Genomic DNA, 41,980 nt, shown 5'->3' with positions numbered 1-41,980 from the left:
AAGCTGCCAGGTCACGCGCACGCGGCTACCGAAACGAGGCCAACTTCATCGCCATGATCTACCTGATTGGCAGCCCTGTGGGCCGCCTGCTTGATCAGGCCAAATCCACATGAAACGACGAAGAACCAAAAAACCAGACCCTGTCGGATCTGGCTTTTTCTATGTTTGGTAGCGGGGACCGCTGAACTTGAAACGAGAGGGAACCGATGACGGGTCATTAGGCGCAAAAAAACCAGACCCTGTCGGATCTGGCTTTTTCTGTGTTTGGTAGCGGGGACCGCTGAACTTGAAACGAGAGGGAACCGATGACGGGTCATCAGACGCAAAAAAACCAGACCCTGTCGGATCTGGCTTTTTCTATGTTTGGTAGCGGGGACCGCTGAACTTGAAACGAGAGGGAACCGATGACGGGTCATCAGACGCAAAAAAACCAGACCCTGTCGGATCTGGCTTTTTCTATGTTTGGTAGCGGGGACCGCTGAACTTGAAACGAGAGGGAACCGATGACGGGTCATCAGACGCAAAAAAACCAGACCCTGTCGGATCTGGCTTTTTCTATGTTTGGTAGCGGGGACCGGATTTGAACCGATGACCTTCGGGTTATGAGCCCGACGAGCTACCAGACTGCTCCACCCCGCATCAACGTGTTGCGTATTCTACAGAAATTACCCCTTTAGTCAAGGGGTGGGGTTCAAACGCTCGTCCCGGCACCGCTTCCTGGTCCATACTCGTCCGAGTTGTCATCAAACGGGCAACGCTTCAGATAATAATTGGTGCGCCGGCCGAGCTGGCCTGGCCACAGCGTCATGACAATCAGGGAGGTTACAATGGCCAACAACGCAATCGTTGCTTGGGTGACCGGTGGAACCGGCGGCATCGGCAGTGCCATCTGCCGTTCGCTGGCCGATGAAGGCTATCAGGTGGTCGCTGGCTACCATAATCCGGAGAAGGCCAAGAGCTGGCTCGAGGCTCAGAAGGCCGACGGCTACAGCAACATCGACATCTCCGGGGTGGACCTGGTGGATTTCGATGCCTGCATCAAGGGGGTCAAGGAGATCGAGGAGAAGCATGGCCCGATCGGTGTCCTGGTCAACTGCGCGGGCATCACCCGCGATGGCACCATGAAAAAGATGACACCGGAGCAGTGGCACGAGGTCATCGACACTAACCTCAACAGCGTCTTCAATACCTGCCGCAGCGTGCTCGATACCATGCTGGAGAAGCAGTACGGCCGAATCATCAACATCTCTTCCATCAACGGCCGCAAGGGACAGTTCGGCCAGGTGAACTACTCTGCCGCCAAGGCGGGGATGCACGGCCTGACCATGGCACTGGCTCAGGAGACCGCCACCAAGGGCATCACCGTGAATACCGTGTCGCCGGGCTATATCGCCACCGACATGATCATGAAGATCCCCGAGAAGGTCCGTGAGTCCATCCGCGAGACCATCCCGGTCAAGCGCTACGGCAAGCCGGAGGAGATCGGTCGCCTGGTGGCCTATCTGGCCCACGAAGAGTCTGGCTTCATCACCGGGGCCAACATCGATATCAACGGCGGCCAGTTCATGGGCTGATCGCCTTGAATGACCGTGACCCCTGCCGACCGGGCAGGGGCTACGCCCCGAATGATGCAGGAGCTCGAGGTGACCCCTCGCGCTCCTGCGTTTTGTGGGTGAGTGGCGGCCGTCAGGGCGGCGGCAGGTGCGTCAGGCGCTCGAGCATCCGGTCAAGCTCCCCTACCTCGCGGCTCCACAGCGCAGGCGCTATTGGCCCGGCGGCCAGCAGTTCACGCAGCACGCCGTGCACCTCTTCGGCGCTCGAGAGCTCGCGGCTCAGGCTCTCGTTGAGGCGCTCCACCTGGATCGCCAGACGCAGCGGGTCGTCGCGGTGGCTGACGCTGCCCACGGCGAGCAGGGAAAGGTGCACTCGCACTCGCGCCAATCGCTCTTCCATCTCCTTCTCGTCAGCAGACTCCTGGCGTGCCGCATTGCGACGGGCGTGGGCGCCGTGCATATCATCCGCCAGGCTCAACCCCTCGGGGACTGCTACCTCGCGAACTTCGCCGCCGGCCAGGCGATCGGCGTCGGCCTCCAGATGAGCGTTCAGCAGTGGCTGCACGGCACGCCAGCGCTCCACTTCTTCCACGACTGCCAAGCGTTCGAGTCGCTGGCGGCGAGCGCGCACGATGCCTGACCAGCGGCGCCGCATGCCTTCTGTGCGACGCCCACCGGGGAGCGGTTCCAGCGCCGCAGCCTCGGCGATCGCGGCGGTGAGCACGGCCTCGTCGTCGCTGCCGGCGGGATGCCAGGCATCCATTCGCTCGATCAGCGCCTGCATGGTCTCCTGGCGTTTGCGGGATTGCTGGGTGCGGTCGTCGCGCTCGGCCTCCCGAGAGGCGAACACCTGGTCGCACAGATCCCGGAACTCGCGCCATAGCGCCTGCTCTTCGCCCCGCGGGGCTCGGCCCAGGTCGCGCCAGCGCTGCTGCAGCGCCTTGACCGCCTCGGCGCGGCGGGCGGCGGGCATCGTTTGGCCGAGCAGAGCGCGCACCTGTTCGATGAGATCGCGTTTGGTCTCGGCGACCGATTGGGCGCGCTGGTCGATCAGCGCCTGAAGCGCGTGCCGGATGCGACCGAAGCGACGCCCAATGGCTTCGGCCTGATCCCGGGGCACCGGTGCGGCTCGCCGCCACTGGTCACGGGCGCGATCGCGGATCTCGCGCAGTGCATCCGGATCGGCTTCCTCGGCGGGTTGGTCAAGCAGCGTCTCGAGCTGTTCGCACAGGGTCTCGCGGAGGGTCAGGTTGGCCTGGCGCTCATGATCGAGGCGCTCCCGCCACGGGGTCAGGCGTGCGTGGATGCGGTCGGAGGCGGCCCGGAAGCGGGACGATTGCTCGCGGTTGGCGGCGGCGTCGCCCAGCGACTTCCACTCCTTGACCAGTTGGCGATGGCGGCGGTCCAGGCTGGCGTCGACGAGGGTGTCCTCCTCGGCCAGGGCCTCGATGGCCTGGACAAGCTGATCGCGTTTGGGACCCGCCACGAAACTGCGCCAGTCGCGCAGTTCGGCCAGCCGTGCGCCCAGCTGCCTGAGGCGCGACGCGTGGGGCTGGTGAGCGCTGGCGTCGAGCTTGTCGGCGGTCTGGCGCAGGCGTTGATGAAGTCGGCTGGCGCTCTTGAAGGCGCCGCGCTCAAGCAGGCGTTCCAGCTCGTCGAGATCAGCGACGAAGCGAGCCAGGCGCTCCGTCTGGTCCTCGGTCGGGGCGTCCTTCTGAACCAGGCGTTCGCGAGCTTTGAGCAGCAGGGGGGTAGGGGCCAGGTCCGCAGGCCAGGCGAGGGCGCCGAGGAGGGCCGCAAGGCGCTCGTCATCGCCATCGAGTAGGGCGCGCTCGACCTCGTCGGCGCGCTCCTCCAGGCGGACCCAGGCTTGGCTGATGTGCTCGAAGCCCTCGCGGACGGCGTCGTAGCGTTGGCGGAGCGCCTGGTCGGCCAGGTGCTGGTCGGAAAGCGCCTGCCAGCGGTTCGCCAGCAGCTGCTTCTGGGCACGCAAGCTGGCAATGTCCTGGGTCATGACCACCTCGCTGCGACCCAGGGCCTCGACTCCCTCCTCGAGGGCCTCCACCAGTGCCACCCTGGCCTGCTCGGCGTCTTCGCGGCGCGCCTCGGCGGCTTCATTGGCGCGCTGCTGAGCCTCGTGGTCGCCGATCACCTTGCGGCAGCGCAGGCAAGCGTCGTGGTAGCGGCGCTCCTGGCTGGCGTCGGGTAGATCCTGCAGGGTCGCCCATTCGCGCATCAAGTGGCGAAAGCGACCGGCATAAAGCGGTTCCCAGGGAGCGGTGGCATGGCGCTCCAGGTCAGCGAGAAGCGTTTCGCGGCGCTCACGGCCGGCGGCCAGTTGGGCAGTGTCGGCTCGCAGGCGGTTGAGGCGCTCACGGGCTTGGCGCATCACCTGGCTGTCGCGACGGGCCTGTTGGGCGAGGCGAGCCAGTCCGGCTTCGCTGGTGACCCGCTCGGCGGCGGCATGGCGAACGGCAGCGATACCGTTGTCGCAGGCCTGGCGGATCAGCGCTTCCTCGCCGTCCAGCTTTTCCAGGGCGGCCAGGCGCAGCCGCTGGTTGTCGCCCTGCAGGCAGAGCTCTGCCAGAAGGGTGGCGTCATGGAGCCGTTCGATAAGAGCGACTCGAGCCCCCAGTTCCAGGCTTCCGGTGCGCCCGGCGAGCAGGGTGATCAGCCGGCGGAAGAGCTCTTCCGAGGCGTCGCCTTCGTCGAGCAGGCCGAGCAGCCGCTCGGGGTCCTCCAGGCGAGCCAGCGCGGTGGCCCGCACGGACGACTCCTCGTCCCGGGCGAGCCGCTCCAGTGCCTGGCGGTGTTCGTCACGCGCGGTGTCGAGGCGCGCAATGGCCTGGCGTCGTACCTGCGGGTCGGGGTGCTGCCAGCGCGGGGCGAACAGACGGCGAAAGAGTCCTGACATGGGCGATCCTGATAAGGGGCGCATCACGCACCGGGACGCGCCGGTCGGTTGTTGGTGGCTGTCGAGTAGTCCCGGGCAGGCCATCAGGCGCAGCACCGGTAATGGGCATAAGAGTATCTAAGCATGCGGTGCCGCTGGGGAAAAGCCTGTGTTGTGGCCGTCTGGAGACACTGACAGGGAGCAGCCGCTAGGCGTATGATCAGTTGCAGGGGGCACGACACTCGCTTAGCTTTAGTGACGTACCTCGACCAACACCCATGTGGAGTTCGGCAATGAGCCTCAAAGTGGACAGGGACGGCATGGCCTTTACCTTCAAGGGCGGCATGCTACCGATGACGGTCATGGAGCTGAACAGCGCGGACCCCGAGAGGATCCGCGACCAGCTGGCCGGCAAGCTGAGCCAGTCCCCGGCCTTCTTTCAGCATACGCCGGTTGTGCTCAGCGTCGAGAAGCTTGACGAGCCGCACCTGGCACTTGAACGCATCTGTGCGGTCTGCCGTGCCCACAAGCTTCTGCCGGTGGCCGTGCGCGGTGGCGCCGAGCCGGTGAAACAGTCCGCCTGGGCGCTGGGCCTTGGCTGGTTCCCACCCCTGGAGCCGAACCGTCCCAGGGCGCTCGAGAGTGTATCCTCGGCGGACATCGAGGAAAGCCGCGAGGAAGAGCCCGCCCTGTCTTCTCCGCCGGGCGTTGCCAGTGGCGGCAGGATCTTTCGTGGCACGGTGCGTTCCGGCCAGCAGATTACCGCTCCCGAGGGGGATCTGGTGGTTGTCGGCGCGGTCAATGCCGGCGCCGAGGTGCTGGCTGCGGGCAGCGTGCACGTCTACGGCGCCCTGCGCGGCCGGGCTCTGGCCGGCATCCACGGTGATCCCCTGGCTGGCATCTTCTGCCGTGAACTCCACGCCGAGCTGCTCTCGGTGGCCGGAAACTACAAGCGTCTCGAGGACATCGACCCGCGCCTGCTTGGCGTTATGGTGCAGGTGCGTCTCGACGGAGACCAACTCGGTATCACGTCGCTGGCCTGAGGCTCGACACGACCGAGACGGTTTTCTCTTTACCATTCAATGACAGACAGGAAGCGACTCTTGGCCAAGATCATCGTTGTGACCTCCGGCAAGGGAGGCGTCGGCAAGACAACCAGCGCAGCAGCCATCGCCACCGGCCTGGCGCTGCGCGGCAACAAGACTGTGGTCATCGACTTCGACGTGGGGCTTCGCAACCTTGATCTTATCATGGGCTGCGAGCGCCGAGTGGTCTATGACCTGGTCAACGTGATCCAGGGAGAGGCCGGGCTGAGCCAGGCATTGATCCGCGACAAGCGTGTCGACAATCTGCATATTCTTCCGGCCTCCCAGACCCGTGACAAGGACGCCCTGAGTCAGGAGGGCGTCGAGAAGGTGCTTGAGGCCCTGAAAAAGGATTTCGATTACATTCTCTGCGACTCCCCGGCAGGCATCGAACGCGGCGCCCAGCTGGCCATGTACTACGCCGATGAGGCCATCGTGGTCACCAACCCCGAGGTTTCCTCGGTGCGTGACTCCGACCGCATCCTCGGCCTGCTGGCCTCCAAGACGCGTCGCGCCGAGCGCGGTGAGGAGCCGATCAAGGAGCACCTGCTGGTCACTCGCTACAATCCGGAGCGGGTCGATCTGGGTGATATGCTCAACCTCGATGATATCCGCGAGATCCTGGCCATCGACCTGATCGGCCTGATTCCCGAGTCCGAAGCGGTGCTGCGTGCCTCCAACCAGGGGGTACCCGTGACCCACGACGCCGCCAGTGATGCCGGCCAGGCCTACACCGATACGGTAGCGCGCCTGCTCGGCGAGGATGTGCCCCTGCGTTTCCACGAGTACCAGAAGAAAAGCCTGCTCAGCCGCATGTTTGGAGGAGTTCGCCGGTGAAACTGCTTGAATTCCTGAAGCGAGAGCGCAAGAAGTCCGCCTCGGTCGCCAAGGAGCGGCTGCAGATCATCGTGGCACATCAGCGCACTCAGCGTGGCCAGCCCGACTATATGCCAATGTTGGAAAAAGAGCTGCTGGAGGTGATCCGTCGCTATGTCCAGGTGGACGACGACGCCATCAACATCAGCCTGGACAGCGAGGACAACTGCTCGGTGCTGGAGCTCAACGTCACTCTGCCCAAGGGCTCGCCCGGCTGAGTGACGAGCGGTGCTGTGCTAGGCTGTGGCCTCCATCCAGCATGACCGTCGGAGAGCTAGCCCATGGCGCCCCCTGCTGCCCCGCTGACCTTTCTGTGGCACGACTACGAAACCTTCGGCGCCGACCCGCGCCGTGACCGCCCGGCCCAGTTCGCGGCGATCCGCACCGATGCCGAGTTCAACGAGGTCGGTGAGCCGGTGGAGTGGTTCTGCAAGCCCGCCGACGACTATCTGCCCCATCCCCAGGCCTGCCTGATTACCGGAATCACGCCTCAGCAGGCGCGCCGCCGAGGCCTGCCCGAAGCGGAGTTTGCCGGACGCATCGAGGAGTTGATGAGCGCGCCAGGTACCTGCGTGCTGGGCTACAACAGCCTGCGTTTCGACGACGAGGTGACCCGCCACCTTTTCTATCGCAATCTGATCGACCCCTATGCGCGCGAGTGGCAGAACGGCAATTCCCGCTGGGATCTGATCGACGTGGTGCGGGCCTTCCATGCCCTGCGCCCGTCAGGTATCGAGTGGCCGAGCCGGGAGGATGGCGCGCCGAGTTTTCGCCTCGAGGACTTGACCGCGGCCAATGGCATCGCCCACGTGGGCGCCCATGATGCCCTGGCCGATGTGCGCGCGACAATTGCTCTGGCGAAGCGGCTGAAAGAGGCAAACCCTCGGCTCTTCGAGTATCTGCTGGGGCTTCGCGGCAAGCGTTCGGTGGCCCGGCTGCTCGACGTGCCGGGGCGCAAGCCGGTGCTGCACATCTCTCGCCGCTATCCGGCCAGCCGCGGCTGCGCCGCCCTCGTGGTGCCGTTGGCTGAGCATCCCACCAACCCCAACGGAGTCATCGTCTACGATCTCTCGATGGACCCGACCCCGCTCTTCGACCTCTCCGCCGAGCAAATCCGCCAGCGCGTCTTCGTCAGCAACGATGACCTGGCCGAGGGCGAGGAGCGTATCCCCCTCAAGGTCATTCACATCAACAAGTGCCCGGTGCTTTTTCCGGCCAGTGCGCTTAAGGACGTGGAGGGCCCACGCCAGGGCGAATACGGGGAAATCGTCACCCGGCTGGGGCTTGATGTGGTGGCCTGCCGCGAGCACTGGAAACGCCTCGCTGCTCACCCCGAAGTGGCTGCCCGGGTGAGCGAGGTGTTCGCCGCCCCGCCGCCTGCGGGCCCCGAGGACCCCGACCTGATGCTCTACGCCGGCGGTTTCTTCTCGCCGGCGGACCGCCAGCAGATGCAGCGCGTGCGTGACAGCGATCCCTGGGATCTGGTGGGGGCGCGTTTCGCCTTCCAGGACCCGCGCCTGGAGGAGATGCTGTTCCGCTTCCGGGCGCGCAGCTATCCCGAAACCCTGGAGGGCGAGGAGCTGGCCCAGTGGGAGGCCTATCGCTGGGCGCGCATGAACGACTCGTCGGTGGCCGGCCTTACCCTCAAGGGTTTCGCCCGGGAGATAGAGCGGCTCAATCAGGTGGCGCTGAGCGACCGCGACCGCCAGGTGCTCGAGGAGCTGGTGATGCATGTGGAGGCGATCATGCCGCCCCAGGCCTTCGACTGATCCTTTTTTGATGCCCGCAATGACAGCGCCCGGCCATCTTGGCCGGGCGCTGCGTTCTCACCTTGCGACTTACGCATTACCCCTTATTCTTCGACCTCCGGGAGCGGCTCCAGATGCTGGGTCAGCGCCAGCACGTCGTCTGGCTCGTTTCCCGGGTCGTAGGCGACACGGGCCACCGCCGTTTCGCGAAGGTTTGGCCACAGCTCGCGCAGATCATCGGCGTCGACCGCCAGCGCCTGCTCGGCGAGCCGCTCGCGGCGGTCAAACTCGGTGTCGCCGAAGGACATGGCCTGCCATAACCGGCCGGCGCGCCCGGCGAGGCTGGTGTCGCGCTGGATCAGGCTGTCGTGCACTGCCTGGCGATAGGGGGCCAGGGTTTCGTCGTCCAGCGCGGCCAACGTAGTTTCGAAGTCGTCGAGGAAGGCATCAATGCGTGCATCGATCGCCGCGCTCTCGGTTTCCGGTGATTGCACCAGCAGCGCCAGCCCCGGGGCGTCCAGCATCGGGGAGTAGCCGGCGTTAACCACGTACCCGAGCTGCTCCTCGGTGCGCAGACGCTGGTAGAAGGGGGTGTCGATCAGCTGGCCGAGGACCGCCAGACGAGCCTGGCTGGCCAGTGAACGGTCGGGGCCCTGCAGATAGCGCAGCACCACCGACTCCTCGCGGCTGGTGTGGGGCGTAAGACTAGGCAGATCGGCGTCGGCCCTCAGCGGCGTGAGGTCGGGAATGGCGGATGCTTCGAGGGTCGGAGCAAGTGCCTTGGCGACTTGGCGTCCCAGGGCCTCGGCCTCGTCGTCTGTCAGATTGCCCACGGCCATGGCCTCCAGGCGCAGCTCGGTCGTAAGGGCGTCGCGATAGTCGCGCAGGTCATCCGCGTTGAGCTCACGGCTCGCCTCCAGCAGGGCGGCGCTGGGCCACTGAGGGCGCACCAGGGCCTCGGCCAGGGTACGGCCGGCCTGACGGTGCAGTGCCGCCTGGGGCGCGTTGCGCCACTCTCGCTGCAGGCGATAGCGCACACGTTCGACGCTAGCTTCGCTTATATCGCCGACCTGCAACTGATTCAGCACCCGCTCTATCATTCGCTCCTGCCGGTCGCGCCAGCCGGAGAACGACAGGGTGATGCCGCGGGCGTGGGCATAGGCCTCGAAGTGCTGCCCGGCCAGGCGTGCCGGATAGAAGGCCTCGTTGAGGCTGTCGTCCAGCCAGCCGGCCAGCAGTCGCGCCAGGGCGGCATCCCGGGCGGAGCTGGCCGCCTCCGGGTGCTGCAGGCTGAATCGCCACTCCACCTTGGGAGTGTTGAAGGTAGCGTCTGCCATGTGCCACAGGTCGAAGGCGGGCGCTTCCACCAGACGCCGAGGCCGTTCGTCCTGAACGTCACGCAGAGTGAGGTCTTCGGCGATGAAGGGGTTGGGGTCGGGCAGAGCCAGGCCTGCCAGTGCGTTGGCCTCGCCGCTGACTTCCTGGCGCTTGTCTTCAGCCCTGTCTTCAGCCCTGTCTTCCACCCAGGGGGTATGGAACCAGGGTGAGGTGATGTCGCCTTCAACGTCGGGGGCGCTGTAGAGGCGAATCAGGTTGTCGGGGGTGAGGGCGTCGAGGTAGACCGCGCTGCGCTCCGGCGCGAAACCGTCCATGCGATAGGCGGCATACTGCACATCCTCTACCGGGAAGCGCGACAGATTCATGGACAGCCGCATGGCCTCCTGGCGGGGCGCGCCGTGCTGCTGAAAGCGAAACTGCTGTTCGGCGAGCCTGGCCTTCTCGTCGTAGCGCCATGCCTCGAGCCCCCCTGCGCGAAGCTGTTCGATGGCGGCGAAGAGAGTGGCCTCGATGGCGTCGCGCGCTTTGGCGCCGTCCGGAGTCAGGCTGATGTTGACGCTAAACAGGGCGTGGTGGCCGTCACCGCGGGAAACGCCGGCGGAGAGCCCATCGGCCCAGCCGGCTTCGCGCAGCACCGCGAGCAGGCTGCCTTCGCCTTCGTGGCCCAGCAGGTGCGCCACGAGGTCGGCGGGCTTGTGGCGATACTCGGCAATGGGGTCGGGGATCGGGAAGAGCAGGCGCAGGTGGCGGCTGTCGCGCACTGACTGCAGCGCGACGCGCTGGGGCTGCGCCTCCTCCAGCGCCAGCGGGGCGGTGATCCTGGGGGCTTCTAGCCCGCGGTCGGCGATGCCGGTGAATCGTTCGGCGACCAGGGTCTCGAGTTCATCCAGCGGCTGCGGTGCCACCAGCGTCAGGTGCATGACGTTGGCGTCGTAGTAGCGCTGGTAGAAGTCGATCACCCGCTCGCGCAGGCTGGGCTCGCCCTCGGGGCGGTCGGCCAGAGTCTCGCGGCTGCCCACGGAGAAGCTGTTGGTGGGATTCTCCGGGTTGAGCAGGGCGTTGAGCACGTCGTTTTCGCGGCGGCCATCATCGCGGATGCGCGCCATGTATTCCGAGTGCACGATGTTGCGCTCACTCTCCAGTCGGTCCGCGTTGAACAGCGGCGAGATGAAGAACTGGCTGAAGCGATCCAGGGCGCCTTCCAGGGCGTCGGGGTCGATGTCGAAAAAATAGTTGGTGTCCTGGGGGGCGGTGAAGGCGTTGTGGCTACCGCCGCGGCGAGAAATATAGCCCTGGTAGGCATCGGCCTCCGGGAAGGGCTCGGTGCCCAGGAACAGCATGTGCTCCAGGAAGTGGGCCAGGCCGGCGAGGTCCTCCGGGTCCTGGGCGCTGCCCACTGAAACGTTCATTGAGGCGGCGGCCTTGTCGGCATCGGGGTCGCTGACCAGCAGGGCGGTGAGGCCGTTTTCCAGGGTCAGCACCCGATAGTCGCGGCTGTCATGGGGGCTGACCAGCGGCGAGACCACCTCGGCGATGGCGCCCGCTTCCGGGTGGCGTTCGGCCACGGCGGGGCCGGTGATCAGCAGCGCCGCGGCAGCAGCCAGGCTGCAGCATCGAGCAGTCGGGGTAAGGGACATCGTCTCTCCTGTGGATCTAGGCATCGTGGCTCGGCGCGTCATGACGGGGGTGCATCGCAACGGCGTCAGTCGGGCTGGCGCAGCATGGGTCCGACCGGATGAGCGCAGGCGGCGTCCTGGTGCGCGGGATTGTTCACACGTCTTGATACCGGGAATGCGCCCAACAGTTCCAACGGGGCGGAAATGAGCAGGGCGCGAATCTGTTCCAGCGGCGTCTCCGGGTCGAGCCAGCGACGAGCCTGGGCGGGATCGATTACCGCCGGCAGACGGTCGGTGAGCGGCGCCAGCAGGCGATTGGTCGGCACGGTGATCAACGCCAGGGAGTCGGTATGCTCGGCCAGGCTGGTGTGAAAGCGGCACCACAGCCCCGCCAGCAGAAGCGGTCCGCGATCGACTCGAGTGATCAGGAAGGGCTGTTTGAAGCGAGGCTGGGCCTTCCAGGCATAGACGCCGCTGGCCGGAACCAGGCAGCGCCTCACCTGGAAGGCCTCGCGAAACATCGGGCGTGACTCCAGCGATTCGGCTCGAGCGCAGTGGGGCGCGTGGTCAAGCACTTCCAGCCAGGGCGGGGTTAGCCCCCAGAACAATCGGCTCAGGCGCGGACGTCCTGCCTCCAGGCGAATGGCCGAGAGCATATGGCGCGGGGCCATGTTGGCACTGGTCATCAGGGGGGCGTCGACGGTCAGTTCCGGCAGCAGGCGCGCAAGGTCGAAGGGGGCAATATGCAGTCTTCCGGCCATGGTCGCTCCGCAGGGGATAGGTCGTTCAGGGTAACCAAGGGGAGGGGTGGAGGAAAGGGCAGAGCGCATGCTGGGGCATAAGACTGCAGGGAAAAGCGGTACGCAGAGAGGCGGGTATCGAAAACAGTGTTCGAAATGCGCTATCCTTGGTGGCCGGGACGGTGCGATTTAGCGGCTGTCCCGCCTACCCAACCGCCCGTTCGAGGCTCGCGAGGAAATAATGGCCCGTCCCAGACAGCATGCACCCGAGGAGCTCCATGCTCAGGTCATGGCGGCTTGCGATGCCTGGCTGCAGGAGAATCCGGTGCATACCCTCTCCCTGCGCGCCCTGGCTCGGGAGGTGGGTTGCGCTCCCAGTACCCTGCTCAAGCTCTATGGCAGCTTCAACAACCTGCTGCAGCACGTCAACATCGAGACCCTGGCGCATCTGCGTGAAGTGATCGAGCCGTTGACCAGCGAGGCTACCCCGAAACAGAGGCTCAGCGCCCTGGCGCGGGCCTATTGGCAGTTCGCCCAGCGTGATGCCTACCGCTGGCAGCTGCTGTTCGACTATCCCCTGGCCCAGGAAGGCGAGTTGGATCAGCGCCAGAGCGACATGATCGAGGGACTCTTCCTCCGGGTGGAGGCGACTTTGAAAGAGTATCAGCCGGCGCTGGACGACCTGGAGGCACGACGCCTGGCGCGCACCCTGTGGGGTAGCGTCCACGGTCTGGTGCTGCTTGGGCTCAACGAGCGACTTGGCTACTGGCAGGGCCAGCAGCTAGAGGTCGGAGAACTTCTTGACCAACTTCTCTGCACCATCCTGGCGGGCCTCGAGGTGAGGCCCGCCACAACGTGATCTCATCGGCGTGGGGAGTGGTGGCCTGGGTCGGGCTCGCTGGCCTAAGTCTGGCGCTGGCCTGGTGGGTGGTGAGCCGTCCACGACGGGTCGTGCGCTACCTGATCTACCTGGGTGTGCGTCTCATCTATCGGCTTCGTCTGCGTGGCGCAGAGCATATCCCCGCCCACGGTGCGGCCCTGGTGGTCTGCAACCACGTCAGCTTCATGGATGCCCTGGTCATCGGCGGCGCCAGCCGCCGGCCGCTGCGATTTCTGATGGACAAGCCGATCTATGATTCGCCCTGGCTCAACTGGCTGTTCCGCCTGGTGGGGGCTATCCCCGTGGAGTCTGAGCGGCACGACCCGGGCAACGTGCGCCGTGCCCTTCTCGAGGTGAGTCGCGCGCTGCGCGAGGGCGAAGTGGTGATGCTCTTCCCCGAGGGGCGTCTGACGCCGGACGGCGAGATCCATCCCTTCCGGCGCGGTCTGGAGCTGATCCTGGCACGCGACCCGGTGCCGGTGATTCCGGTGGGTCTCTCCGGCCTGTGGGGTTCCTGGACCTCTCACTGCCATGCCCCGGCCCTGAGCGGCCGTCCGCGGCGGTTCCGCGCCCGGGTGGCGCTGCACTTCGGCGAGCAGCTCTCTCCAGAACGGGCAGGTCGGGCGGAGCTGGAGTGGCGGGTGAGGGAACTCAAGCTCGAGGCCGACGGCTGGGCCGAACCGGCGGCGGTAGAGGCGCTGGAGCGCCTCTGATCCCGCGCCGCCCTCACCGCCGGCGCGGGGCCTGCCAACAGCGCGCAGCGGTCACCAGATTGTCGCGCACCTCGAGGATTTCCATGCGCACGTTGCTCACCTGCAGGCAGGCGGGACCATCGGGAAAGGCCTCCAGATGCTCCAGTATCAGGCCATTGAGGGTCTTGGGGCCGTCAGTGGGCAGCTGCCAGCCGAGAGCCTTGTTGATGTCGCGAATGGTGGCGGTACCCTCGATCAGTTGGCTGCCGTCCTCCTGGCGATGGATATCCTGTTCCATGCCCGCCACGTCAGTGGTGAACTCGCCAACGATCTCCTCGAGGATATCCTCCAGGGTCACAAGCCCCTCCACGTCACCGTATTCGTCCACCACGATGCCGATGCGCCGTTTCTGCTTCTGAAAGTTGAGCAGCTGGGTGTGAAGCTGCGTGGATTCCGGAATGAAGTAGGGCTCGCGGGCTTCCTGGACGATGGCCGCCTTGGTGACCTCGGCGCGGGAGAGGAAGCGCGCCGCGTTGCGCAGATGCAGCATGCCGACGATGTTGTTGATATCGCCCTTGTAGATCGGCAAGCGGGTGTGCTGGCTGGTGCGAATCTGGGTCAGGATCTCTTCCAGGTCGTCATCAAGATCAATGCCCATGACCTCATGGCGCGGCACCATGATGTCGTTCACGGTGACATTTTCGAGGTCGAGGATCGACAGCAGCATGGCCTGGTGGCGCTGGGGAATCAGGGTGCCTGCTTCGTGCACCACGGTGCGCAGCTCGTCGCGAGTCAGGTTGTCGGCGCCACCGTCGATGCTCTTCACGCCCATCAGGCGCAGCAGGCCGTTGGAGATGGCATTGACCAGCCACACCAGCGGGTAGAGCAGCTTGAGCAGCGGTTCCAGGACCCGAGAGGCAGGAAAGGCAATGCGCTCGGGCTTCACCGCCGCATAGGTCTTGGGTGTGACCTCGGCGAAGATCAGCACGGTGATGGTCAACAGCGCCGTGGATACCGCAGGACCGGTGACTTCACCGAAGAAGTGGATGGCGATGATGGTGGCGATGGAGGCCGCCAGGTTGTTGACGAAGTTGTTGCCAATCAGTATCACACCGATCAGGCGGTCTGGTCTGGCCAGTAGCCGTGCCACGCGCTGCGCTCGAGGCTCGCCGCTGTTGGCCAGATGGCTCAGCCGGTAGCGGTTGATCGACATCATGCCGGTCTCGGAACTGGAGAAGAAGGCGGAGAGGCAGATGAGCAGGAACAGCAGGCCGAATAGCAATCCCAGCGGGAAGTCGTCGCTCAAGTCGAAGGGTCCTCATTGGCGTGTCAAGCACGATTTGACGGGAGAGGAGCGCGCGCTGTCAAGGCGCCCGGCGTGGCCTCAGCCGCGGCCCAGCAGCACTTCAAGCACGAACTTGCTGCCGAAGTAAGCCACCAGAAGCACGCCGCAGCCGCCTAGGGTCCAGCGCACCGCTCGCATGCCCCGCCAGCCCAGCCGGTGGTGGCTGAACAGTAGCACCGAGAAGATCACCCAGGCCGCCAGGGAGAGGATGGTCTTGTGGGCCAGGTGCTGGGCGAACATGCTGTCGAGGAACAGAAAGCCGCTAAGGATCGACAGGGTAAGCAGTCCCACGCCGACCCAGATCAGCTCGAAGAGCACTCGCTCCATGGTGGTGAGCGGCGGCAGCGCCTGGACCAGCCCACGAATATGGTGCTGGCGCAGTGCGCGGTTCTGCAGGCCCAGCAGCACCGCCTGAACGGCGGCAATGGCCAGCACGGCGAAGGCCAGCAGCGAGCTGAGGGCGTGCAGGGCGATGCCGGGGGTCAGCCCCTCGACGCGTTCGGGGCTCGGGAGCCCCGCCGCCAGCAGCAGCGCCAGACCGGCCAGCGGCAGGATACCCACTGCGGCATTGAGTATCGGCTTGAACAGGCTGGCCAGCAGCAGCACCGCAACCACGCCGGCGCTGATCAGGATCACGCTGGTCGAGAGGCCGGGCAGCACCGGCTCGTCGTGACCGAACAGGCCGATGGCCAGCGGCACGTGGCAGAGCAGCCCCAGCAGAGCCATGCCGCGTACCAGCAACGGCTGCGGTGCGGCCCTGCGGAGCAGAACCAGGCCCTGCCAGGAGGCGGCGGCCAGATAGAGTAGGAAGGCCAGGAAGGCCAGGGAGAGCGCCTGCATCGATTGCGTTCCGTGCGCCTGTGGAATGAATGACGTGAGAGTTAATGGCGTTGAGCTACTATACCCAATCCCTTGGGCAGCGCACAGCGCGGCAGATGCGTCACCCTGCCGCCATAGCCAAAGTCTCGGCATGGAGCAGGTGGGCATAGCGCATGGAGACTGGCGGCCACAGCGCGTATAATCGTCGCCACTTTCGGGCCGTCACCTCTGGAGAGGCCAATGTTTCAGAATCTCAGCGATCGTCTTTCGCAGACGCTCAAGTCGATCAAGGGTCAGGCGCGCCTGACCGAAGAGAATATTAAGGATACCCTGCGTGAGGTTCGCCGGGCGCTGCTCGAGGCCGATGTCGCCCTGCCAGTGGTCAAGGACTTCATAGAAAGGGTGCGCGAGCGAGCGGTGGGCCAGGAGGTTTCCAAGAGCCTCTCGCCGGGCCAGCAATTCGTCAAGATCGTCCAGCAGGAACTCGAGGCGACCATGGGCGAGGCCAATGAGGGGCTGACCCTAAAGGGCTCCCCTGCGGTGGTGCTGATGGCCGGCCTCCAGGGCGCAGGTAAGACCACCTCCGTGGCCAAGCTGGCGCTCTATCTCAAGCAGCGCGAGAAAAAGAAGGTGCTGGTGGTCTCCGCCGACGTCTATCGTCCGGCGGCCATCGATCAGCTCGAGACCCTGGCCGCCGAGGTGGGCGTCGATTTCTTTCCGTCGCGCTCGGATCAGAAGCCCGTCGACATCGCCGAGGCGGCGATCAAGCATGCCAAGATTCAGTTCCACGATGTGCTGATCGTGGATACCGCCGGTCGCCTGGCCATCGACGAGGCGATGATGGGCGAGATCAAGGCGCTGCATCAGGCCGTCTCGCCCCAGGAGACGCTGTTCGTCGTCGACGCCATGACCGGCCAGGACGCGGCGAATACCGCCAAGGCCTTCCATGAGGCGCTGCCGCTGACCGGCGTGATCCTCACCAAGGCCGACGGCGACGCCCGCGGCGGTGCGGCGCTGTCGGTGCGCCATGTGACCGGCAAGCCGATCAAGTTCATGGGCATGGGCGAGAAGGTCGACGCCCTGGAGCCCTTCCACCCCGATCGCGTCGCTTCGCGGATCCTCGGCATGGGCGACATGCTGTCGCTGATCGAGGAGGCCGAGCGTACCGTCGACAAGAGCAAAGCGGAGCAGCTGGCCAGGAAGGTCAAGAAGGGCCAGGGCTTCGACCTCGAGGACTTCCGCGATCAGCTCCAGCAGCTCAAGAAGATGGGTGGCATGGGGGGGCTACTGGGCAAGCTGCCCGGCATGGGCCAGATGGCCGAGATGGCTCAGGGCCCAGGCCCCGAGAAGGAGTTTGGCAAGCTCGAGGCGCTGATCAATTCCATGACCCCTCATGAGCGCCGGCGCCCCGAGATCATCAATGGCTCACGCAAGCGCCGCATCGCCACCGGCGCCGGCCTGCAGGTGCCGGACCTCAATCGTCTGCTCAAGCAGCACAAGCAGATGCAAAAAATGATGAAGAAGGCCGGCAAGAAGGGTGGCATGCAGAACATGATGCGCGGCATGTCCGGCATGATGGGCGGCGGGGGCCCTGGTGGCCCCGGCGGCATGGGGGGAATGGGTGGCCCCGGCGGGTTGCCCAGGCGCTGAGCCCGAAAAAGGTTCCCAATCGAGGCTGTATTCCGTAGAATACTGCCTCTTCACTGGCAGGTCCGCGAACGTCGCGGTCGTTGTCGTGACCGAATCCAACACAACCGAAGGACTGAATAGGCCATGGTTACCATTCGTCTGGCTCGTGGTGGCGCCAAGAAGCGTCCCTTCTACCACTTGACCGTTACCGATTCCCGCAATTCCCGCGACGGTCGCTTTATCGAGCGCCTCGGCTTTTTCAACCCGATCGCTCGCGGTCAGGAAGAGCGCCTCCGCGTCGATCTCGAGCGCATTGCTCACTGGCAGGGCCAGGGCGCCATGCTCTCCGACCGCGTTGCCGAACTGGTCAAGGAAGCTCGCAAGCAGGCTTGAGCCTGACTTGCTGCCTTCCTCTGACGTTCGAGAAGACGTTCGAGAGACGTTCGAGAGACGTTCGAGCAAGAACACCGAGGTCGTCGATGAGCGAACACACCAATGTGAAGCCCGCTGACGATCACGTGGTGCTGGGTAAGTTGACCAGCCCATTTGGCGTCAAGGGCTGGCTCAAGGTGTATTCCTACACCAGTCCCATGGAGGGCATCCTCGATTACCCCGAGTGGATGTTGAGGTTTGGCGAAAGCCTGGAGCGCCGACGTCTGCTGCAAGGGCGTCGCCACGGCAAGGGGCTGGTCGCGCAGTTCGAGGGGTGTGATACCCGCGAAGACGCCGAGGCGCTGGCAGGTGCAGACATTCTGCTGGCCAAGTCAGAGCTGCCCGAGCTCGACGCCGGAGAGCTCTACTGGCACCAGTTGGAAGGCCTGAGGGTCGTGACCCGCGAAGGCGCTGTGCTGGGACGTATCGATCACCTGTTCGAAACCGGCGCCAACGACGTTATGGTCGTCAAGGGTGTACTGGACGCCGAGGCCATCGACGCCGCGGAGCGGCTGCTGCCTTATCTGCCCGAGAAGGTGATTCTCGACGTGGATCTCGAGGGCGGTATCATGACCGTCGAGTGGGATCCCGAATTCTGATGGTCGAGGGCTCGGATGAGCAAGCGGCGATGTGGATCGGTGTCGTCTCCCTGTTTCCCGAGATGTTCGAGGCGATTACCCGTCACGGCGTTACCGGGAGAGCGGTAGAGAAGCGGCGGATTGCGCTGGAGTTCTGGAACCCTCGCGACTACGCTGCCGACCGGCATCGTACCGTGGACGACCGCCCTTACGGCGGCGGCCCCGGAATGCTGATGAAGGTCGAAACCCTGCGCGCGGCGATACATGCGGCCCGCGAGCGAGCCGAGCAGGCCACCGGTCAGCGTCCCAAGGTGATCTACCTGTCGCCCCAGGGGCGTCGGCTCGACCAGGCCGGCGTAAAGGAGTTGGCGTCGGGCCCACCTCTGGTAGTGGTGGCCGGACGCTATGAAGGCATCGATGAGCGCGTGGTAGAAGCGGACATCGATGAGGAATGGTCGATCGGTGACTATGTGCTGAGTGGCGGCGAGTTGCCGGCCATGGTCTTGATCGATGCCGCGGCAAGGCTGATACCCGGGGTGCTGGGTCATCAGGATTCCGCGGTCGAGGACTCGTTCAACGACGGGCTGCTAGACTGCCCGCACTATACCCGTCCGGAGGAAATCGACGAACGGTGTGTGCCGGAGGTCCTGCTCAGCGGCAACCACGGCGCTATCAGGCGCTGGCGGTTGAAGCAGTCCCTGGGGCGCACCTGGTTGCGTCGCCCCGACCTGCTCGAAGGCAGGATGCTGAGCAAGGAACAGCGTCAGCTGTTGGCCGAGTTCATCGAAGAACACGCCCTGCCTAACAGCGGTTCAGGGCGGAGGTGCAGGACGCGAGACGCTGAGGGCTGATCCTTCGGGAAATCTCTGTCGCGGACCTGCGTCACCCATTATCTCCCGCGCTCTCGAGCTCACTCGGGCGCCGGGATCACGATTCATCGGCCATCCCAGCCGACAGATGAATCAGGTTATCAAGGAGTCAGTTGTCATGAGCAGCAAGAGCAAAGTGATCCAGGCGCTCGAAACCGAGCAGATGAGCAAGGAAATCCCGCCCTTCGCGCCCGGCGACACCGTCATCGTCCAGGTCAAGGTCAAGGAAGGCACTCGCGAGCGTCTTCAGGCCTTCGAAGGCGTGGTGATCGGCAAGCGTAATCGCGGTCTCAACTCCGCCTTCACCGTGCGCAAGATCTCCCACGGCGTCGGCGTCGAGCGTACCTTCCAGACCTACAGCCCGCTGGTCGACTCCATCAGCGTCAAGCGCCGCGGCGATGTGCGCCAGGCCAAGCTGTACTACCTCCGCGAGCGTAGCGGCAGGTCTGCCCGCATCAAGGAAAAGCTGGCCTGAGGCTCCGCCTCAGCCGCCGTTGGGCCGGGCATTGACCGGCCCTTCGAGACCCCGTCACCGCCATCGCGGGGCGGGGTTTCTTGCCATCTGGGCCAGGTACCCCGACAGGCCTTCCCGACAAGGTCACTTGAATCGCCATGAATACGCTCGATGACAGCGCCCGCATCGATGCTTTCCTCGACGCCCTGTGGCTCGAGCAGGGCGTCAGTGAACACACCCTGTCGGCCTATCGGCGGGATCTCTCGGCCTGGGTGAGGCGTCTGGCCGAGTGCGGCGAGACGCTACTCGCGTCCTCTCCGACCGCCCTGCCGACCTGGCTCGATGAGCGCCGCACGGCGGGCTATCGACTCACCAGCAACGCCCGGCTGCTCTCGAGCCTGCGGCGTTTCTACCGCTGGGCCCTGGAGTCGGGGCTCGTCGAGCGCGATCCACTGGCCGAGGTGCGGCTGCCTCGGGTGCGCCCGGCCCTGCCGGATACCCTGGAAGAGGCCGAGGTGGAGCGACTGATCGCCGCTCCCGATGTCGCCACCGATCTGGGCCTGCGTGACCGGGCGATGCTCGAAGTGCTATATGGGGCGGGGCTGCGGGTCTCCGAGCTGGTCGGCCTGACCACCGATGCGGTCAACTTGCGCCAAGGCGTGGTGCGAGTCCGCGGCAAGGGCGACAAGGATCGCCTGGTGCCGCTGGGTGAGGAGGCGATAGAGTGGCTGTCACGCTATCTTCGAGGGTCTCGTGGCGGGCTGATGCGCGACGCCACCCGGCCGGCGCTATTTCCGGGACGGCATGACAGATCCATGACTCGCCAGGCTTTCTGGTACCGTATCAAGGCGCACGCGCGCACGGCAGGGATCGAGCGTCCGCTGTCTCCGCACACCCTGCGTCACGCCTTTGCGACCCATCTGTTGAATCATGGGGCCAACCTGCGTGTCGTACAGCTGCTGCTGGGTCACAGCGACCTCTCGACGACGCAGATCTATACCCATGTGGCGCAGGCGCGCCTCGAGCGCCTGCACGCCGACCATCATCCCAGAGGCTGAATGATGAATATCTCTATCCGGACCCTGCTCGGCGGCCTCTTGGCCACCACCCTTGCCGCTCCGTTGTTGGCACAGGCCGATGCGTCTGAACGATTGGCCGAGCGGCTGGCGGTCAATGGACAATCAATGCCGGTGCAAAGCGTGAGCGAGACGCCCGTGGCGGGCTTGTTCGCAGTGCGCCTGGAAACAGGCGAACGCTTCTACAGTGACGAGGAGGGGCGCCACTTCCTGGTCGGCGACCTCTACGAGAACGGCGACCAGGGACTGGTCAACTTGACCGAGCAGGGGCGCAATGGCGAGCGCGCTGAACGCCTCGCCGAGGTGCCCGAGGCCGAGCGTGTGATCTTCCGCGGCGCCGGTGAGAGCCTCGCCACGGTGGTGGTCTTCACCGACACGACCTGTCCCTACTGCCGCCAGTTCCACGAAGAGGTGCCACGACTCAACGAGATGGGCATCGAGGTGCACTACCTGGCGTTTCCGCGCACCGGCATGAACGCTCAGGGCGCTCGCACCATGCAGCAGATCTGGTGCGACGCCAATCCCAGTGAGGCAATGAGCGCCGCTAAGCGCCAGGAGCCACTTTCCGGGGCCGCCGATTGCGACAATCCGGTCGAGGCACAGTATCATCTGGGCCTGGAACTCGGCGTTCAGGGCACCCCGGCCATCGTGATGCCGGATGGTCGCCTGGTACCCGGCTATGTGCCGGCGGAACGCCTGGCCGCCATGCTCGGCATCGAAGACTGAGTGCCGGCGAGCCATACACGATAGACACCACGCCAGAACACAAAGAAACAGACGAGCAGGAGCGAGACATTGAAACCGGTGAGAGTAGGAATCTGTGGGCTGGGTACCGTCGGCGGCGGTACCTTCAACGTGCTGACACGCAACGCAGACGATATTGCCCGGCGTGCGGGCCGCCCGATCGTCATCGAGCAGGTGGCCTATCGCACGCCCAACCCCGAGTGCGACCTCACCGGTATTCAGACCACCGCGGATGTCTTCGAGGTGGCCACCAATCCTGATATCGATGTGCTGGTGGAACTGATCGGCGGCTATGACGTGGCCCGGGAACTGGTGCTTACCGCGATCCAGAATGGCAAGCACGTGGTGACCGCCAACAAGGCGCTGATCGCCGTGCATGGCAATGAGATCTTTGCGGCGGCCCACGAGGCGGGCGTGATCGTGGCTTTCGAGGCGGCGGTGGCCGGGGGTATCCCGGTGATCAAGTCGCTGCGTGAGGGCCTGGGTGCCAACCGCATCGAGTGGGTGGCCGGCATCATCAACGGTACCGGCAACTACATACTCACCCACATGCGTGACGAGGGCCGCGCCTTCGAGGACGTGCTGGCGGAGGCCCAGGCCCTGGGGTATGCGGAAGCCGATCCCACCTTCGACGTCGAGGGGATCGACGCCGCTCACAAGCTGACCATTCTTGCCTCCATCGCCTACGGCGTGCCGCTGCAGTTCGACAAGGCTTTCACCGAGGGAATTTCTCGGGTGACCTCCGAGGATGTGGAGCAGGCAGATAACCTGGGATACGTGATCAAGCATCTGGGCATCTCCAAGCGCACCGAACAGGGCCTGGAACTCCGCGTACACCCGACGCTGATCCCCAAGGAGCGGCTGCTGGCCAATGTGCATGGCGTCAAGAACGCCATTGCCATCATGGGCGACGCGGTCGGGCCGACGCTCTACTACGGCGCCGGCGCCGGCGCCGAGCCCACCGCCTCGTCGGTGGTGGCCGACATTCTCGATGTGGCCCGGGACATCTCCACCGACCACCACTACCGAGTGCCCTACCTGGCCTTCAGCGGCATCAGCGAGGACGTCAGCCAGCTGCCGATCATGCCCATGGAGGAGATCATCTCCGCCTACTACCTGCGACTGCTGGCGGTGGATCGGCCCGGCGTGCTGGCACGGGTGGCCACCATCCTTGCCGAACAGGGCATCTCCATCGAGGCGCTGATCCAGAAGGAGGCAACCGAGGGCGAACTGGTGCCGATCATCCTGATGACCCACCGCACGGTCGAGAAGCAGATGAACGAGGCGATCCGACAGATCGAGGCCATGGCCGATATCGCCGGTGCGGTGATGCGGATCCGCGTCGAATCTCTGGATGAGCAGGAATAAATCATGCGCTATATCAGCACTCGCGGGCAGGCGCCCGCGCTTTCCTTCGAGGAGGTCGTGCTCACCGGCATGGCCAGCGATGGCGGTCTCTATGTCCCGGAAACCGTGCCTCAGCTATCCACCGATGACCTGGCCGCCATGGCGGGCCTCTCCTATGCCGAGATCGCCTTTCGCGTCATGCAGCCCTTCGTCAATGGCGAGATCGACGATGAGACGTTTCGCCTGCTCGTGACGGAGGCCTATGCCACCTTCAGCCACGATGCAGTGGTGCCGCTCAACCAGCTCGATGCCAACCATTTCCTGCTCGAGCTGTTCCACGGCCCGACTCTGGCTTTCAAGGACGTCGCCCTGCAACTGCTGGGTCGGCTGCTCGATCACTTCCTGAAGAAGCGCGGCGAGCGCGCGGTGATCATGGGCGCCACCTCCGGCGATACCGGCTCGGCGGCCATCGAAGGCTGTCGCCACTGCGACAACCTCGATATCTTCATTCTCCACCCCTACCAGCGGGTCTCGGAGGTTCAGCGTCGCCAGATGACCTCGGTGCTGGCCGACAATGTGTTCAACGTCGCCATCGAGGGCAACTTCGATGACGCCCAGGCCATGGTCAAGGCAAGCTTCGCCGACCAGTCGTTCCTCAACGGTACCCGGCTGGTGGCGGTGAACTCCATCAACTGGGCGCGCATCATGGCCCAGATCGTCTACTACGTGGCTTCTGCCGTGGCGCTGGGTTCACCGCACCGCAAGGTGAGCTTCTGCGTGCCCTCGGCCAACTTCGGCAACGTCTTTGCCGGCTACATGGCCTATCGCATGGGCCTGCCGGTGGAACGCTTCGTGATCGCCACCAACGCCAACGACATCCTGCACCGCACCCTGACCGCCAACGATTTCTCCAAGCAGGAGCTCAAGGCGACGCTGGCCCCCTCCATGGACATCGTGGTGTCTTCCAACTTCGAGCGGCTGCTGTTCGAGGCTTACGGCCGCGATGGCACCGCCGTGGCCGCGCTGCTCGAGCGCTTCCAGGATGAGCCGGCCGCTCTGGCCGATGCGCCCCTGGCTCAGCTGCGCAAGCTTTTCGCCAGCCACAGCGTGGACGACGCCACTCTGCTCGAGGTGATCCGCGAGGCGCACCACCGCACCCACGAGATTCTCGACCCCCACACCGCCACCGGCTATCGCGCCGCCGAGCGCGAGCGGGGCGACGCGAGCGTACCGATGATCACCCTGGCCACCGCCCACCCGGCCAAGTTCGCCGAGGCGGTGGTCAAGGCGGGATTCCCGGGCGTGCCGCTGCCGCCGCACATGGACGACCTGCTGGAGCGCGACGAGCGCTATACGGTGCTGCCCGCCGAACTTTCCGCCGTGCAGCAGTTCGTGGCCGAGAACCGGCGCTAGTGGTGGGCGGTTTGAACGCCGTCATCGACCCCATCGAACTGAGCGAGCGCCTGAAGCCGCGGATTCTCCCGCGGCCAAGGGACGCGGCGCTCTATGCAAGGGCCCAGCGCGAGGGGCTCTCGGAACTCCAGGCGCGGGTGCTGGCCGGGCGCCTGGCGGGCTATCATGGGGAACTGGCGCCGCTGGTGACGCCCAGCCTGCGCCACCTGGCCCACCCCGCGCGGTTGGCCGATGGCCGCCGCGCGGCCGAGCGCATCGCCCAGGCAGTGGTCGACGGCGAACATATCGGCATCCTCACCGACTACGACGTGGACGGCATTACCTCCCACGTGGTGATTCGACGAACCCTGCATGAGCTGTTTGGGGTGCCGGAGTCGAAGCTGCATAGCCTGATCGGCCACCGTATCCATGACGGCTATGGCATCAGCCTGCCGCTGGTGGAGCGCGCCCTGGCCCTCTCGCCACGTCCTAGCCTGGTGATCACCGCCGACTGCGGCAGCTCCGATGAGCCGCGCATCGCGCGCCTGGTTGCCCAGGGCATTGAGGTAGTGGTCAGCGACCATCACGCCCTGCCGGTGGAGGGGCCGCCACCCTCGGCCCACGCCGTGGTCAACCCGACCCGAGACGATTGCGACTACCCCGACCCCACTATCGCCGGCTGCATGGTGGCTTGGCTTGTGATGTCGCTGGCACGTGGCGTGCTGATCGAGTGGGGCGTTCTGCCCCAGGCGACGCCCAAGCTTTCCCCCTGGCTCTCCTATGTGGCGCTGGGCACGGTGGCGGACTGCGTCTCGCTGGGGAGAAGTCCCGCCAACCGAGCGGTGGTGACCCACGGCCTGGCCCTGATCAACCGTATGGAAGCCGCCTGCTGGCGGGCCATGGCCGAGCGCCTGGGTGCCGACAGCGTGCCCTTCGACGCCGAGACCCTGGGCTTCCAGATGGGGCCGCGAATCAACGCTCGTTCCCGCCTCGACGACCCCTATGCGGCCCTGCATTTTATGCTCGCGGTGGATGACGCCACGGCGTCACGGCATCTGGATACGCTGGATCAGGACAACCAGTCCCGCAAGGCCATCGAGGCCGATATGGCGGAAGAGGCCAGGGCCCTGGCGCTGCCGGCGCTCTCGGCGAACGAGCCGGCCGTGGTGGTCTTTCTCGAGAGCGGTCACCCCGGCGTTCAGGGCATCGTCGCCTCACGGCTGGTGCAGGCCTATGGGCGTCCGGCGCTGGTGCTGACCCCGGCCGTCGCGCCGGGCATGCTGACCGGTTCAGGACGCTCCATCGAGGGACTGCACCTGCGCGATGCCCTGCAGCGCACCTTCGAGCTGGCGCCTGAGGCTCTGCCGCGCTTCGGCGGCCATAGCGGTGCGGCCGGCGTCGGCGTGCCCGCTGAGCGACTCGGGGCCTTCAAGGCGGCCTTCCTGCAGGCGGTAGACGAACAGCTCGGTGGTGCCGAGCTCTTCCCGAAGATCCTGACCGACGGCGACCTGGCCGAACACCAGCTGAGCCTTGAAACCCTGGCTGAGCTGCAAACGCTGGGCCCCTATGGCCGTGAGTTCGAGGCGCCGCTGTTTCAGGGTGATTTTGTGGTAGAGGCCCTGCGCCCGGTGGGTGCCGACGGCACCCACCTGATGCTGGAGCTCTCCCTAGGGGCGACGAATCACCGTGCCATCTGGTTCCGGGCCCTGACCCCCGGTGAGATGCCCGCGTTCGGCGTTGGCGATCCGTTGCGCTGCGCCTTCAAGCTCAACCGCAATCGCTGGAGAGGACGCGAGTCGCTGCAGCTGATGGTCGAGTACGCCCACCCCGGATAAGGACGTCACCATGGACCCTCAGGAGCTGCCCACCGACCCCCATCGCCACTATGAAGATGTGATGGCGATGCTGATCGGTACGCTTTTCGTAGCGCTGGGCGTGACGCTCTATACCGAGGCCTTGCTGCTTACCGGTAGCACCGCTGGCTTGGCTTTCCTGCTTCAGTACGCCAGCGGCTGGCCGTTCGGCGTCTGGTTTTTCCTGATCAATCTGCCGTTCTACTGGCTGGCCATCCGTCGGATGGGCTGGTCGTTCACTCTGCGAACCTTCGCCGCCATTGGGCTGGTGTCGCTGTTCTCCGAGCTGACAGGCCGCTGGGTCCATATCGATGGCGTGGCTCCGATCTACGCCTCGCTGATGGGAGGCTGCCTGATCGGCATCGGCATGCTGATCCTGTTTCGTCATCGTGCCAGTCTCGGCGGGGTCAATATCCTGGTGCTCTACCTGCAGGATCGCCACGGCTGGCGCGCCGGCTATGTGCAGCTGGGCATCGATGGCGTCATTATGCTGGTGGCGCTGGCCCTGCTGCCGATGGACCGAGTGGGGCTCTCGGTGCTGGGTGCCGTGGCGCTCAACCTGATCATCGCGCTCAATCACAAGCCCGGGCGCTACATGGGCGTCAGCTGAGCCTGTCTGCAAGCAAGTGAGAGGAGGCGGTTCACCGCATGGCAGCAAGTGAATTCCTAGTCGTGGGCGGTGGTGTCATCGGCATGATGACGACGCTGCAACTGGCCGATGCGGGCCACTCGGTCACCCTGATCGAGCGTGGTCGTTGCGGTCAGGAGGCTTCCTGGGCGGGCGGTGGCATCGTGTCACCGCTCTATCCCTGGCGCTATGGTACGGCTGTCTCGCGGCTCTCAAGCTGGTCGGAAGGGTTCTATCCCGAGCTGGCGCAGCGCCTGCGTGAAGAGGCCGGCGTCGATCCGGAGTATCGCCAGCGGGGCCTGCTCTATCTGCGTGTGGATGAAGAGTCCCGCGCGCTGAGCTGGGCCCGAGAGCAGGGCAAACGGCTCGAGCGCGTCGATGCCGACTTTCTCTATGCCCGGGAACCCGAGGCAGCGCCTGGTTTCAGCGAGGCGCTGTGGATGCCGATGCTGGGCAGCATTCGCAATCCGCGGCTGGTGCGATCGCTGAGGACGCGGTTGGAGGCGATGCCCTCGGTGACTCTGCGCGAGGGGGTCGAGGTGACAGGGTTCAAGATGGCCGGCGCGCGCGCGGTGGCGGTGCAGACACGCACCGGGCCGGTTGCCGGCGACCAGCTGATCGTCTGCGGCGGCGCCTGGGCGGCGGGCCTGCTGGAGACGGTGGGGGTTTCCCTGCCGGTGCGCCCGGTGAAGGGACAGATGATCCTGTTCCGAGCGCCACAGGGGCTGGTGCAGCGCGTGGTGCTGATGGACGGCCGCTACGTCATACCCCGGGCAGACGGCCGGGTGCTGGCCGGCTCCACCCTGGAGGAGTGCGGTTTCGATAAGAGGACAGACGTCCAAGCTCGGGATTCGCTGTGGGCAAGCGCCACGGCGATTATTCCGGCTCTGGCCGACTGCGAGGTGGAGCACCACTGGGCGGGGCTTCGCCCGGGCTCGCCGGGCGGGGTCCCCTTCATCGGTGCGGTACCGGGAATCGACAATCTCTATGTCAACGCCGGGCACTACCGCAACGGTCTTGTGCTGGCGCCGGCCTCGACGCGGCTGCTGGTGGATCTGCTGCTGGGCCGCGAGCCGATTCTCGACCCGGCACCTTATGCCCTGAATGGCCGCTTGTCGGTGGCCGGGTAGAAGGCGCTACTCCTTTTCTTCGGGCGTCTGCTCCTGCTGCTCCTGGAGATAACGGTCGAGGTGGGCGGTGGAGCAGAACCACTCGCCCTGCTCGCGGATCGCATCGCTTTCCGGCACATGCACCTTGCACCAGTTGCAGCGCACCATCTGGCCGCCTTCCTGACGGGTATCGTCGCTTTCCAGCAGCTCTTCACGGTCGAGCTTCCACCCCCGGTACATGCGGTATAACTTGAGCCCGGCGAAGAACACCACGGCAAAGATGATCAGGCGGATGATCAAGAGGTTCATTCCAGTCGTGACTCCCAGGTGGTGGCAGTATCGCGTTGCCCGTTGGCTCAACTTGCCAGGTGGATACGGGATGACTTTGCCAGTCGGCTGCCCTTGCGGGACAATGGGACTACCCGACGATTCTCGAGAGATTTCCAAGCCCATGCAAGACCTGACGCTGGTGATGGCTCAGTTGGACCCGCTGGTCGGGGATATTCCCGGCAATACCGATCGCGCCATCGAGGCGGTGCGCGAGGCGCGCATCGAGCATGGTGCCGATATCGTGGTGCTCCCCGAGCTCTTCCTGACCGGCTATCCGCCGGAAGATCTGCTATTGCGCCCCTCCATGGAGACCCGCCTGCGCACGGCCCGAACTCGTATGGCTGAGAAGGTGGTGCGCGACGTGCTGGTGATCGTCGGCTATCCGGGGCGCCGCGAAGGCCAGACCTGGAATCTGGCCGGTGCGCTCTACAACGGCGAGTGGCTCGGCGAGTACGCCAAGCAGGCGCTGCCCAACTACCAGGTATTTGACGAGCAGCGCTACTTCGCCGCGGGCAATGAGCCGCTGGTGCTTGATCATAAGGGGCTCAAGTTGGGGCTGCTGATCTGCGAGGACCTATGGGACGAGGCGCCGGCGCGCCAAGCCAAGGCTGCCGGCGCCCAACTGCTGGTCAGCCTTAACGCTTCTCCCTTCCACCAGGACAAGCCCGCCGAGCGGCTGCGCCTGCTCGAGGCCCGTGCCGCCGAGGTCGCCCTGCCGATCGTCTACGTCAACATGATCGGCGGCCAGGACGAACTGGTGTTTGACGGCGGTTCTGCCTGCGTGGGTGCTGGCGGCGAGCTGCTGGTGCAGGCCCCCCACTGGCAGGTGGGGCTCATGCCGGTGCAGCTCATCAAGGAAAAGGGCAGGTGGGTGCCGTGCCCGGGCGAAACCGAACCCGACGTCGAGCCCGAGGAGAACCTCTACTGTGCGCTGGTCACCGGCCTGCGCGACTACGTCAACAAGAGCGGCTTCAAGGGTGTGGTGCTGGGCCTCTCTGGCGGCATCGATTCGGCGCTGTCGCTGGCCATTGCCGTGGATGCTCTGGGTCCCCAGCGTGTCCACGCGGTCATGATGCCCTACCACTACACCGCCGATATCTCCAGAGAGGATGCGGCGCAGCAGGCCGAGATGCTGGATGTGGCCTACGAGGTGATGCCCATCGAGCCCATGGTCGAGGCCTTCATGGCCACCCTGGCGAAAACCTTCGAGGGCACCGAGCGCGACACCACCGAGGAAAACCTGCAGTCGCGCTGTCGCGGCGTCCTGCTGATGGCCATCTCCAACAAGAAGGGCCTGATGGTATTGACCACCGGCAACAAGAGCGAGATGGCGGTGGGCTACGCCACTCTCTATGGCGACATGGTGGGTGGCTACAACGCCATCAAGGACGTCTACAAGTCCTGGGTCTATCGCCTGGCCCGCTGGCGGAACACCCAGTCGCCGGCGATCCCCGAGCGGGTCATCGAACGTCCGCCTTCGGCGGAGCTGGCCCCCGATCAGCAGGATAGCGACACCCTGCCCGACTACGACGTGCTCGACGCCATCCTGGTATGTTACATCGAGGGCGACATGAGCGCCGAGACGATCATCGAGGCAGGCTTCGACCGCGACGACGTCTACAAGGTGGTCCGGCTGGTGGATCGCTGCGAGTACAAGCGCCGCCAGGCGCCGGTGGGCGTGCGCGTCACCGCTCGAGGCTTCGGCCGCGACCGCCGCTATCCGATCGTCAACGGCTGGCAGCCGGGGGAGTAACCACTCGGCCAACACAAACGCCACCGTCCGGAAAGACGGTGGCGTTCTGACGTGCGGGGGAAACCTTGGCTGGCTCTGCCTCAGGCTGATAGAGACTGGGCGCTCACGTGCCTGGGCTCGAAGGTCCGGCCGCGAAGCTGGTCGTGTCGAGGGGCGTTGTCGATGAGTACCTCGAGAACTTCGCGAGCGCGGTCGCGCATCTCCAGGCCCAGGTAACCCTCGACCATCACCGCCAGAGCATCGCGGGACGCCTCGGCCTCGGGATAGTTCTCGATCACCCAGCGGCCTCGCTCCACGGCGGCCAGATAGGCCCCGCGGCGAAGGTAATAGTCGGCCACGTGGAGCTCGTGGCGGGAAATCAGATTACGCAGGTACACGATGCGCTGCTGGGCATCCGGCGCGTACTGGCTGCTGGGATAGAGCCTCACCAGTTCGCTGAAGTCGGTGTAGGCGTCTCGGGAGGCACCCAGGTCTCGCTTGGAGATATCGATCAGCTTCAGACGCTCTAGGCTGAAACGTCCCGCCTGCCAGGAAGACAAGCCGCGCAAGTAGAGGGCGTAGTCAGCCTGGGGGTGGCTCGGGTGAAGACGGATGAAGCGGCTGGCCGCGGCCCGGGAGGCTTCCCAGTCACCGCTCTCGTGATAGGCGTAGATGAGTTCCAGCTGAGCCTGTTCGGCGTGGTTGCCGAACGGGTATCGGGTATCCAGCGCCTCGAGCCGGGTGATGGCCGCTGTAAAGTTGCGCCGCTCCAGGGAGCCGCGCGCCTCTTCATAGAGCTCGCGCTCGGCAACGCCGGCGAACTCGTCATCTTCTTCCTGGGTGGCGCCGTTGCTGGCGCAGCCCACCAAGAGGCTGGAGGCCAACATCAAAGCCGCTAGACGGGCAGTAGGGCGGAAAACGCGCATCGTGATCCTCGTGGCAAACAACACGGACGGGCCGTGATAGAATCGACCCAAACGAGCTCACTATAAAGCACTGCGCGGAAAAACGCAGTCACCGTGCGGCACCTCCTTTATCTTCACCCTGCTGACTGGCAGCCACCCGACAATGCCCCAGACTCTGGAAGCCCAGCAACGCATTCCCGAAGCCATGGCCGGCCTGCGCCTCGACCAGGCGGCCGCCGAGTTGTTTGCCGACTACTCTCGCGAGCGCCTCAAGGCCTGGATCAAGGCCGGGGATCTCACCCTTGATGGGGCTCTTGCGAGGCCTCGAGACAAGATCTACGGCGGCGAGTGGCTGCGCCTAGCCACCGAAATCGAAGAGGACACCCGTTTTGCACCCGAGGACATCCCACTGAAGGTGGTCTTCGAGGACGACGAGGTGCTGGTGATCGATAAACCGGCGGGCCTGGTGGTCCATCCCGCGGCGGGCAATCCGGACGGTACCCTGCTCAATGCCCTGCTACACCACTGTCCTCGTCTTGCCGGCGTGCCCCGGGCCGGTATCGTGCACCGCCTGGACAAGGACACCACCGGCCTGATGGTGGTGGCCAAGACATTGACCGCCCAGGCGTCCCTGGTGGCGCAGCTGCAGGCCCGCACGGTCTCCCGTGAGTATGACGCGGTGTGCGTGGGGGTGATGACGTCAGGTGGCAAGGTGGATGCGCCCATCGGCCGCCATCCCAAAGATCGGAAGCGCCAGGCGGTAACGGCCTCGGGCAAGCCGGCGGTGACCCACTACCGCGTGGTGGAGCGCTTCCGCGCTCATACCCACGTGCGCTGTCGATTGGAGACCGGGCGTACTCATCAGATTCGCGTACATCTGGCGCATCTCCGCTATCCGCTGGTGGGAGACCCGGTCTACGGGGGCCGGCTGAAGCTACCGCCCGGCGCCGCAGAGCCTCTCAAGGAGATCCTGCGTGAGCTCCCTCGCCAGGCGCTGCATGCCCGCAGGTTGGCTTTCGTGCACCCCGTCAGCGACGAGAAGGCGACCTTTCGCTCTCAGCTGCCGGATGACATCCTGATGCTGCTGGATTACCTCCGTCACGACCACGAGACGATGCGCTGACCCGTTTTCGCCGAGGACCTGCCGATGAGCGATGCCCCCGACCTGCGGCCTTCCCTGATACTGCCTGACTGGCCGGCACCCACCTCCGTAGGTGCTTTTGTCACTACCCGTGAAACAGGCCCCAGCCAGGGCGACTTCGCCTGTTTCAACCCGGCGGACCATGTGGGCGACAATACCGACCACGTGGCGCTCTGCCGTCGGCTGCTGCAAAAGCAGGTCGATGAGGAGCGGCCCCTGCTGTGGCTCAACCAGGTGCATGGCGCGCGAGTACAGCAGCGTTTCGATCCGACGTCGCCCGAGGCCGACGCTGCGGTGGCGTTCAATCGCGACTACGCCTGCGTGGTGCTCACTGCCGACTGCCTGCCGGTGTTCTTTAGCGACTATCGCGGCACTCGGGTGGCGTTAGCCCACGCCGGCTGGCGAGGGCTGGCAGGCGGCGTGCTGGAGGCTTCGGTGGCTGCCATGGGCGTGCCGCCGGAAGAGCAGCTGGCCTGGCTGGGGCCTGCGATCTCCAACGCCCAGTTCGAGGTGGGGCCCGAGGTCTACCATGCCTTTGTTGGCGTGCATCCCGAGGCCGCCGAGGCTTTTGACCCCAGCCCTTATCGCCTGGGTCACTACATGGCGGATCTCTACCGCCTGGCCCGCCTGCGCCTCGAGCGTCTGGGTGTGTCGCATATCAGCGGCGGCCACTTCTGCACCGCCTGCGAGCCGCGGTTCTACTCCCACCGCCGCGATGACGGAGTCACCGGCCGCATGGCCAGCGTGATCTGGTTGCGCTAGACGCTCGTCAGTCTTTCCCTTGACCCTTATCAATTCTCTGCGCGCTTCCGCTGGCGGGCGACTTGAAACTGCTCAAGCCTGACTCCATTGATGTTGTCAAGACACATTGACAGGGCCAAACGGTGCGTCCGATCGCGCCGTCAACCCGATGGAGAAAAGCACATGCGATTCGACAAATTCACCGCCAAGCTGCAGAACGCCGTGGCGGATGCCCAATCTCTGGCCGTTGGCCGGGGCCACAACCAATTGGAGCCCGGTCACCTGCTGCTGGCACTGCTGGAGGCCACCGATACCGGGGTGAAGGCACTGATCCAGAAGGCCGGCGGCGATGCCGCTCGGCTGCGTGACGGCCTGGTGGGCCACCTCGACGACCTGCCCAAGGTCGCCAACTTCGATGGTGAGGTGCAGCCCTCACGTGACCTGATCAAGCTGTTTAACCTTACCGATCGTGAGGCCCAGAAGCGCGGGGATCAGTACATCGCCAGCGAATTGGTACTGCTGGCCGCGTTGGAGATGGGCCACGCGGTGACCAAACTGCTGACCCAGGCCGGGGTGACCCGCAAGTCACTGGGGACCGCCGTCGACAGCGTGCGCGGTGGCGAAAAGGTCGATGATCCCAACGCCGAGGATCAGCGCGAGGCGCTGGAGAAGTACACCCTCGATCTCAACGAGCGCGCCGCCAGCGGCAAGATTGACCCGGTGATCGGTCGCGACGACGAGATCCGCCGCACCATCCAGGTGCTGCAGCGGCGCACCAAGAACAACCCGGTGCTGATCGGGGAGCCCGGCGTGGGCAAGACCGCCATCGTCGAGGGGCTGGCCCAGCGTATCGTCGACGGCGAGGTGCCCGAGGGCCTCAAGGACAAGCGAGTACTGTCGCTGGATATGGGCTCGTTGCTGGCCGGGGCCAAGTTCCGCGGCGAGTTCGAGGAGCGTCTCAAGTCGGTGCTCAAGGAGCTGTCCCAGGAAGAGGGTCGGGTGATCCTGTTTATTGACGAGCTGCATACCATGGTCGGTGCCGGCAAGGCTGAAGGCGCCATGGATGCCGGCAATATGCTCAAACCAGCACTGGCCCGTGGCGAACTGCACTGCGTGGGTGCCACCACCCTGGACGAATACCGCAAGTACATCGAGAAGGACGCCGCTCTGGAGCGCCGCTTCCAGAAGGTGCTGGTGGATGAGCCCAGTGAGGAGGACACCGTGGCCATCCTGCGCGGTCTCAAGGAGCGCTACGAGGTGCACCACAAGGTCGACATCACCGACGGTGCGATCATCGCCGCGGCCAAGCTCTCGACTCGCTATATCACCGATCGCCAGTTGCCCGACAAGGCGATCGACCTGATCGACGAGGCCTCCTCGCGGATCCGGATGGAGCTCGACTCCAAGCCCGAGGAGATGGATCGCCTCGACCGCCGGCTGATTCAGTTCAAGATGGAGCGCGAGCACCTCAAGAAGGAGACCGACGAGGCGTCGAAGAAGCGCCTGGAGCATCTCGAGGAGCAGATCGGCGAACTCGAGCGTGAGTACGCCGACCTCGACGAGATCTGGAAGGCCGAGAAGGCCAGCATCCAGGGGGCGGGGCAGTTCAAGGAGGAGCTTGAGCGGGCTCGCATCGAGCTGGAACAGGCGAAGCGCCAAGGTGACCTGGCGCGGATGTCCGAGCTGCAGTACGGGGTGATCCCCGGGCTCGAGAAGAAGATCGCCGAGTCCAGCGAGGCGGAGGCTGATACCTCGAAACACACCCTGCTGCGCTCTAACGTTACCGAGGAGGAGATTGCCGAAGTGGTGTCGCGCTGGACCGGCATCCCGGTTTCCAAGATGCTCGAGGGCGAACGCGACAAGCTACTGCGCATGGAAGAGGCGCTGCACGAGCGGGTTATTGGTCAGCACGAGGCGGTGACCGCCGTTTCGAATGCCGTGCGACGCTCCCGCGCCGGCCTTTCGGATCCCAACCGCCCCAACGGTTCCTTCCTGTTCCTCGGCCCCACCGGGGTGGGCAAGACCGAGCTCTGCAAATCGCTGGCCAACTTCCTCTTCGATACCGAGGAAGCCATGGTGCGTATCGACATGTCGGAGTTCATGGAAAAGCATTCTGTGGCGCGGCTGATCGGGGCGCCTCCCGGCTATGTTGGCTACGAGGAGGGCGGTTATCTGACCGAGGCGGTACGTCGCAAGCCCTACTCGGTGCTGCTGCTTGACGAGGTGGAGAAGGCCCACCCGGATGTCTTCAATATCCTGTTGCAGGTGCTTGAGGACGGTCGCCTCACCGACGGCCAGGGCCGCACGGTGGACTTCCGAAATACGGTGATCGTGATGACCTCCAACCTCGGCTCGGACATCATCCAGCGTCTAGGCGGCGATGACGCCGATTACGAGCAGATGAAGGAAATGGTGATGGAAGTGGTGGGCACCCACTTCCGGCCCGAACTGATCAACCGCATCGACGAGGTGGTGGTCTTCCATGCCCTTGGGCAGGAGCAGATCCAGTCCATTGCCGGCATTCAGCTCGATCGCCTGCGCACGCGCCTGGCCGAGCATGGCCTGTCACTGGAAGTCAGCGATGCGGCCCTGGCGCAACTTGCCGTGGTGGGCTTTGACCCGATTTACGGCGCGCGTCCACTGAAGCGGGCGATCCAGAGCCGCATCGAGAACCCTTTGGCCCAGGATCTGCTGGCTGGCAAGTTTCTGCCCGGGGATGTCATCCATGTGGACGCCGAGGGTAGCCAGCTGGTGTTTCAGAGCTGAGGCGAACAAAGCGTTACGCAGTCGTCCGGGCGCCTGTCCGTTGACGGACTACACTGATTCTTAGGTTGCGTCCTGTAACCCCTTTTACCCGCCTGGTGTCCCACCCGGCGGGCTCTTTTATTGACACTTATACTTGCTACGACACCTCCAAGGGTTTCCCCACGGTTGACACCGTTGCGTCGCTAATGGAATCTTGTCGGTTCCTGATTTGCGGGCGCGGACTTTTGCGGGCAACCCCCCACTCCCGCGCGAAGGGTAGGCCTCATGGCCTCTACCCGCCGAAGGACTTCCGAATCTGGGCCAACCGCCCGGATCGGCCAACGCCCCGACGTGGCGATCTGCCGCGATAGGGAACGGTTGATTGGTGTTGTACGAGTCAACGGTCCCGAATGAGAGTGCAGGCCCCAACAGGGCCCTTACTGCCAGGGTTTGGCATCAGGTGCCGGCGTGTCCGGCAGCGGCATACCGCCGCACTCGACCCCGTGTTTCGCATTGGAGACACGGATCGCACTCGAGACCTCCAGGGGAGAGACATCAGTGGAACTGCTTTCAGGCGCGGACATGATCGCCCGATTCCTCCAGGATGAGGGCGTTGAATACATCTATGGCTATCCAGGCGGCGCGGCGCTGCATATCTATGACGCCCTGTTTCGCCAGGATAAGGTCAAGCACATCCTGGTGCGCCACGAACAGGCCGCCACCCATGCCGCCGACGGCTATGCTCGGGCCTCCGGCAAGCCAGGTACGGTGTTGGTGACTTCCGGTCCCGGTGCCACCAACGCCGTCACCGGTATCGCTACCGCCTACATGGATTCGATACCTATGGTGGTGCTGTGCGGTCAGGTGATGAGTCATCTGATCGGTGATGACGCCTTCCAGGAAACCGATATCATCGGCGTGACACGCCCCATCGTTAAGCACAGCTTCTCGATCAGGCATCCGTCCGAGATCCCGGAAGTGCTCAAGAAGGCTTATCATCTGGCGGCCACCGGCCGTCCTGGCCCGGTGGTGGTGGACATTCCCAAGGATATGACCGCGCCCACCGAGCGTTACGAGTACATCTATCCGAAGAAGGTCAAGATGCGCTCGTACAACCCGGTAGCTCGCGGGCACAGCGGCCAGATCAAGAAGGCCGTGGAGATGATGCTCAAGGCCAAGCGCCCGATGTTTTACACCGGCGGCGGTGTTGTCTTAGGGCGGGCCAGTGAGGGGTTGACCGATCTGGTCAAGCGGCTTGACTTCCCTATCACAACGACCCTGATGGGTATCGGCTCCTACCCGCAGAGTGATCGACAGTGTCTTGGCTGGCTTGGCATGCATGGCTCCTATGAGTCGAACATGGCAATGCACCATGCCGATTTGATCATCGCTATCGGTGCGCGCTTCGATGACAGGGTGACCAACAACACCTCCAAGTTCTGTCCCACAGCCAAGATTATTCATGTGGACGTTGATCCGAGTTCGGTCTCCAAGACCGTGCGCGCCGACGTGCCCATCGTGGGGCCAGCCGGCAGCGTCATCAGTGAGATGATCAGCCTGGTGCAAGGCAAGGAGATTGCCCACCCGGAGGCGCTTGCCGAGTGGTGGCAAAGGATCGACGGCTGGCGCGAGGAGCGCGTGGGCAAGCTCTATGAGCCTTCTAAGTCCGGTGAGATGCTCAAGCCGCAGGAAGTGGTGGAAGCCTTGTGTCGCGTGACGCGTGGAGAAGCATTTATTACCACGGATGTCGGCCAACACCAGATGTTCGCGGCCCAGTACTACAAGTTTGAAAAGCCCAATCGGCTCATTACTTCCGGTGGGCTCGGCACCATGGGCTTCGGCTTCCCGGCGGCGATGGGCATCAAGCAGAATTTTCCCGACGACGATGTTATCTGCGTGACCGGCGAGGGCAGCTTCCAGATGATGATGCAGGAGCTCTCCACCTGTAAGCAGTATGGTATTGGTCCGAAAATTCTCAATCTCAACAACGCTTCACTGGGGATGGTGCGCCAGTGGCAGGATCTCAACTATAAGGCCCGCCATGCGAATTCCTACATGGAGTCGCTGCCCGATTTTCATTTGCTTATCGAGGCCTATGGCTTTACCGCGATCACGGTGAACACCATCGATGAGCTGGAGCCGGCACTGGAGCGAATGCTTGCCGACAAGCACGAACTGGTGTTTTTAGACGTGAAGGTCGACCCGCACGAGCACGTCTATCCGATGCAGGTGCCTCTGGGCTCCATGCGTGACATGCTGCTTTCCAAGACGGAGCGGACCTGATGCGCCATATCATCTCGATTCTGATGGAAAATGAACCGGGCGCCCTGTCTCGCGTGGTGGGGCTCTTCTCTCAGCGCAACTTCAACATCGAGACGCTGAACGTGGCGCCTACCGAGGATCCGAGCCTGTCGCGGCTGACAGTGACCACCGTAGGCGACGACCGGGTCATCGAGCAGATCACCAAGCACCTCAACAAGTTGATCGACGTGGTAAAGCTGGTGGATCTCACCGAGGGTAATCACATCGAGCGTGAGCTGATGCTGGTGAAGGTCAAGGCTTTGGGCGCGGCCCGAGACGAGGTCAAGCGCACCGTGGATATCTTTCGTGCTCAGATCGTCGACGTGACACCGAGCCTCTATACGGTTCAGATCACCGGCTATGCCGGAAAGCTCGATGCCTTCCTGCAGGCCATGGCGCCAGTGGGTATTCTCGAGGTGGCGCGTACCGGTGTTTCCGGCATTGCTCGCGGCGACAAGGTGTTGTCTCTGTAAATCAGTCAGCCGGTAGAAGGTAAAGGCCGCCCCTCGGGGCGGCCTTTGCGTTATGGCAGTCTTGTTATGGCAGTCTTTTTATGAAGGGTGGACTATCAGCGCTCAATGACCTCGTCCCAAAGCGCTCTGATCAGTGGGCTCTTCAGGCGTCGCTCTAGCACGCAGAGGCCCACATCGTAGTGGGGCAGTTCCGGTTTCACCGCCAGCACCCGCACCCGTTCCTGGAGCGGACTGTTGTCGAGTACGATCTTCGGTACCACGCCGATGCCGAACCCCAGCCCGACCATGCTGACGATTGCCTCGTGACCCGCCACTTGGGCGTAGATCTTCGGCGTCACGCCCAGCGCCCGGAACCAGGTGTTAGCGAACTCCCGCGACAGGCCGGCTTCGGAGAGGATCATCGGCACCTCACGCCACTGCTCGGCGCTGGGTGACTCCGGGGTAGAAGGCATCCAGGCGGCCGCTTGCCGGGGTGCGATAAAAACCAGCGGCGCTCGGGTCAGCGACTTGAAGGCCAGCGCCTTCGGAGTGCGCCGTGGGCGGGGGGTAATCGCCATGTCCTCCTCACCGGCCAGCACGCGGGCCATCGCTTCTGCGGGGTCGCCGGTATGCAGCTTGAGTTCGATGCCGGGGTGGTGGGTGCGAAACTCGCTGAGCAGTGCGTAGAGGAAGCTGTAGCTGGCGGTGACCGAGCAGTAGACGCTGATCTCGCCGGTGAGGCGAAGTGCCTCGCTCTGCAGCGACAGGCGAAGCTGCTCCCACTGTTCCAGGGCCTCCCGGGCGAAGACCTGGAAGGTTTCGCCATGGCGGGTCAGGGCCACGTGACGGTTGTCACGCTCAAAGAGCGTCACGCCGAGATTATCCTCCAGCTGTCGGATGGTGCGAGACAGGGTCGACGGGCTGACGTGGCAGGCCTCGCTGGCGCGGCCGAAGTGGAGGTTATCCGACAGGGTCAGGAAGTGTTTAAGGGGGCGCAGGTCCATGCCCACAGTATTGCATATCATGGCATGTGGTATTGCAAATATCGCGTTTTACGCAATAGAAGGGCTGGCGTATGGTGTCTTCATCCGATGTCGCGAACTTAGTCCCGCGTCATACGGTGCGGGTGAACACCAACGCTGACACCTACATTGACCATCGTTCCAGGAGCTGCACCATGCACGTTTACTATGACAAGGATTGCGACCTCTCCCTCATCCAGGCCAAGAAGGTCACCATCGTGGGCTACGGTTCCCAGGGACACGCTCACGCCAACAACCTCAAGGAATCTGGTGTCGACGTTACCGTCGCCCTGCGTCAAGGCTCCTCTTCTGCCGCCAAGGCCGAGGCTGCCGGCCTCAAGGTCGCCAGCGTGCCGGAAGCCTGCAAGACCGCCGACGTGGTCATGATCCTGGCCCCCGACGAGAATCAGAAGGCAATCTACGAGAACGAGGTCGAGCCGAACCTGAAGCAGGGCGCCACCCTGGCCTTTGCCCACGGCTTCAACATCCACTACAACCAGATTGAGCCGCGCAAGGACCTGGACGTCATCATGATCGCGCCCAAGGCCCCCGGTCATACCGTGCGCTCCGAGTTCGTCAAGGGTGGTGGCATCCCTGATCTGATTGCCATCCACCAGGACGCTTCCGGTAGTGCCAAGGAACTTGCGCTTTCCTACGCAGCCGGCGTTGGCGGCGGCCGCAGCGGCATCATCGAAACCACCTTCAAGGACGAGACCGAGACCGACCTCTTTGGCGAGCAGGCTGTGCTGTGTGGCGGTGCCGTCGAGCTGGTCAAGGCCGGCTTCGAGACCCTGACCGAAGCGGGCTATGCCCCCGAGATGGCCTACTTCGAGTGCCTGCACGAGCTCAAGCTGATCGTCGATCTGATGTACGAAGGCGGTATCGCCAACATGAACTACTCCATCTCCAACAACGCGGAGTATGGCGAGTACGTGACCGGTACCGAGGTGATCAACGAGCAGTCTCGTGAGGCGATGCGCAATGCGCTCAAGCGTATCCAGACCGGCGAGTACGCCAAGATGTTCATTCAGGAAGGCAACAGCAACTATCCCTCTATGACCGCTCGCCGCCGCCTGAACGCCGAGCATGAGGTCGAGATCGTGGGTGCCAAGCTTCGTGGCATGATGCCCTGGATCGCCGCCAACCAGCTGGTGGACAAGTCCAAGAACTGATGTTCGAACGGCTTTCGAAGCCAACAGGGGGCGCGGATTTCCGCGCCCCCTGGTTTGTTTTGGGCGATCAAATGCAGGGGCGCTCGGCGTTGTGGGTGCGCGACGGGTGTGTAGAATGAACGCTTGCCCTCTGGGCGACCTCATTTTGCAATGGACGACACGCATGAGTCAGGACTACCGCACCACACATCATGACCCCGCCCGGCCGGATGCCGAGCCGGCCGACAAGGCTTCTTCTGAGGGTGCGCCCCCTGTAGAAGAGGATCTGGCTGCGGCCTTCGTGCGCGAGACTGAGGTGATCGAGGAGGCCGTGGAAGACGGCCAGAAGGTCCGCCGCAAGGGGATCTATCTGCTACCCAATCTCTTCACGACCTCTGCGCTCTTTGCAGGTTTCTTTGCGATCGTGGCCGGCATCAACGGCGATTTCACCGCCGCCGCTGTGGCGATTTTTATCGCCATGGTGCTCGACGGCCTGGATGGTCGGGTAGCACGCATGACCAATACTCAGAGCGCTTTCGGCGCCGAGTACGATAGCTTGTCGGACATGCTTTCCTTCGGTGCGGCACCGGCCCTGGTGGCATTCACCTGGATCCTCCAGGACATTGGCAAGACCGGCTGGGTGGTGGCCTTCCTTTATGTGGCCTGTGCCGCATTGCGCCTTGCGCGTTTCAACGTGCAAATCGGCAGCGTCGACAAGAAGTGGTTTATCGGCCTGCCGAGTCCATCGGCGGCGGCCCTGGTTGCCGCCAGCGTGTGGACCTTCCATAGCTTCGATGCCGAGGCCTTCGGCTTCAAGCTGCTGATGTTGGTTATTGTCGGTGCGGCAGGCGTGCTGATGGTCAGCAATATCCGTTACTACAGCTTCAAGGACATCGATCTCAAGGGGCCAGTGCCATTTGTGGTGCTGTTGGCCATCGTGCTTGGTTTTGTCGTGATCTCGGTAGAACCTTCGGTGATGCTGCTGCTTCTGTTCGGTACCTACGTGGCTTCCGGTCCGGTGATGGCGGCAATGCGCAAGATGAAGCATGCCACACCCGTCGATTGAGCACTGTTTCGGTCGAGCTCCTTTATCATCGCATACGACAACGCCCGCCTCGTGCGGGCGTTGTCGTGTTACGACGGCCCTCACTGGCGGTGGCTATCACTCCCACTCCGGGCGCTTCCGTCACCTCCCTTTCGTCTTTCTGCCATGTGCCTGACATTTTTTAGCGTAAGGCCCTTGCGGGGTGGCGGGGAACGTCGTAAAGTACGCATCCGCTGCGGGCAACGAGCAACGTTGTCGGCGGTGGCAAGTTGAGGAAGTGATTGTTCTNCCCGCTTGACACGCTGACGCAAATCGGTAGAATACGCCTTCCTCGCAGGGCGCTGACGAGACGGAGCCGCTACCTCTGGTAAGCCCCGCCCCGGCAGCACAGCGAGACGCTCCACTCGGTACGAGACGGGAGCCGCTCTTTAACAATCGATCAGGTAATTCATGTGGGCGCTTGTCGATGTGTCGGTGATCAGTCACTGAAACATCAAGGCAAGCGACTCGTAAAAGACCTTCGGGTCTTTTTGAGAACCGTTTGACCCTTGAGCCAAGTTTGGTCCGCTTCCTTCATTGAAGGGTAAGGACGATATGATCGTAAACTGAAGAGTTTGATCATGGCTCAGATTGAACGCTGGCGGCAGGCCTAACACATGCAAGTCGAGCGGTAACAGGTCCAGCTTGCTGGATGCTGACGAGCGGCGGACGGGTGAGTA

At 64.3% G+C, this 41,980-nt stretch carries 36 protein-coding genes, 1 tRNA gene and 1 rRNA gene; 28 read left to right on the top strand and 10 right to left on the bottom strand.

The annotated features are described in order from the left end of the window. Positions 1-562: 562 nt before the first annotated feature. Positions 563-639, bottom strand: a tRNA-Met gene (locus tag ACFODV_RS00190). A 188-nt stretch (positions 640-827) separates the two neighbouring features. Between ACFODV_RS00190 and phbB the strand changes: the two genes are divergently transcribed. After that, on the top strand, positions 828-1,574 hold the full coding sequence (gene phbB / locus ACFODV_RS00185; RefSeq protein ID WP_379752823.1) for an acetoacetyl-CoA reductase: 747 nt from the start codon (positions 828-830) through the stop codon (positions 1,572-1,574). 112 nt (positions 1,575-1,686) lie between these two features. On the opposite strand, the gene ACFODV_RS00180 is transcribed toward phbB, so the two are convergent. Continuing rightward, positions 1,687-4,467, bottom strand: coding sequence for a DUF349 domain-containing protein (locus tag ACFODV_RS00180; RefSeq protein WP_379752820.1), 2,781 nt, complete (start codon positions 4,465-4,467; stop codon positions 1,687-1,689). 272 nt (positions 4,468-4,739) lie between these two features. Here ACFODV_RS00180 and minC point away from each other — a divergent pair, with 272 nt between their 5' ends. The 4 genes from minC (at position 4,740) to sbcB (ending at position 8,176) form a co-directional block, all read left to right on the top strand. Continuing rightward, positions 4,740-5,489 (top strand): septum site-determining protein MinC, encoded by a 750-nt coding sequence (gene minC / locus ACFODV_RS00175; protein WP_379752817.1) that lies wholly within the window; start codon positions 4,740-4,742, stop codon positions 5,487-5,489. A gap of 60 nt (positions 5,490-5,549) precedes the next feature. Then, positions 5,550-6,368, top strand: coding sequence for a septum site-determining protein MinD (gene minD, locus ACFODV_RS00170; RefSeq protein ID WP_379752814.1), 819 nt, complete (start codon positions 5,550-5,552; stop codon positions 6,366-6,368). After that, a complete protein-coding gene (gene minE / locus ACFODV_RS00165) occupies positions 6,365-6,625 on the top strand; it encodes a cell division topological specificity factor MinE (protein WP_290788379.1) in 261 nt (86 codons plus the stop codon). The genes minD and minE overlap by 4 nt, the downstream gene beginning before the upstream one ends. A gap of 63 nt (positions 6,626-6,688) precedes the next feature. After that, positions 6,689-8,176: an exodeoxyribonuclease I gene (gene sbcB / locus ACFODV_RS00160; RefSeq protein ID WP_379752811.1), complete on the top strand. Its 1,488-nt coding sequence runs from the start codon at positions 6,689-6,691 to the stop codon at positions 8,174-8,176. Positions 8,177-8,259: 83 nt separating this feature from the next. Here the strand turns inward: sbcB and ACFODV_RS00155 are convergent, their stop codons facing one another. Both ACFODV_RS00155 and ACFODV_RS00150 read right to left on the bottom strand, forming a co-directional pair. Further along, positions 8,260-11,130, bottom strand: coding sequence for an insulinase family protein (locus ACFODV_RS00155; RefSeq protein WP_379752808.1), 2,871 nt, complete (start codon positions 11,128-11,130; stop codon positions 8,260-8,262). Between the two features lie 65 nt (positions 11,131-11,195). After that, positions 11,196-11,870 carry an SOS response-associated peptidase gene (locus ACFODV_RS00150; protein WP_379752805.1) on the bottom strand — a complete coding sequence of 225 codons (675 nt, stop codon included), beginning with the start codon at positions 11,868-11,870 and terminating at the stop codon, positions 11,196-11,198. A gap of 220 nt (positions 11,871-12,090) precedes the next feature. Between ACFODV_RS00150 and ACFODV_RS00145 the strand changes: the two genes are divergently transcribed. Both ACFODV_RS00145 and ACFODV_RS00140 read left to right on the top strand, forming a co-directional pair. Then, positions 12,091-12,708, top strand: a complete 618-nt coding sequence (locus ACFODV_RS00145) for a TetR/AcrR family transcriptional regulator (protein ID WP_379752802.1) — start codon at positions 12,091-12,093, stop codon at positions 12,706-12,708. Between the two features lie 71 nt (positions 12,709-12,779). After that, on the top strand, positions 12,780-13,442 hold the full coding sequence (locus ACFODV_RS00140) for a 1-acyl-sn-glycerol-3-phosphate acyltransferase (protein ID WP_379752829.1): 663 nt from the start codon (positions 12,780-12,782) through the stop codon (positions 13,440-13,442). Between the two features lie 13 nt (positions 13,443-13,455). On the opposite strand, the gene ACFODV_RS00135 is transcribed toward ACFODV_RS00140, so the two are convergent. Then, positions 13,456-14,727 carry an HlyC/CorC family transporter gene (locus ACFODV_RS00135; protein WP_379752799.1) on the bottom strand — a complete coding sequence of 424 codons (1,272 nt, stop codon included), beginning with the start codon at positions 14,725-14,727 and terminating at the stop codon, positions 13,456-13,458. A gap of 78 nt (positions 14,728-14,805) precedes the next feature. Then, positions 14,806-15,606: a cytochrome C assembly family protein gene (locus ACFODV_RS00130; RefSeq protein WP_379752796.1), complete on the bottom strand. Its 801-nt coding sequence runs from the start codon at positions 15,604-15,606 to the stop codon at positions 14,806-14,808. Positions 15,607-15,825: 219 nt separating this feature from the next. Here ACFODV_RS00130 and ffh point away from each other — a divergent pair, with 219 nt between their 5' ends. From ffh to thiO, 12 genes are all read left to right on the top strand, one after another. After that, positions 15,826-17,235, top strand: coding sequence for a signal recognition particle protein (gene ffh, locus ACFODV_RS00125; RefSeq protein WP_379752793.1), 1,410 nt, complete (start codon positions 15,826-15,828; stop codon positions 17,233-17,235). A gap of 123 nt (positions 17,236-17,358) precedes the next feature. After that, positions 17,359-17,607 (top strand): 30S ribosomal protein S16, encoded by a 249-nt coding sequence (gene rpsP, locus ACFODV_RS00120; protein WP_290788357.1) that lies wholly within the window; start codon positions 17,359-17,361, stop codon positions 17,605-17,607. Between the two features lie 86 nt (positions 17,608-17,693). Then, positions 17,694-18,245 carry a ribosome maturation factor RimM gene (gene rimM / locus ACFODV_RS00115; protein WP_379752790.1) on the top strand — a complete coding sequence of 184 codons (552 nt, stop codon included), beginning with the start codon at positions 17,694-17,696 and terminating at the stop codon, positions 18,243-18,245. Positions 18,246-18,274: 29 nt separating this feature from the next. Continuing rightward, entirely contained in the window at positions 18,275-19,075 is an 801-nt protein-coding gene (trmD, locus tag ACFODV_RS00110; protein ID WP_379752826.1) for a tRNA (guanosine(37)-N1)-methyltransferase TrmD, read from the top strand. Positions 19,076-19,211: 136 nt separating this feature from the next. Next, positions 19,212-19,568: a 50S ribosomal protein L19 gene (rplS, locus tag ACFODV_RS00105; RefSeq protein WP_290788351.1), complete on the top strand. Its 357-nt coding sequence runs from the start codon at positions 19,212-19,214 to the stop codon at positions 19,566-19,568. Positions 19,569-19,705: 137 nt separating this feature from the next. Continuing rightward, complete coding sequence (gene xerD, locus ACFODV_RS00100) at positions 19,706-20,605, top strand: site-specific tyrosine recombinase XerD (RefSeq protein WP_379752786.1); 900 nt, start codon at positions 19,706-19,708, stop codon at positions 20,603-20,605. A gap of 3 nt (positions 20,606-20,608) precedes the next feature. Next, positions 20,609-21,349, top strand: a complete 741-nt coding sequence (locus ACFODV_RS00095) for a DsbC family protein (protein ID WP_379752783.1) — start codon at positions 20,609-20,611, stop codon at positions 21,347-21,349. A 69-nt stretch (positions 21,350-21,418) separates the two neighbouring features. Next, positions 21,419-22,735, top strand: coding sequence for a homoserine dehydrogenase (locus ACFODV_RS00090; protein WP_379752780.1), 1,317 nt, complete (start codon positions 21,419-21,421; stop codon positions 22,733-22,735). Between the two features lie 3 nt (positions 22,736-22,738). Then, positions 22,739-24,127: a threonine synthase gene (gene thrC / locus ACFODV_RS00085; RefSeq protein ID WP_379752778.1), complete on the top strand. Its 1,389-nt coding sequence runs from the start codon at positions 22,739-22,741 to the stop codon at positions 24,125-24,127. Positions 24,128-24,138: 11 nt separating this feature from the next. Continuing rightward, positions 24,139-25,941, top strand: coding sequence for a single-stranded-DNA-specific exonuclease RecJ (locus ACFODV_RS00080; RefSeq protein WP_379752775.1), 1,803 nt, complete (start codon positions 24,139-24,141; stop codon positions 25,939-25,941). 10 nt (positions 25,942-25,951) lie between these two features. Beyond that, positions 25,952-26,569, top strand: coding sequence for a YitT family protein (locus ACFODV_RS00075; RefSeq protein WP_379752772.1), 618 nt, complete (start codon positions 25,952-25,954; stop codon positions 26,567-26,569). A gap of 38 nt (positions 26,570-26,607) precedes the next feature. Further along, positions 26,608-27,717 carry a glycine oxidase ThiO gene (gene thiO / locus ACFODV_RS00070; RefSeq protein WP_379752769.1) on the top strand — a complete coding sequence of 370 codons (1,110 nt, stop codon included), beginning with the start codon at positions 26,608-26,610 and terminating at the stop codon, positions 27,715-27,717. A gap of 6 nt (positions 27,718-27,723) precedes the next feature. Here the strand turns inward: thiO and ACFODV_RS00065 are convergent, their stop codons facing one another. Then, on the bottom strand, positions 27,724-28,005 hold the full coding sequence (locus ACFODV_RS00065) for a PP0621 family protein (protein ID WP_379752766.1): 282 nt from the start codon (positions 28,003-28,005) through the stop codon (positions 27,724-27,726). A 142-nt stretch (positions 28,006-28,147) separates the two neighbouring features. Between ACFODV_RS00065 and ACFODV_RS00060 the strand changes: the two genes are divergently transcribed. Continuing rightward, positions 28,148-29,779 carry an NAD+ synthase gene (locus ACFODV_RS00060; protein WP_379752763.1) on the top strand — a complete coding sequence of 544 codons (1,632 nt, stop codon included), beginning with the start codon at positions 28,148-28,150 and terminating at the stop codon, positions 29,777-29,779. A gap of 80 nt (positions 29,780-29,859) precedes the next feature. On the opposite strand, the gene ACFODV_RS00055 is transcribed toward ACFODV_RS00060, so the two are convergent. After that, positions 29,860-30,684, bottom strand: a complete 825-nt coding sequence (locus ACFODV_RS00055) for an outer membrane protein assembly factor BamD (protein WP_379752760.1) — start codon at positions 30,682-30,684, stop codon at positions 29,860-29,862. Positions 30,685-30,826: 142 nt separating this feature from the next. Between ACFODV_RS00055 and rluD the strand changes: the two genes are divergently transcribed. The 3 genes from rluD (at position 30,827) to clpB (ending at position 35,311) form a co-directional block, all read left to right on the top strand. Next, complete coding sequence (rluD, locus tag ACFODV_RS00050) at positions 30,827-31,786, top strand: 23S rRNA pseudouridine(1911/1915/1917) synthase RluD (RefSeq protein WP_379752757.1); 960 nt, start codon at positions 30,827-30,829, stop codon at positions 31,784-31,786. Between the two features lie 24 nt (positions 31,787-31,810). Then, positions 31,811-32,566 carry a peptidoglycan editing factor PgeF gene (gene pgeF / locus ACFODV_RS00045; protein ID WP_379752754.1) on the top strand — a complete coding sequence of 252 codons (756 nt, stop codon included), beginning with the start codon at positions 31,811-31,813 and terminating at the stop codon, positions 32,564-32,566. A gap of 162 nt (positions 32,567-32,728) precedes the next feature. Then, complete coding sequence (gene clpB, locus ACFODV_RS00040; RefSeq protein ID WP_379752751.1) at positions 32,729-35,311, top strand: ATP-dependent chaperone ClpB; 2,583 nt, start codon at positions 32,729-32,731, stop codon at positions 35,309-35,311. 416 nt (positions 35,312-35,727) lie between these two features. On the opposite strand, the gene ACFODV_RS00035 is transcribed toward clpB, so the two are convergent. Then, positions 35,728-35,874 carry a hypothetical protein gene (locus ACFODV_RS00035; RefSeq protein WP_379752832.1) on the bottom strand — a complete coding sequence of 49 codons (147 nt, stop codon included), beginning with the start codon at positions 35,872-35,874 and terminating at the stop codon, positions 35,728-35,730. Here ACFODV_RS00035 and ACFODV_RS00030 point away from each other — a divergent pair. Both ACFODV_RS00030 and ilvN read left to right on the top strand, forming a co-directional pair. Next, positions 35,849-37,573 carry an acetolactate synthase 3 large subunit gene (locus ACFODV_RS00030; protein ID WP_379752748.1) on the top strand — a complete coding sequence of 575 codons (1,725 nt, stop codon included), beginning with the start codon at positions 35,849-35,851 and terminating at the stop codon, positions 37,571-37,573. The two genes, ACFODV_RS00035 and ACFODV_RS00030, sit on opposite strands and share 26 nt — an antisense overlap. Further along, entirely contained in the window at positions 37,573-38,064 is a 492-nt protein-coding gene (ilvN, locus tag ACFODV_RS00025; protein WP_379752745.1) for an acetolactate synthase small subunit, read from the top strand. The genes ACFODV_RS00030 and ilvN overlap by 1 nt, the downstream gene beginning before the upstream one ends. A gap of 95 nt (positions 38,065-38,159) precedes the next feature. Here ilvN and ilvY read toward each other — a convergent pair whose 3' ends face one another. Continuing rightward, positions 38,160-39,047, bottom strand: a complete 888-nt coding sequence (gene ilvY, locus ACFODV_RS00020) for an HTH-type transcriptional activator IlvY (protein WP_379752742.1) — start codon at positions 39,045-39,047, stop codon at positions 38,160-38,162. A 173-nt stretch (positions 39,048-39,220) separates the two neighbouring features. On the opposite strand from ilvY, the gene ilvC reads away from it, so the two are divergent. The 3 genes from ilvC to ACFODV_RS00005 all read left to right on the top strand — a co-directional run. Beyond that, positions 39,221-40,237: a ketol-acid reductoisomerase gene (gene ilvC, locus ACFODV_RS00015; RefSeq protein ID WP_379752739.1), complete on the top strand. Its 1,017-nt coding sequence runs from the start codon at positions 39,221-39,223 to the stop codon at positions 40,235-40,237. Between the two features lie 163 nt (positions 40,238-40,400). Beyond that, on the top strand, positions 40,401-41,282 hold the full coding sequence (gene pssA / locus ACFODV_RS00010) for a CDP-diacylglycerol--serine O-phosphatidyltransferase (RefSeq protein ID WP_379752736.1): 882 nt from the start codon (positions 40,401-40,403) through the stop codon (positions 41,280-41,282). A gap of 581 nt (positions 41,283-41,863) precedes the next feature. Further along, positions 41,864-41,980: ribosomal RNA gene (locus ACFODV_RS00005) — 16S ribosomal RNA — on the top strand; the annotation flags it as partial.

Origin of the sequence: Halomonas tibetensis (assembly GCF_042643535.1) — a bacterium.
GTDB lineage: Bacteria > Pseudomonadota > Gammaproteobacteria > Pseudomonadales > Halomonadaceae > Halomonas > Halomonas tibetensis.
This window is presented reverse-complemented; position numbering and strand designations above follow the sequence as displayed.

What these genes read in the sequence shown, in the direction of transcription:
- phbB (WP_379752823.1), top strand. Translation starts at nt 828, where the DNA reads ATGGCCAACAACGCAATCGTTGCTTGGGTGACCGGTGGAACCGGCGGC.
- ACFODV_RS00180 (WP_379752820.1), bottom strand. Translation starts at nt 4,467, where the DNA reads ATGTCAGGACTCTTTCGCCGTCTGTTCGCCCCGCGCTGGCAGCACCCC.
- minC (WP_379752817.1), top strand. Translation starts at nt 4,740, where the DNA reads ATGAGCCTCAAAGTGGACAGGGACGGCATGGCCTTTACCTTCAAGGGC.
- sbcB (WP_379752811.1), top strand. Translation starts at nt 6,689, where the DNA reads ATGGCGCCCCCTGCTGCCCCGCTGACCTTTCTGTGGCACGACTACGAA.
- ACFODV_RS00155 (WP_379752808.1), bottom strand. Translation starts at nt 11,130, where the DNA reads ATGTCCCTTACCCCGACTGCTCGATGCTGCAGCCTGGCTGCTGCCGCG.
- ACFODV_RS00150 (WP_379752805.1), bottom strand. Translation starts at nt 11,870, where the DNA reads ATGGCCGGAAGACTGCATATTGCCCCCTTCGACCTTGCGCGCCTGCTG.
- ACFODV_RS00145 (WP_379752802.1), top strand. Translation starts at nt 12,091, where the DNA reads ATGGCCCGTCCCAGACAGCATGCACCCGAGGAGCTCCATGCTCAGGTC.
- ACFODV_RS00130 (WP_379752796.1), bottom strand. Translation starts at nt 15,606, where the DNA reads ATGCAGGCGCTCTCCCTGGCCTTCCTGGCCTTCCTACTCTATCTGGCC.
- ffh (WP_379752793.1), top strand. Translation starts at nt 15,826, where the DNA reads ATGTTTCAGAATCTCAGCGATCGTCTTTCGCAGACGCTCAAGTCGATC.
- rpsP (WP_290788357.1), top strand. Translation starts at nt 17,359, where the DNA reads ATGGTTACCATTCGTCTGGCTCGTGGTGGCGCCAAGAAGCGTCCCTTC.
- rimM (WP_379752790.1), top strand. Translation starts at nt 17,694, where the DNA reads ATGAGCGAACACACCAATGTGAAGCCCGCTGACGATCACGTGGTGCTG.
- trmD (WP_379752826.1), top strand. Translation starts at nt 18,275, where the DNA reads ATGTGGATCGGTGTCGTCTCCCTGTTTCCCGAGATGTTCGAGGCGATT.
- rplS (WP_290788351.1), top strand. Translation starts at nt 19,212, where the DNA reads ATGAGCAGCAAGAGCAAAGTGATCCAGGCGCTCGAAACCGAGCAGATG.
- xerD (WP_379752786.1), top strand. Translation starts at nt 19,706, where the DNA reads ATGAATACGCTCGATGACAGCGCCCGCATCGATGCTTTCCTCGACGCC.
- ACFODV_RS00095 (WP_379752783.1), top strand. Translation starts at nt 20,609, where the DNA reads ATGAATATCTCTATCCGGACCCTGCTCGGCGGCCTCTTGGCCACCACC.
- thrC (WP_379752778.1), top strand. Translation starts at nt 22,739, where the DNA reads ATGCGCTATATCAGCACTCGCGGGCAGGCGCCCGCGCTTTCCTTCGAG.
- ACFODV_RS00075 (WP_379752772.1), top strand. Translation starts at nt 25,952, where the DNA reads ATGGACCCTCAGGAGCTGCCCACCGACCCCCATCGCCACTATGAAGAT.
- thiO (WP_379752769.1), top strand. Translation starts at nt 26,608, where the DNA reads ATGGCAGCAAGTGAATTCCTAGTCGTGGGCGGTGGTGTCATCGGCATG.
- ACFODV_RS00065 (WP_379752766.1), bottom strand. Translation starts at nt 28,005, where the DNA reads ATGAACCTCTTGATCATCCGCCTGATCATCTTTGCCGTGGTGTTCTTC.
- ACFODV_RS00060 (WP_379752763.1), top strand. Translation starts at nt 28,148, where the DNA reads ATGCAAGACCTGACGCTGGTGATGGCTCAGTTGGACCCGCTGGTCGGG.
- ACFODV_RS00055 (WP_379752760.1), bottom strand. Translation starts at nt 30,684, where the DNA reads ATGCGCGTTTTCCGCCCTACTGCCCGTCTAGCGGCTTTGATGTTGGCC.
- rluD (WP_379752757.1), top strand. Translation starts at nt 30,827, where the DNA reads ATGCCCCAGACTCTGGAAGCCCAGCAACGCATTCCCGAAGCCATGGCC.
- pgeF (WP_379752754.1), top strand. Translation starts at nt 31,811, where the DNA reads ATGAGCGATGCCCCCGACCTGCGGCCTTCCCTGATACTGCCTGACTGG.
- clpB (WP_379752751.1), top strand. Translation starts at nt 32,729, where the DNA reads ATGCGATTCGACAAATTCACCGCCAAGCTGCAGAACGCCGTGGCGGAT.
- ACFODV_RS00035 (WP_379752832.1), bottom strand. Translation starts at nt 35,874, where the DNA reads ATGTCCGCGCCTGAAAGCAGTTCCACTGATGTCTCTCCCCTGGAGGTC.
- ilvN (WP_379752745.1), top strand. Translation starts at nt 37,573, where the DNA reads ATGCGCCATATCATCTCGATTCTGATGGAAAATGAACCGGGCGCCCTG.
- ilvY (WP_379752742.1), bottom strand. Translation starts at nt 39,047, where the DNA reads ATGGACCTGCGCCCCCTTAAACACTTCCTGACCCTGTCGGATAACCTC.
- ilvC (WP_379752739.1), top strand. Translation starts at nt 39,221, where the DNA reads ATGCACGTTTACTATGACAAGGATTGCGACCTCTCCCTCATCCAGGCC.
- pssA (WP_379752736.1), top strand. Translation starts at nt 40,401, where the DNA reads ATGAGTCAGGACTACCGCACCACACATCATGACCCCGCCCGGCCGGAT.